Source organism: Neptunicoccus cionae (genome assembly GCF_002860325.1).
Taxonomy (GTDB): domain Bacteria; phylum Pseudomonadota; class Alphaproteobacteria; order Rhodobacterales; family Rhodobacteraceae; genus Amylibacter; species Amylibacter lutimaris.
Genome location: NZ_PKOJ01000002.1, coordinates 571,960 through 629,088, shown reverse-complemented (window position 1 = coordinate 629,088; position 57,129 = coordinate 571,960). Strand labels below are relative to the sequence as shown.

The window sequence follows — 57,129 nt, the reverse complement described above, 5'->3', positions numbered from 1 at the left end:
CAATCCGGGCCTGTCGTTCGAAGACTTCGTCGCGGATGCGAACCTGCAGGGGTTGCGCTGGTCGGATTATCTGCACCGTGTGCAGTTAAAGAAGACCGAACTACCGATCACTGTTTGGCGCTATGAGGATTATCCTTTCATGTGGCGGGATGTTGCGCAGGCCCTGACGGGTATACCAAACCGCGAACTTCTGGTGGGGAGCAGCGTGCCGGTGAACACTGGCCTGTCCTTGCGCGGGGCAATTCTGATGCATTCCTACCTGGAAGAACATCCCGTGGGGACGCGGGCAGAGTTCGAAAAACTGAGCCGCGCTTTTGATAGAAAATTCCCAAGCTCACAGGGGTTCAACGATGAACTTCACTGGCCCGAGGAATTGACTGAAGGTATGACAGAGAACTACGAAGACGATCTCTATTATATCGAACGGATGGACAACGTCATGATGCTCTCACCCGAGCGGTATGACTGAACTGCCTTGGGGCGGTAGCTACACCCGACAACCTGTTTTCTTTAGGATACTGCGCGCAGTTGGTCGATGTCTTCGGTTCCCGGCTCGTCACCGCCTGTATCAGTGTCATCGGCAAGCGGGCAGGTGAACCAGAATATTGTCTTTTCATTTGGAATGCTCTTGAACCCGATAGTTCCGCCCATGGATTCCACCAGATGACGGGAGATGTTCAAGCCGAGTCCGGTGCCGACCTTCTTTTTATTGGCTTTCGTATCGGCCTGCGCAAAGGGCTGGAAGATCCGGTTGTGGAACTCTTCGGGAATGCCCGGTCCGAAGTTGGTCACGGCAATGCGGACCTCACCTGATAACAGCTGAGCGCTCAACCTGACCCGCGTTCCCTTGTCAGAGAATTTGCAGGCGTTGGACAGCAGGTTGGTGAGAACCTGAATGATCCGCTTCTGATCGGTCCAGATACGGTAGTTCCCTTTCGGGATCGAAACATCCAGCCCGACACCGCATTGTGCGGCATAAGGGGCGATCTGATCGGAGACGAGTACCAGAAGCTTGCTGAGACATTCTTCCTTGGCGTCGATCTGCATCTGGCCTGCGTTCATCTTCTCCATGTCCAGAATGTCGTTGACCAGATTATACAGCCGTTCGGAGTTTGATTGCGCGATTTCTACCAGCCTGCTTGCAACAGGGAGTTGCGTGTCCTTCAGTTGGGCTTCCAGAAGACCCAGCGACCCTTTGATTGATGTCAGTGGTGTGCGCAGTTCGTGGCTGACGGTAGCAACAAAATCCTGTTTCATCCGCTCCACGCGGATTCGGTCTGTGATATCGACCTGCGTGCCAATCATGCGAAGGGCCTGTCCGTCATCGTCCCATTCCACAACGACGGCGTCAGACTGGATCCAGCGCCAATCAGATCCGCTGTCAGAGACACGGAAACGGGCTTCGGCCCGATCTGTGTCGCCGTCAATACAGGCGCGATGTGCCTTTATCAGGTTCGCGCGATCGTCCGGATGGATGTGATCCAGCAGGTCTTTATACGGATCGGACGGGTCGCTCGAACTGGTGATGTTCATCATCATACGCCACATCTTTGAAACCACAGATGTGTTCTTTTCGAGGTCGATATCGAAGACGCCGATTTGTGCGCCGATAAGGGCAAGGTTCCAGCGTTCTTCCATTTTTGCGATCTGGCGGGCCTGCCGTTCCCGTTTGGTGATGTCCCGCATCAGCAGCGTCACACGGATTTCGCTTCCTGAAGTCAGCCAGGTGTTTTTCTCCACCTCCAGAATGGTCTCGCCGTTGCTGTATTCCGTAGCCGGCAGGGTCAGTTTGAAACGGGAGTCCGGTTCGCGCGGGTCAAGGCCAGGCAGGACCTCGGCAATGTTACGTGTTTCCAGTCCAACGGTCTTGGGGGTTAGCAACAGGGTCTGCGCTGCATCATTTACCTGAAGGATCCGGCCATCGGCATCGGTCGAAACAATTGCCAGCATTGCGTTTTCAATAATAGATCGCCGTTCCGTTTCCCGTGTAGCCAGTTCGTTGGACTTTTCCTCGACAAGCCGGGTAATCGTGCGTTCGCGCCGGTTCATGAAACGCAAAATCATGAAAATCAGCGCTGTGAGAGAAAGACACAGTGCCAGCAGTATCCAATGGGCACGGAAAGGCTGGATGTAATCGAATTTACTCGAGCCGTTCCATTGCAGGCGCATCGGCTGGCCAAAGCCTTCAACCTGCATGACCCTTTGGAACTTGGGGGCTGGATTGGCCTGTGCATCGGTTATGTTCTGATAAAGGGGTGGTGCGTCTGTGTTGCCCTTGGTAAACCAGACGCGTAGTTCCACCAGTTCATTCTGCGCTGGGGAAAGCGTATCAAAAGCGCTGTCCATATCCATAATTGCAAAGACATAGCCAAGAAATTCAGCCGGGCGGAGTGTGCCGTCCGTTTCGTTTCTCGCGCTCCGCGTTACCGGACGCAAGATGATACCCTTGCTCACCAGTTCCCCGTCAATGGGTAGTTCGATATTGGGAACGAGTGTCAGTTGACCGGACTCGCGGGATTTCTTTGCGGCGGCAATGACGTCCGGATACTGGTTGAAGTCGGTGCCGATTACAGAGTCGCCAGGCGTACGGGGGCGGATACGCTGTACGATCAAGCTGTCTGAATCCGGTGACGGATGAGAGGCGAAGCCGATAGCGTTAATACCCGATTGGTTTTCGCGGATGTTGATTGCGCTGGCGTAGTCGTCCATCTCTACATAGCTGATATTGTCCGAGGCAATGAACAGTCCTGCGAGTCCGCCCAGGGTGCGCTCGTAGATTTCTCTGGTGCGACGCAAGGACGTGACGGCCTGTTCTATGATTACAGAGAAGTTCTCTTCGGACTTATGGTCTGCGATGCGCTTAACAGTGACGGTGGCCAATGCCGAGGCTAACAGGCAGAACCCGATAACCACACATTGCAACCAAAACGAACCTCGTTTTGAAATCATACCCGATCTGCCCACTAATCCGGTGCCCTTTTACCAGTGTTGCGTAAACGCAGCCGCCAGCCGGACACACATTTTATCTTTCCAGAGGATAAGCGAAATTATGCTTGTCTGGCAGGTGGAAAGTGACGTGCAGGGTAAGTTTGTATCACTTGCGGGGATTGTATGTCACACAATTTTAAGAGGTTTTTACCTTAATAGCGCAACTATAGGATATTTTTTACTGTCTTGCGCGTAGAGTGGTTCACCCGATCTGGGAGGCAATTTGCTCTACCCGATCCAGATCCTCTTGAATCGGAAGTTTGTGTTTTGCCCTTTCCAGCGCAAGTCTGGAATGTCGGCGGGCCTCTACATTCATTCCGGGGTAGTCCAGTGCGGAAATCGAAAGGAACGCTTTTTGCAGGCGGATGCCAACCTCAACCGTGCCGGCACCGTCCCGTGCAATGGGTGTGAACGCATCGTCGAACAATTCCGCCAGTTCAAGGGCCGGAACAATGATCCGGTTGTAAGTGACTTCCGGTTTTTCCTGTTGTGCCCCTGCTTCAACCCATTTCGCAAACAGCCGCACAAAGCTGCCGATAATAACGATAGCTGTTCCAGGATCGTTCACCGCAGGGGAGAGTGCCCGAGCGGCGATTTCGGCAAGGACGACCACGCCGAAGCGGGGATCTTCATCAAAGGTGCGGTTTGCGCCGATAACAAAAGCTTCCTGAATTTCGGTGACTATGTCCGGATCGGGAGGATCAAGCGTGTCGAGCACAACGATAGGACGGTCAGGCGCCAGAAAACGACCAGCGGGTGCGGCGATCATCAAGCGGAAATCATGTTCTTCTGCAAGGTCCTGCAATGCGTGCATGTTAACATACTGCACATATCCGACCTCGTCACAGTAAATCTTGACCCCGTGAAGTGTGTTCTTGACTGTATGCTCCACGCCACCCATGAAAGGCGCTTTCTGATGCTTTTCGAGACTTTGCCTTGTTGCACGCTCGGCTTTTTCAATTGTGGTACCTAACCGTCCGAGGCGCGCGATGTTGTCAACCCAGCGCACGAAAGTCAGGATCACCCAAGCGAAAATCGTCAGCGTTAGCATGAACAGGACAAACAACCCGCCTCGGCCGTAAAACCCCGTCTTCAGAGCTACAATAGATACGATGCTGAAAATGAAAGCGCCGATAAAGCTGCTGAGTGCGGTTTTCGAGACATCATCCTCAAGCACCAGGGTGAATGCGCGGGGAGTCGCTGCCTGACTGGCGGAGGAATAGGAAGACAGCATCGAGCCAACTGCAAATGTGGCAACCGCCAGCATGGATGACGAGATGATAGTCAGCAGGGTTTCAATCGTGCCGGATGTAATTTCAGGCAGTTCCTTGCTAAAAGGTAGCCTGTCAGCAAACTGGGCGAACAAGGCTGCTGAAACCGCGATAAGGCAGTAGACCAGTGGCTTGAACCACAGTCGTTTGCGCAGTTGCAGAACCGAATGGATAAATCGTGTTTTCATTCTCTGTGCGTCTCCGAATGTGCCCCGCGCCGGATCGACGGGTAAATCCGCGTACCAGAAAGCCAGCCGTAAAATTGTTTCTACACATGGAAGTTAGCGGCGGAAGTTTAGAGGGCAAACACATTCGCACGCAGGATGATACAGAGTATTTGAATCGGTGCAAAAATGATCTAAATCGAAGTTTGGTTCTGTGGTTTGCAAGTGTCCCGACCAGCCCTGTACTTTTTGCTCAAGCGGCTGATTTGACGATATTTTTGAGCCCGAATATATTTTGACTGACGGAGTTGCCGGAATGCAAATCAATCTGGACGCAATTTTTGCTTCCGCCTTGTCACCATATGTACTGGTTGACACGGATCTTCGCATGGTTTGGGCGAATGAGGCCTATCTGAGAGTGACAGGTCGGACCCGCGACCGGCTGATCGGACGCCGGATGACGGATGAATTTCCCGCACCGGAGGATTCTGTATCCGATAAAATGTTGCGCGGATCGTTTCGCAAGGTTTTTGAAACCGGAGAACCGGACCATCTGCCACTTATTCCATATCCTATCGAAAATGCAGACGGAACGGTTGAAGACCGCTACTGGAGCGCCACCCACACGCCGATTTTAGGAGCGGATGGCAGTGTCGAATATATCCTGCAAAATACAATGGATGTGACGGGAATTTACCGCGGTGAAGATGGCGGCGGGATCGAATACCTGCGGGAACGGGTCGCCATGATCGAGCGGGCAGAGGCGGTGGCTAACAAGAACCTCGCTCTGGAGACGATGACAGAGTTCTTCAAGTCGACATTTGATCAGGCGCCTAGTTTTATGGCGGTTCTGGATGGGCCGGATCATGTATTTAAAATGGCCAACAGGACTTATATCGACCTGATTGGCCAGAGGGAGATTATCGGTCTGACCGTCCGCGAGGCACTGCCTGATATCGCCGGACAGGGATTCTTTGAACTTCTGGATCAGGTTTACACTTCCGGAGAGCCGGTTTCCTTCAAGGGGATGCCTGCCACGCTTCAGGCAACTCCAGATGCCGAACCCGAAAAGTTTTACGTAGATTTCATGTTCCACCCGCTGAAAGACGCTGACGGCAACGTCACCGGTATCTTTGTGCAGGGACATGATGTAACCCGCCAAAAGACCGCCGAAGCCAATCTGGCGGCAACCCGCGAGAAATTTCGCACCATGGCGCAGTCCATGCCAAACCATGTGTGGACCGCGGACAAGGACGGTAGTCTTAACTGGCTGAACGACCGCACGTATGAATTTACCGGTGAGACAGAAGGAACCCTTTACGGACCAAACTGGGTCAAAGTTGTGCATCCTGACGATGTAGACATCGCAGTTGCGGCATGGACCTATTCGATTGAAAACGAAGTCAATTACGAGACTGAATTTCGTATTCGCAAGGCTGACGGCAGTTATCGCTGGCACATTGTACGCGCTTCCCTGTTACGGGCCGATGACGGCTCGCTGAGCGGTTGGGTTGGGACCAATACCGACATTGAGGAACGCAAAACCTCTGAAGAGCAGATCGAGCGGCTGAATGCGACTCTGGAAACCCGCGTGGCGCGGCGTAACCGCGAACTGGAAGAACTGCACGCCACGTTGCGTCAAAGTCAGAAAATGGAAGCGATCGGCGGGCTGGCAGGGGGGATTGCCCATGATTTCAACAACCTTCTTCAGGTAGTTACTGGAAATTTGCAAATGATCTCTCGCGAAATAGAAGAGGGATCGCCGGCACAGGAACGTCTGGAGCAGGCCACTAAAAGTGTGTCGCGCGGGGCGATGCTGGCCTCTCAATTGCTGTCGTTTGCCCGCAAACAACCGTTGTCGCCTGTACCTCTCAATCTGGCGGATCTGCTGGCGGAAAACACCGATATTCTGGGCAGTGCCGTGGGCGAAGGGGTCGAGTTGGTAACGATCGTTCCGGACGGGTTGTGGAACACCAACATTGACCCCAACAATATGGAAAACGCATTGCTGAACCTTGCGATCAACGCACGGGACGCGATGGACGGGCAGGGATGTCTGACCATCGAACTTGCCAATGCGGAATTTGACGAAAAATATGCGGCTTCCCATCCGGTTGTGGACGCCGGCCAGTATGTGGCGATTTCAGTACGCGATACCGGCTGCGGGATGCCGCCGGAAATTGTCGAAAAAATCTTCGAACCGTTTTTCACCACGAAGGAAGACGGCCACGGCACAGGTCTGGGGCTTTCGATGGTCTACGGCTTTGCCAAGCAGTCGGGTGGGCATATTACCATTACCAGCGCTGTCGGCAGTGGAACGGTCATTAACATCTATCTGCCACGCACTTTGAAAGAGGTGCAGAGCGGAAATCTGACGGATGCCGAAAGGGTAATGTACGGGACCGAAACCATTTTGATGGTCGAGGATGACGACGAAGTCCGCGAAACGGCCCGATTGATGCTTGAGGATCTAGGCTACGGGGTGTTGCCCGCCGCAGATGCGGATGAGGCGCTGACCATTCTGGACCGCATTCACAACATTGACCTCTTGTTCACTGATGTGGTGATGCCCGGAAAAACCAACGGGCAGGAACTGGCCAAGCAGATTCAGGAAATCCGGCCGGATATGCCTGTTCTGTTCACATCCGGCTATGTGCAGGATGCCATTGTGCATGACGGTCGCCTGGATGAAGGCGTGCAATTGTTGAGCAAGCCCTACACCCAGTCGGAATTGCAGCGAAAAATCCGTCAGGTGCTCGACGCGGCCTATCCGCCCGAAACGGATCAGACCGAAACGCGGGACAAAGTGCAGGAAGCGGAGCCTTCGCAGGGCAGCGCAACTGCGGGCGAACGGGTCGAACAGGGCGGCACTGCAAGCGACTATTCCATTCTGGTCTGCGAGGATGACTTCCTGATCCTGACTGACATTGCAGAAGGTCTGCGGGAGGCCGGTTACACAGTGTTTGAGGCGACCAACGGGGCCGATGCTCTGCAGGTGTTACAGGAACAGAACGTTAACGCACTGGTAACGGATGTCGGCCTACCGGGACAATCAGGCGAGGAACTCGCAACGCAGGCCCGTGCGGGTTTTCCGGATCTGCCCGTCGTCTTTGCAACAGGCGGTGTAGAGGTGCCGGCAGCTGAGGTGTTGGGCAACTGTTTGGTGCTTACAAAACCGTTTCAGGAAACCCAATTGCGCGAGGCGCTGGAAGGATTGCTGAACAAAGCAGCGGCGGCGGAATAACCGCTGCTGCTTTGCAGTATGAATAATCCTAGCCTTGGTTATAGCCCTTGCGGTCCAGCACACCATCCGCCCAACGTTCCGAGGAAGCGCCGAAACAGTCATGGATGGAATCGGCGGCAATGACGCTACCAAGAGCCAGACGTCCAAGCATGGAGAGGCCGTTCCGCAAGTTTCCATCACGGTCAATAACCTGCCCGTCAGGGGCTGTCGCTGCTCCGGAGCCTTCGTAACGAGGACACAGGGCGCCTTCCGATTTCAGTTGCTCGAAGAGCCCGTCCGAAACAGCGTCCAGCGACGGGGGCGGTAGAACTGCGTCAATCATGACCGAGACATTCGCCTCTGCGTCATGTTCCTCCAGATGCCATCCGCCGTCGATCAACTCGATATCGGGGTCGTCGACCACGCGCAGGCTGACCAGACCGGCCTCTAACAAGGCCAGAAGCTCTCTGGAAGAGCGCAAAGGCGGACCGTAGGAGTAACGCTTCAATCCCTCGTCAAAGCCGACGATTGTTCGGGCTGTGTCGGCTTCCATCTGGGCGGAATTGAAATTTGCGCGTAACTCGTTCTGTATCTTGCGCCAGACCTGTCCGACGCAGTAGCCCACTGTCGGAGGTGCACTCCCTTCGGCCATGGCAATGCCGTGTTTCAGGGCTTCTTCCGGGCTGTCGTTCTCTTGCTCACCCGGAGAGCTTTGCTCGGTCTGAAGCCACTCCTTTACCGCCTGTTCATCAAACCCTGCCTCCAGTGCTTTGCCGATCCGAACGACAGGGGGAAGCAATGCCTCGCAAATGGGGGTAAGGGCGCGGTCCGGCTCCTGCGCAACAGCTTCTTGTACGGCAATTTCAAACTGCTCGACTTCTTCAGGCGTCGGGTCGAATTTCTTGTCCTGCGTGGAGTCTACGGGTTTGGGAAAGGGGGGCTGTCCGTTCAGGGAAAACGCATAGATCATGGCCGGTTCCTTGCCGGAGGGGTGGTACGTCCCTGCTTCAAAGCGGCCGCCGAGACCAACCGTCAGGAAGCGCATCACATCGCAGGTGGATAAACCCAATCCGCGAATTCCGACTTTTCGTCCGGCCCAGCTTTCTGCTGCTGCCAACAACAGCCGGTCGGGGTAGGCGTTAATTACGCAAGCTCCTGTGTCCTCCGCGTGCTCGATCCACCGCGCCCATTGTTCGTCCGGCGGGGTAAGGGGTTGGCCGGGAATGAGCAGTACTTCGTCGAAAGGACCGAAAGTTTCATCACCTGCCCTGATCTGCCAGCCCGCATCGGCACGATCCAGCCGCGAGGCTTTGGTTTTCAGCGCCGTTACTTTTATGTTCACGCCGCTGGAACGGGTCAGATCCCGAAACCGCGCCATAAGATACGCTCCGAGTTCGGCACGCGGTGGAAACCTTTCGGTGTCGCCGTGACCCCGATGGGCCTGCCATTTGGCAAAATCTCCGCAGGGCAGGGAGAGTGCAGGCGGAATATCCACCTCCCGTAAGGGAATGTTCAAGATGCTGTGGGGAGTCTGGGCCGGATCAAAGTTCGGACCGGCACCGGGGAGTTGCAAGTCGTCAAATAATGTCAGGTCGAGCGTTATGTCGCTGTTTTTGACCCGCGCCACCAGTGCCTCCAGCGCGCCCAGCCCGCGCGGGCCGGCCCCGATCAATGCGATGCGAATCTTGTCAGTCTTAAGTGTCATGAAAACATCCTAGGTTTGTAAGTCGGGCACATCGAACCGCGGCGCCGGTCAGATTGGGAAAGAATGTGGCGTGCTACCGGAAATTGTCCAGTGAGGCCGTTATGCTCACATTTGAGTGATTGCTCAAATACACTATTGAGTGATCGCTCAAATGTGTTATCTGTTTGTGCAACCCCAAAGCGGGGGAGCACAGACCTGCCCGTGTTCGGGTACAGAAAAACGAAAAGAGGAACGCCCCATGGCCGAATTTAAAATCCACACAATCGAATCCGCACCTGAAGCCGGCAAACCGCTGCTGGAAAAATCCTACAAAGCGAATGGCCGTATTCCGGGCCTGCACGGTACAATGGCCGATGCGCCGCAACTGCTTGAAGCCTATCAGGTTGCTCACGCCCAGTTCATGGCGACAAGCCTGACAGATGAAGAGAAAACAGTTGTCTGGCAGACCATCAACGTAGAGCACGAATGCCACTACTGTGTGCCGGCCCACACTGGTATTGCCAAAATGATGAAGGTGGATGACGCCATCACCGAAGCCCTGCGCAACGAAACACCGCTGCCGACCGCCAAACTGGAAGCCCTGCGCACCTTTACGCTGCTGGTAATCCGCAACCGCGGTTTTGTGGATGATGCCGATACGCAAGCTTTCCTTGACGCTGGCTTCACCACAACCAACATCCTCGAAGTTATTCTGGGTGCAGCACAGAAGGTGATGTCCAACTATGTGAACCACTTCGCCAAAACACCTGTGGACGAAGTGTTCCGCAAATTTGAATGGTCCCGTAGCAAAGTTGCAGCGGAATAAACCGGTTCAACCCTGCGGCGTTCCTCCCGCGTCGCAGGGTTGTTTTTGACAGCGGTCCTGTGACCGCTATCTTACAGAAGTAAACACAGGGCGGCCGTGTTGCTGCCCTTTGCGCACTCGTCTACACAGTGCGGGACCAAATTCTTGAAAGGACACGTCATGACTGATCCGCTCCGCATCGATATAATCTCCGACGTGATGTGCCCTTGGTGCATTATCGGATACCGCCAGTTAGCGCAGGCGTTGGAAAACGCCGGAATCGATCATGAAATCCACTGGCATCCGTTCGAGTTGAACCCTGAAATGCCAGCAGAAGGCCAGAATATGCGCGAGCATATCGTCGAGAAATACGGCTCGACGCCCGAACAATCGGAACAGAGCCGCCAGCAAATGACCAAACTTGGCGCGGATCTGGGGTTTACCTTCAATTTCGCACAAGACATGCGAATGCATAACACGTTCAACACCCATCAACTGCTGCATTGGGCAGAAACCCAAGGCCGCAAACACGATCTGAAAATGGCGCTGTTTGACGCCCATTTCACCCATCGTCGCAATCTGTCCGACGACGGCGTACTGGCGGATGTGGCCAGCGAGATCGGGCTGGATCGCGAAGAAGCCGTCGCGGTTTTGGCGGATCAGCGTTATGCGTCTACAGTGCGGGAACTGGAACAGTTCTGGGTGCAACAGGGCATTCGCGGCGTTCCGGCGATGGTCTTCAATCGCAAGCACCTTGTCACCGGTGCGCAAGGGGTTGAAAACTACACCAACGTGCTGCGCCATCTGGCCGGCGAGACCGTCTGACATGGCGCGCGCGGCTCCTTATGATCGTGAAGCAGCGCTGGAGTCCGCTCTGGCCCTGTTTTGGGAAAAAGGGTTTCACGCAACCTCTCTGAAAGATCTCGAAAAGACCTTGAGTATGAAGCCGGGCAGCATTTATGCCGCCTTTTCATCCAAAGAAAACCTGTATTTGCTGGCATTGGAACGCTATTTCAACGCGTCGCGTGCCAGAATGCGGGATATCATGGACAAGGCAGAGTCACCGCTCGCAGCGCTGGCGGATTACTTGCGCTCTTTCGCAAGACTGGCTCCGGGTGACAGGGCGCGGCAGGCTTGTATGTTGACAAAGACGCTGGTGGATACCCGCAGCACGGAACCTGCCATTGCTGCTGCGACGCAGGAGTATCTGACTGAAATGCATAACGAATTTGCCGCTGCCTTTCGTGCGGCGCAATCTTGCAAAGAACTTTCAAACGCGTTGGATGCAAACCGTTTGGCCCGCCGTTTTCAAGCCAATGTTACAGCCTTGCGGCTGGCTTTGCATCAAGAGATGGAAGCTGCGGCATTTGAGGAACTTGCCGAGGATATGGCCCGCGAGATCGAGGATATGCGCCAAGCGGAAATGTCCTGACTTTCAGATCAGTTTTGAGAGCAGGGCAAGAGTTTGCCGTTCAAAGTTTTCTGGTGCGTCTGGGGCTCCGGCGAGATGCTTTTGCAAGTGATACCGGAAGGTTGCGTCTAGTACGAGGTAGACGGGTCCGGCCTGTTCCACCGGCAGATTCAATCGCGAAAGTAGTCCGGCGACAAGTTCGGTCAGGTCGTTCTCTATACTTTCTACCACTCCCATAAACGCAGGATCAAACATCCCTTGCGCGCGGATGTCATACCAGAGCCGGTGGGTTTCCGCCTCTCGCCGGATCGACAATGAAAGGCCGTGAACAAAATGTGTCACAATCCGTTCCGGCTCCAAGTCTGTCTGGAGGATGCTGTTCATCTCGGCAATGAAGGCGATTTTGTATCGGCGCACACAATAGCTGATCAGATCGGCGCGGTCCTCAAAGTAATAATGCAATGTGCCAACGGCAACATTCGAAGCCTCTGCGATATCCCGCAGGCTGGTGTGCGCGTAACCCAGAGTTTTCAGCGTCTCGATCGCGTGATCGGCAAGCTGATCCTTTTTATACGCCCGCCGGCAGGATCTGGCTTCTGCTTTTTCAGCGAGACGGCTTATCTTCGCGAGCTGAATCATTTGTTTCAAATCCTTTCCTTGGTGGGCCTTTTCCCGCAGACCGGTTAAACGGCTCGTCCGCCATTTGATCACTGCCACTGAACGTATGTCCAGAAAAATAAACAATGTTTTCACCTTAAAATTGAAAGTTGTTTTTAATCAAGATATTGCAGTGTGAGAAATGAACGTTTCTTGTCGATTTTTTTGGAATTTTGCCGATCTGCAACACCTGAAGTTACCGTTTGGCCACATGATTTGCTTGGACGAGCCAAGATGTTGCACCCTGAAGAAGGGAGAAATTTGTCTTGGTGGAGCCGTTCTTGCGAGGATAGACTATTGTTGCAATTGGTTCGGTTCCCGCTTCGGGGGCCCTGAAATGTCATTTCACAACGAGAGTACCGGACTGCCCGTGCCGGTTGAGGAGTCATCTCATGCCCGACAAACACATCGTTTATCACATTCCGGTTTGCCCGTTTTCCCAAAGGCTGGAGATCCTGCTGGCCCTTCGCGGGCAGGAAGACGCGGTAGAGTTCCGCGTGGTTGATATTACCAAACCGCGCGATCCTGAATTGCTTGCTAAAACGCGGGGCACAACGGCCTTGCCAGTGTTGGAAACACCGGACGGGACGATCCTTAAGGAAAGTCTCGTGATCCTGCGATATCTCGATGAAGTGATAGAGGGCCCGTCCTTGCGGCGTAGCGATCCGGCCGAGCACGCGATTGAATCCATGCTGGTTGCACAGGAAGGGCCGTTTACCATGGCGGGATATATGTTCGTTATGAACCGTGACCCCGACCAGCGCGGAAGCCATCTAGAAAAACTGTTGAGCCTTTATCGTTCGATGGATGATTTCCTGAAGGCCCATAGCACCGAAGGGCCATTCCTGTTTGACAGTTTCGGACTGGCCGAAGCGGTGTTTACACCGATGTTCAAGCGGTTTTGGTTCCTTGACTATTATGAAGATTTCGAACTTCCGGACACGCCGGACTATGCACGGGTCCGGCAGTGGAAAGAGGCTTGTATGGCCCATGACGCAACCAAGCAGGTGAGCAAGGAAGAAATTGTAAAGCTGTACTATGATTACGCGCTTGGTGCCGGCAACGGGGCACTGGTTGAGGGGCGGAAGGTTTCAAGCTTTGCTTTCGATCCCCCGTGGCAGGCGCGCCCGTGGCCCCCGAAAGACAAGTATTCAACATCAGCGAGTGATGCGGAACTGGGGTTGGTCGCCTGAAGCGGCGAGAGATGCCGACGGGCTGACAGCACTTTCACGGCGCCGCCAGAAGTTAATGAAGAGGGGGCCGGATGTCAGATCACAGCCATACGCAAGCCGACATCGCAGCGCGTATTGGTGCGCCCCCCGGACGGGGCATATTGCGGGATGCGGTTTACGGTGCAATTGACGGGGCAGTCACAACCTTCGCCATTGTGGCCGGGGTAGCAGGGGCGGGGTTATCGCCTTTTATCATCATCGCTTTGGGCGTTGCCAATGTTCTGGCCGACGGGTTTTCCATGGCGGCTGCAAACTATTCCGGTACCAAAGCAGAGTTTGACGACATGCGCCGTCTGCGCAGCATAGAAGAGAGCCACATCAGCCGTTTTCCCGAAGGTGAACTGCTGGAGGTTCGCGAGATACTGGAACAGAAGGGCCTGTCCGGCGACGTGCTTGACCAAGCGGCATTGCAAATTACAAGCAACCGCGAAAACTGGATTGCCCTGATGATGGAAGGGGAATACGGGCTAAGCAGTATTGATCCCCACCCTGTTAAATCCGCCGCCACCACCTTCATTGCTTTCCTGCTCGCTGGTATTGTGCCGTTGTTTCCATTCATTCTCGGCTTGAACAATGCGTTCACGATCTCGGCCGTTATGACGATGCTGACGTTTCTTGTCATCGGAGCATTGAAAAGCCACTGGTCCCTCAGCCCGTGGTGGCGATCTGCTTTGGAGACCCTGCTGATCGGGGGGGCTGCGGCTATGATTGCGTATTATGTCGGGACTCTGTTTCATGCCTGAAATGAAGCCCTTTTTTTAGGGCCGCTGGAAGGACGAACAGTTAACTGTATCGGGTTCTCCGGTTCCAATTTTAACCTGCAAATCTTTTTCGAAAATAAACAAAAAAAGTTCAAATCCAGCGACGGAACACCGTTTGCCATCCGTATCATGAAGAACCGGAACAGCAGACTGCGTCTTTCAGGAGCCATGAGACTTTGAAGAAGTTATTTTTCGCCTTTTTGTCACTCGCCATTCTGGCGGTTGCCTATGGCATTTCCTTTGGCCTGCCCCAGCAGATCACCCGAATCTGGAACGACACTCCAACAGAAACGGCGCGCGCGCCCGAAGGGGCCAGACCGGGGCCAAGGGGAAGGAACCGTGCGACGACTGTTGTTCTCGCTCCTCTGGAAGAGCGGGCTTATACGCTCGTCTTGCGGACAGTCGGCAGTGCCGTCTCGATAAATCGTACCGAGGTGACGGCCAGTGATGCTGGCGAAGTGGTCGAAACTGCACTTCAGGCCAACCGGATGGTGGAGAAGGGCGATTTCCTTTTGCGTTTGGATGACCGCACGGAACAGCTGGCGTTGAAGATTGCCGAGGCGAGCCGCGATCAGGCGCAGGACACCGTTACCCGTTATGAGGGGCTGCGCAAGAACGGCAGCTCGGTCGTTACCGACGTCGCCTTGTCTGAAGCGCGCGTGGCGCTGCGACTTGCCGAAGCAAATGTGGGCCTTGCCGAGGTCGCTTTGGACGATCTTACGATTACAGCACCGATTTCGGGCCGGTTGGGGCTTAGCGACGTGAATGTAGGAGACCGCCTGTCAAGCGGTGAAGCCATTGTTACGATTGACGATACTTCCAGCTTGCTCGCCACATTCGAGGTGCCGGAACGCTCCATCGGTCTGCTGGCAGAGGGCAAACCGGTTCTGGTCTCGACACCGACCTATGCAGGGCATCTCTTTGAAGGTGAAATCATAGCTTTTGACAGTCGGCTCGACAGTGTGACCCGTAGCGCGACGGTCGAGGCGGAAATCGACAATTCAGAGGGTTTGCTGCTTGCCGGCATGACCTTTGTGATCCGCATGACGGACGAAACTCCGCCTCTGCCTGTCGTGCCCGCCACAGCCATCACGTGGGACCGGAGCGGTGCAGGCATCTGGGTTGTCAAAGACGATAGTGCGCGCCGCGTTCCTGTTACAATCCGCTATCGGGAGGGCGATCAGGTCTGGGTCGAAACGGACACCCCTTTGGGTGCCCAGATCGCTGTCGAAGGGGCTTCGAAGCTTCGCGAAGGGGTGCCGGTCACCACGGCTGGATCTCGTAAAGGTCTGGGTGCATGAGTTTCGAAAAGAGCGCACATAAAACCGGTTTCGCCGATGTATTTGTTGCACGCCCGATCTTCGGGATTGTTTTGAACCTGCTTATTATCATCGCAGGTTTAGCTGCGCTGAGCAGTGTAGATATTCGCGAAATGCCGGATGTGGACAACCCTGTGATTTCTGTCAGGACCACCTATGAAGGCGCAGTGGCGAGTACTGTGGATACCGAGGTGACACAGGTACTCGAAGACGCGCTAAGTGCGCTCGAAGGAATGTCATTCATTGAGTCGACTTCCAGCTTGGGTTCCAGCCGTATCACAATCGATCTGTCAGAAGGTACGGATGTTGACGTGGCCGCCAATGAAGCACGTGAGATCGTGTCTGGCACGCTCCGGTCTCTGCCCGACGATATCGAGGATCCGACCGTAACAAAAAGCGACAGTAACGCCGATGCGATCATTCGCCTTGCCCTTTTGGGGGATGCGAGCATCGACACACTGACCCAGATTGCCGAAGAAACGGTGTACGAACGCCTTTCTCTGATCGACGGGATTGCCGAGGTAACGATACGGGGCGAGCGCGCCAACGAGTTTCGGGTGGCGGTGAGTTTACCCTCTTTGTTAAGCCGTGGCCTGACGATCTTTGATGTTTCCAACGCGCTTGTCCAGTTGCGTGACGATACTGCCCTTGGCTCTCTCTCAAGCGAATCCCAAACCCTTTCATTGCGCGTTGGAAATGAAGACGTCACCGTGGACACCATCAATCAGATGCCGGTCAACGACACGACCCAGATCGCCGATGTTGCATTTGTCCAACTGATCCCCGAAGACACGAGCGTCTACACCCGTGTGAACGGGGAAACTGCGGTGGGTCTTGATATCACACGACAGTCGGTTGGGAACACGTTGGACATCTCGCGCGATGTGGGGGTCGCGGTCGAAGAACTGCGCGATCAGTTGCCCGCAGGTGTCCAGCTTCTGATTACCTCAAACGACGGCATCTTCATTGAGGGATCGATTAACGAGGTCGTCAAATCCATTCTTATGGCTACCGGCATTGTAATCGCCGTGATCTTTTTGTTCCTGCGGTCTCCGCGGGCAACCTTGATCCCTGCTGTCACGATCCCTGTGGCCCTGATCGGCACGCTTGCCGCGATCTGGCTGACGGGGTTCTCTGTCAACACAATAAGCCTTCTGGCACTGGTTCTGGCTACAGGGATGGTTGTGGATGACGCGATCGTTGTCGTCGAAAATATCGTGCGAAAGCGCAAGTCCGGTATGGGGGCGTTTGCTGCGGCTGCTTCGGGGACCAATGAAGTTTTCTTTGCCGTTATTTCAACGACCGCCACGCTCGCCGCTGTCTTTATTCCGATTTCATTTTTGCCGGGGCAGGCGGGCGGCGTCTTTTCAGAGTTCGGCTTTGTTCTGGCTTTCGCCGTAACTCTTTCGTCGATCACCGCACTGACCCTCGCGCCGGTGCTTTCAGCACTTCTGGATCCGGGCAAGACGCAGGCAAGCGCAAAGCAGGGCGCGCCGGGGGTGCTGGCGCGCAGCTTTGACCGCGTCATGGATTTTGCCATCCGCACGCCGTTACTGGTTTTGTCCACAGCCGTCGGTTTTGCGATGATCGCCATGGGCGCAGCGACAACCTTGCCTTCCAGTGTCACGCCACAAGAGGATCGTGGTTTCTTTCTGGTGCAGGCGCGCGGGGCGTCGGACACGACAATCGATTACCTTGATAGTCAGGTTCTGTTGGTCGAGGAAATTCTCGCGCCCTATCGGGAAAGCGGGCAGATCGAAACGGTACAAAGCATTATTGGTGTGCGCGGTGGGACAAGTGCCTTCATTATCGCGCGCCTGCCAAACTGGTCCGAGCGCGACTTTACCCAGCAGGAGTTGATCGCGCAGATCAGCGGCCGTCTGGGTTCGGTCCCGGGGGTGCAGGTAAGTGCCCGCTCTACCAATAGCCTCAACATTCGTGGTGCAGGCAGCGGATTGAGTTTCGCTGTGAGTGGCACCAGACTGGCGGATATTACCCAAGCCGCCAACCGTCTTGCTGCGGCCATGTCGCAGGACGATACTTTCGTTAATCCGCAGCTTTCCAACAACAGCGTTAATGCACAACTGGAAGTGAAGGTGGATGATAGCGCCGCAAGCGACATGGGGCTTAACAAGTCCGACGTGACTTCTCTTGTGAGTGCGATGGTTCAGGGCGATATCGCCGTCAGCGTCTTTTCTGATGACGTGGAAATAGACGTCAACGTCGTTCCCGGCGGTCCGCCGATCGACGATCCTTCTGACATCGCATCAATGTCACTTCGTCTCGACAACGGAACGTATATACCGTTGTCTGCCGTGGCTTCACTTGAGACAGTGGTCAGCGATGCGCAGATAGAACGTTTGGGGGGCGCATTATCTGTGTCGATGCAGGCGAACCTTGGCGCAGATGTTGACCTGTCGACTGCGATGGACCGTTTGCTTGCTATCGCCGACGAAATTCTGCCGGACGGAATGGTCATTACTTTCACCGGTGAAGCCGCGACGCTTGATGACTCTCAGGGGGGGATTTATGCGGTTTTCGGGGTGGCTCTGATCGTCGTGCTTCTGGTACTGGCCGCCCAGTTTGAGAGTTTCGCCAGCGCGGTTGTTATCATAATGACAGTGCCTTTCGGACTCGCCGCAGCGCTTCTGGCTATTTCGATGACCGGCGGATCGCTAAACTACTACAGTCAGATCGGTCTTGTTATGCTGATCGGGGTCATGGCGAAAAACGGCATCCTAATCGTCGAGTTTGCAAACCAGTTGCGCGAAGCGGGCGAGGATATCGACAGTGCGATCCGAAGCGCATTGCGCCTTCGCATCCGCCCGGTGATGATGACGATGGTTTCCACAGTCTTTGGCGGTGTGCCCCTGATCCTGACTTCCGGAGCCGGAGCCGAGGCCCGTATTGCTGTGGGCTGGGTAATTGTTGGTGGCTTGGGATTTGCAACCGTATTCACATTGTTCCTGACACCGATCTTCTACCGCTGGATTGCCATTTGGGGCACTGCTCCCGGTGCGGCGGCGCGCAGGCTTCGATCAGAGGTAAACGAACCGGCGCGTGTGTTAAGCTAGGATTGTCCGGGCCGGCTTCATCCTTCAACGAGTGCCTTCCCAAAGGTGACTGAGGCTGGCCTGATCCTTAACAGGAGACAGACGAGGAAGCCGGCTGGTTTCACAAAAGCATCGTTTAAGGGGCTGCCCTGAAGTTGCCGGATTTGCCTTTAAGTATATCTTTAGATCAAATGCTAATCCAAGGCTGCGGCAGCGTCCTGCCAGTTTGCAAACCATTTGATAAGGAATTGGGGCTTCAACATGTCAGAACTTTTGCTTTCCCCCGAAATTTGGGCCGCTTTTTTCGCACTTGCGACAATGGAAATCGTGCTCGGGATCGACAACCTGATTTTCATCTCGATTGTCGCCAACAAGTTACCCGAACCCGCTCGCACCCGTGCCCGTCAGGTCGGCATTGCGTTGGCTCTTGTGCTCAGACTGCTCTTGCTTGGGATGATTGCATGGATTGTGGGACTGAAAGAGCCGGTCTTTGATCTTGGGATTTCCGGCCCCTTGGGGGCTCACGGCGAGCCGACCTTTGAAACAGCTTTCTCGTGGCGGGATCTGATCCTTATTGGCGGTGGAATGTTTCTGGTGTGGAAAGCAACCAGTGAGATTCATCAGAAGGTTCAGCCCCAACCGGCGGAATCTGTTTTTACCTCGGGGGCGACAGCGGCGCTTGGCACTGTAATCGTGCAGATCGTGGCGCTTGATGTGGTATTCTCTGTGGACAGTATTCTTACTGCTATCGGCATGACGGAAGTCATCGCGGTGATGTATGCCGCTGTTATCGTTGCCGTAGGTATCATGTTCCTTGCCGCTGGTCCGGTCACACGATTTGTTCACGACAATCCGACGGTTATCATGCTCGCACTAGCATTTTTGCTGATGATCGGGATGGTGCTGATCGCCGACGGGTTCGGACGGCACGTGCCAAAGGGCTATATCTACGCGGCCATGGCGTTTGCAGCGTTTGTGGAGGCACTGAACATGTTTGCACGACGGAACCAGCGCGCACGGGCGCGATCAACTTCGCAGCCTAAAAGTCAGGATATGTGAATGCAATGGAGCCGCAGCTGCACACCTGGCTATTGCGAATTGTTCCGTTCCCGAGATTGCTGCCATAACCGGTCACCGTCTTAGCCAGGTGACTGCGATCTTGGATGCGCACTATTTGAGTAGGGATTCTGCTCTGGGGCGGTCTGCGATTCACAAACTGGAGACATACGCAAATTCAGGAAATTCTCCCAACTGACGTCCCAACTGCCGAAACGTTTCGGCGGCTGATCTTCCTAAGTCATTGAAAGTGTTGGTAGCGGGAGAGGGACTTGAACCCCCGACACGCGGATTATGATTCCGCTGCTCTAACCACCTGAGCTACCCCGCCGTACCGTGGCGCTGTTTAGGCAAAGGAACGGCAGGCGTCAAGCGGGGAATTGACGGTTATTTGCGCTCTTTTGCACTTTCTTTTGTCCGGTCCTGCGAAGGGGCTTAAAAACAAGGGGATCGGCCCTTTGTTGCGTGTTCATGACAGCTTGACCACGCAGGGGCGGTGCCGCTAGGGCTGGAGTATGGCTTCAACTTCGCTCGATCTTGTCTTCTCTGCTTTGTCCGATCCGACCCGTCGGGCGATTCTCAGCCTCTTGCTTGAGGATGATATGGCAGTGACGGATGTCGCGGAGCCATTCGAGATGTCTCTGGCTGCGATTTCGAAACATCTGCAAATTCTGACCCGTGCGGGCTTGATCGAACAGGAACGGCGGGGACGGGTGAAGTGGTGCAAACTGGTGCCCGAAGCGTTGCGGGAGGCTTCGGTCTGGATGGAAGGCTTCGGACAGTTCGAAGCGGTCAACCTCGACCAGTTCGAAAGGTTTCTTGCATCCGAGACCATTGCGACGGAATGATCGCGTCTATCTGTCCTGTAGCAGCATGAACAGGGCCAGCACTGTTCCAGCGACCCCGATCAAGATCACGGGTGACGGTACGCCACCGCCAAGCGCCAGTTCCCAGACGATCACCCAGCTTGGAGTGAGATAGGTATAGGCCATGACTTTGGCCGAAGGCAGGGACAGGGTAGCATACTGCACCAGAAAGAAGGTTATTGCCGTAGAACTGATCGACAGATAGGCCAGCCCGATCCAGAAAATCGGGGGCAGGGCGGCCCAGTCTACGACTGCAAGATCGCGGAAGGACAGTGCAAGCAGGATGATACCGCCCGCGATCAGAGTACCAAGTGTGAAGACGGCCGGATGCTCTCCGCGGTTCAGGCGGCGCACGAGCGGGGTGTAAAACGCATGGGCGATGCAGCCGGTGAAGAAGATAATCTCGCCGCGTCCAACGTCAAAACGCAACAAGGCGTTCAAATCGCCGCGGAAAATCACCCAGACCGCGCCGCTGCCCCCCACAACCAGTGCAAGGGTCATCCAGCGGGTGGTGATCTGGCGCAACAGGATATAGCCGAATATTGCTGACAGTATCGGAGTCAGGGTGAAAATTGCGGCTGTTGAAACCGAAGAGGCGGTTTTGAGCGCTTCAAACATAAGCACGAAGTAAACCGAGAATATCCCGCCGAGCAGAACGTAACGCCATGGCGCCTTCAGGTCCGAGCCTTTGAGTCCCGGGCCAAGTCCGGTAAACGCCCCTACAACGATCGAGGCCAGCACAAACCGCAGGGCGGTCAGGGACAGCGGGTCTACCAGATGGGCGATCCGCACGCCCAGCGGGAACGAACCTGCAACAAGGACGGAGAAGGTTAGCATGGCCAGATGGCCGCGCCTTTGGGCTGCCTGCGCAGGGATGCTTGCTATTGTCATACTTCTTCTTACCCCATCACAGCGGGTTGGCAATCTGAAGTCGCGTGCGCAATCTTTGCAGTGTTGCTAATCGTGGAACAATGCTTTGCCAAAGCGCGGGCTTATGTCCGGTCTCTTTGGGGCTTAAGTCTCGGGTAACAGAATTTGGAGACTTACCATGACTAACACAATCCTGAAAATCAATGCATCCGCTCGAATCACCGCCAGCGCCTCGCGCCCTTTGGTGGACCGCGCCGTTGCAAAACTGTCAGGCGCAGACACCCGGGTGATCGAACGTGATCTGTCCGCAGCCGTTCCTTCGGTAGATGAACAATGGCTGAACGCCAACTGGACACCAGCAGATGCCCGCACTGCCGAGCAAACTGCCGCATTGGAGCTGTCCGACACGCTGATCGCAGAGCTTAAAGAAGCTGATACAATTGTTATTGGCCTTCCCATGTACAACTTCGGTGTTCCTGCCAGTTTCAAGGCCTGGGTAGACCTGATCGCCCGTAACGGTGAAACTTTTGCCTATACTGACGAAGGTGCAAAGGGGCTGCTGGAAGGCAAGCGTGCGGTTGTTATCGTTGCTACCGGCGGTGTTCCTATCGGCAGCGCGGCGGATCACGCCACACCGTTTGTGACCACCGTGCTCGGCTTTGTCGGTATCACGGATGTGACCTTCATCGACGCTGCCTCGTTGGTGGCCAATTCCGACACTGTTGTGCCCAAGGCCGAAGCCGCAATCGACGCTTTGGCAGCATAACTTGACAAGGGGGCTTCGGCCCCCTAAACGCTGCTTTATCCATTGGAAGCACCAGCCTTCCGGTCTCAGGATCGCCACCCGTCAGCGAGTTTCGCCCACGGGTGATTTTGTCGTATGGGCAAGGGCGTTCTGGGACTGGGAATATCAGGAGGCTGCTTACATAGACTGCAACCGCGTTAACTGAAAGGACGCCAAGGCCATGTTCGAAAGTCTCTCCGACCGCCTCTCTGGCGTTTTAGACAAGCTGACCAAACAGGGTGCGCTGTCTGACGCTGATGTGTCCACCGCCCTGCGCGAAGTACGTGTGGCCCTGCTGGAAGCCGATGTTTCCCTGCCGGTGGCCCGTGACTTTATCAAGGCTGTGCAGGAAAAGGCGACAGGGCAGAACGTAACCAAATCGGTGACGCCGGGTCAGCAGGTCGTCAAGGTCGTGCACGACGAGATGGTGCATTTCCTTGCCGGTGACGATGCCAACGCGGGCCAGTTGAAAATTGACAACGCCCCTGCACCGATCCTGATGGTTGGTTTGCAAGGGTCGGGTAAGACCACAACGACTGCGAAGCTCGCCAAGCGTCTGACAGAGCGGGACAAGAAGCGGGTGCTGATGGCCTCGCTTGATACCAACCGTCCGGCGGCGATGGAACAGCTTGCAATTCTGGGCACACAGATCGGCGTTGACACTCTGCCGATCGTAAAGGGCGAAACGCCTGTACAGATTGCCAAACGGGCCAAGCAGCAGGCGACCTTGGGTGGCTATGACGTTTACATGCTCGACACGGCTGGCCGCCTGCATATTGATCAGGAACTGATCCAGCAGGCCGCTGATGTGCGCGATGTGACCAAGCCGCGGGAAACCCTGCTGGTGGTTGACGGGCTGACAGGTCAGGACGCGGTGAATGTCGCGACAGAGTTCGACGACAAGATCGGCGTGTCCGGCGTGGTGCTGACCCGTATGGACGGGGACGGGCGCGGCGGTGCGGCGCTATCTATGAAAGCTGTGACCGGCAAGCCGATCAAATTCGTCGGCCTTGGCGAAAAAATGGACGCGCTGGAGGAATTCCACCCCGAGCGCATCGCGGGCCGCATCCTTGGCATGGGCGATATCGTCAGTCTTGTGGAAAAGGCGCAGGAAACCATCGAGGCCGAACAGGCCGAAAAGATGATGAAACGGTTCGTCAAAGGTCAGTTCAACATGAACGACCTGAAAGGCCAACTGGAGCAGATGCAGAAAATGGGCGGCATGGAAGGCATCATGGGGATGATGCCGGGCATGAAGAAAATGGCAAAACAGGTGGAAGACGCCGGTTTTGACGACTCTGTGCTGAAACGTCAGGTCGCCCTGATCCAGTCCATGACCAAAAAGGAACGCGCCAACCCTGCGATCCTGCAAGCCAGCCGTAAAAAGCGGATTGCGCGCGGGGCAGGCATGGAAGTGTCTGATCTGAACAAACTTCTCAAGATGCACCGGCAGATGGCCGACATGATGAAGAAGATGGGTAAGATGGGCAAAGGCGGCATGATGAAACAGGCCATGAAGGGCATGATGGGCAAGGGCGGTGGCCTGCCCGGCGGAATGCCCGCAGATATGGATCCCAAACAGCTTGAAGCCGCGGCGAAGAAACTGGGCGGCAAGCTGCCCGGTGGCCTGCCCGGTCTGGGCGGCGGCGGTTTGCAACTGCCCCCCGGTCTGTCCGGTTTCGGGAAGAAAAAATGACCCTGACAAACGCCCCCACACTGGAAACAGAACGGTTGGTCCTGCGTGGACCACAGGTCGCGGATTTCGAACCGCTGGCTGCCTTCTATGATTCCGAACATTGTGTGGGTTTTGGCGGTCGCCTGAAACGGGATGAGGCATGGCGCTGGTTTGCGACCAATGTGGGCCACTGGCACATCCACGGTTACGGTTATTTTTCCATCGTGGAAAAAGCCAGCGGCGCGGTTGCGGGTCTGACCGGCATCTGGAACCCCGAAGGCTGGCCGGAACCGGAACTGGGCTATGCCCTGTTCGAAGCGTTTGAAGGCCGTGGAATCGCGCGCGAAGGCGCAGAGCGGGCCCGCCAGTGGGCATTCGAGGATTTGGGCTTCAAAACCCTGTCGTCCCATATTGTGCCGGGAAATGCGCGTTCGATTGCGCTGGCGGAACGGATGGGCGGCACTTTCGAGAAGGCCTATCACAACCCGCATATGGGCGAAGACCATATCTACCGTTACCCGACACCGGAGTACGCCCGATGAGCACCGGTGCAGACAACACCGCCGTTGAAAAAGCTGCAGAGCTTCTAAAGGAACACCGCGCCAGTATCGACCGTCTGGATGCGATCCTTGTCTATACTCTGGGCGAGCGGTTCAAACACACACAGGCCGTGGGAAAGCTGAAAGCTGCCCATGACCTCCCGCCATCTGATCCAACCCGTGAAGCCAGCCAGATAGACCGTCTGGAACGTCTGGCCCGCGAGGCGGATCTTGATCCCGAATTCGCCAAGAAGTTCCTGAACTTCATCATCAGCGAAGTCATCCAGCACCACAAACAACATCAATCCTAATTCCCGAATGTAGGGTGGGACGAGCGCCCCCCGACCACGCCATCTAAAGGAGATACACCCATGGCAATGAAGATCAGACTGGCCCGCGGCGGTTCCAAGAAACGCCCTTTCTACCGTGTTGTTGCAGCCGACACACGTATGCCACGCGATGGCCGCTACGTTGAAAAACTCGGCACATACAACCCGCTGCTGGCCAAAGACGACGAAAACCGCGTTCAACTGGACATGGAACGCGTTCAGTACTGGCTCGGCGAAGGCGCACAGCCAACAGACCGTGTTTCCCGTTTTCTGGAAGCTGCCGGCGTTGTTGAGAAGAAAGAGCGCGCCAACCTGAAAAAAGCCAAGCCAGGCAAAAAAGCTGTTGAGCGCGCCGAAGAGAAAGCCGCTAAAGAAGCTGCTGCCAAAGAAGCCGCTGCTGCACCTGCAGAAGAAGCTCCTAGCGAAGAAGCTGCTGCTGAATAAACCAAACACGGAACGGATCGAAATGCATAAATTTACCGCAGAGTTCCGGTCCGAGTTTGTAAATCTGTTGAAGTGGCGCCGCGATGTGCGCCACTTCAAAACCACCCCTGTTCCCCAAGACAGCCTTGCCGAATGTCTGGACGCGTTTCGCCTGTCCCCTTCCGTCGGCCTGTCCGAACCCTGGCGCATTGTCAGCCTGGAATCCGAGGCGGCACGAGCCAAAGCCTATGAAAATTTCCAAATCCAGAATGATGCAGCCCTTGCTGGATATTCCGGTGACAAGGCGAAAACCTATGCCAGCCTGAAGCTGGCCGGTATGAAAGAAGCCCCCGTTCAATTTGCGATCTTTTGTGACGAGGAAACGGAGAAAGGTTCCGGCCTTGGCGCTGCAACCATGACAGAAACCCGCCGCTATTCCGTGGTTTCGGCCATCATGTCTTTCTGGCTGGTGGCACGGGCCTATGGTCTGGGGGTCGGCTGGGTATCCATTCTGGATGCAAACCAGTTGCGCGCGGATCTTGGCGTGCCGGAAAGCTGGTCTCTGGTGGCCTATCTGTGTGTCGGCTACCCGACCGAGGAAAGCCTGCAACCGGAACTGGAAGCCAAAGGCTGGGAAGAGCGGACGGAAACCGTTGACGTGATTTCCCGCTAGGCGCACAGGATCAGGGGCGCTGCCCCTGAAACCCCGGGATATTTTCCCCCAAAAAGAGCGTAAATCCCTATCAGGCGGCGAAACCGTCGGTCTGGCGCGACCAGAATCCGGCGTAATGGCCGTTGAGGTCGAGCAGTTCTTCGTGGGTGCCGCTCTCTACGATCCGGCCTGCGTCCAGCACTACAATCCGGTCCATCCGCGCGATGGTGGACAGGCGGTGCGCGATGGCGAGCACGGTTTTGCCCTCCACCACCTGATCGAGCGCTGTTTGAATGGCGGCTTCCACTTCGGAATCAAGCGCAGAGGTGGCCTCGTCCAGCACCAGTATCGGCGCATCCTTCAGGATGGCACGGGCGAGCGCAATCCGCTGGCGCTGGCCGCCGGAGAGTTTGACACCGCGTTCCCCGAGATGGGCATCGTAGCCACGGCGGCCCTTGTGGTCTTCCAGCCCGAGAATGAAGTCATGGGCCTCGGCACGTTTGGCAGCGGCGATGAGGTCGTCTTCTGTGGCATCAGGGCGACCGTAAAGGATGTTGTCGCGGGACGAGCGGTTGAACATTGCGGTGTCCTGCGTGACCATACCGATCTGGCGGCGCAGGTCTTCCTCGCTCACCTCGCGGATGTCCTGCCCGCCAATACGGATCGCGCCTTTTTCCACGTCGTAAAGTCGCAGCAACAGGGCGACGAGGGTGGATTTCCCTGCACCTGACGCGCCGACGATGCCGATTTTTTCGCCCGGTTTGATTGTCAGGTTGATGTCCTCGATGCCGTTGCCGTCCCGACCGTAGCCGAAACTGACGTGATCGAAGGTGATTTCCTTGCGCCCGTCCAGCCCCTTGGGGGCATTGGGCTGATCCAGACGGTGGCGCGGGGTCAGGGTGCGCATGCCGTCCTCGACCTCTCCGACATTGGCCCAGATCGCCATCAGGGTGAAGCTGACCCAGCCGGTCATCTGCGCGATACGGATGGAAATCGTGCCCGCGGCGGCGATGTCACCCGGAGAGGCCAGCCCGCGGGACCAGAGCCAGAGCGTGCCGCCGATCAGGGCAACCGGCAGAAGTCCGGCCACCATCATCAGAGTCAGTCGGAAACCGGCAGAAAGGATGCCGAAATCAAGCGCGCGGTCGCGGAACTCCGAAATGGCGCCAATGGCGGCGCGGTCTTCGTGATCCGCATGGGCGAAGAGTTTGACGGTTTTAATATTGGTGATCGTATCTACCACCTGACCGGACACCATGGCCCGCGTGCCTGCCCGTGCCTTGGAACGTTCGCGGATACGGGGCATGAACCAGCGGATCAGCAACAAATAGACCAGCAGCCAGACCGCCAGCGCCATTGCAACGGTGCCATTGATAGAGGTCAGCAACAGCACCGACCCGACCAGCGAGGCGAGCGCGAAGAACACCACGTTGATGACTTCGACCGCCACATCCGTCATGGCGCGGGCCGCCTGCATCTGTTTCTGGGCAATGCGGCCTGCGAAATCATCGTCAAAGAAGCTGACGGTCTGCCCCAGTGTCCAGCGGTGCAGGCGGGTCAGCACCAGCGGGTTCACGTTCGGGGCCACCAGCACGGAATTGGCGGTTGAAGATGCGCCAAAGGCCAACGGGCGCAGGATCAGGAAGAAACCGGCAGCAAGCACCAGCAGCATCAGGTTCTGGTCCCAGAACACATCCGGCCCGCTGAGAAGGGCCGCGTCGATCACTTTGCCCAGCAGGATCGCAGTCACCACTTCCAGTGTGCCGACAAAGGCAGATAGCAGCCCCGCCACCGCCAGCCAGCCGAAGGCCCCGCTCAGCGCCCAGCGAAAAAACGCCCCGAGCGTTTGCGGCGGTGGTCCTTCGGCCCGTGCAAAGGCATCTATCAATCCTGCAAAGCGTCTCATTCTGTGTCCAGTCCCAACATTTCACCCGATTGGCGGGACCAGAAACCGGCGTAAAGCCCGCCTTTGGCCAGCAGTTCGGCATGTGTCCCGATCTCGGCAATCTGTCCGTCGTCCAGAACCACGATCCGGTCCATCCGCGCGATGGTGGACAGGCGGTGGGCGATGGCGATGACGGTTTTGCCTTCCATCACACCGGAAAGGGCATTCTGGATGACGGCTTCGCTTTCACTATCTAGCGCGCTTGTGGCTTCGTCCAAGACCAGAATCGGCGCGTCTTTGAGCACAACACGCGCAAGCGCAATCCGCTGGCGTTGCCCGCCCGACAGTTTCACGCCCCGTTCCCCGACGAAAGCCTCCATCCCGCGCCGTCCTTTCGGATCTTCGAGATCGGGGATGAACTGGGCGGCATCGGCACGGATGACGGCGCGTTCGATATCTGCCTCTGTCGCATCCGGTGCGCCCAGCACGATGTTGTCGCGCACAGAGCGGTGCATCAGGCCGGGTTCCTGCGTGACCATACCAATGGCGCGGCGCAGGCTTTCTTGTTGCACTTTGGAAATATCCTGCCCGTCAATTTCAATCCGCCCCGATTCAGGGTCCATAAAGCGCAGCAGCAGGTTTACAAGCGTGGTTTTCCCCGCGCCGGAGCGCCCGACGAGACCGACTTTTTCACCTGCCGCGATGGTTAGGTTGATACCGTTCAACCCGCCTTCACCCCGTCCGTAATGGTGGGCCACGTCAATCAGTCTGATCTCCCCCTTGCTGACATGCAGTTCGGGGGCTTTGTCGCTGTCGGTGACGGTGTGCTCTTTGGCGATGGAGTCCATGCTTTCGTGGATTTTTCCTGCGTTTTCAAACAGCAGCGTGGAAACCCACATGATCCAAGCCGTCATGGCAGACAGGCGCATCACCAGTGCGGTGACGGCGCTTAATTCGCCCACGCTCACAGCACCGCTGCGCCAGTAGTAGAGCGACAACCCGACCACTCCTGCGATCAGGATGCCCGTAAGGATACCCAGATCCAGCCGGATACGGGTCCAGAGCCGCAGGAAGAGCATGAACCTCTCGCGGTCGGCCCGGGCGGCCTGCAAGGCAAAATCTTTTTCTCGGCTGTCGCCCGAAAACAGTTTGACGCTCTCGATGTTGGTATAGGCATCCACCACCCGCGCTGTGACCATCGATCGGGTGCGCGACATATCTTCGGAGGCTTTGGAAATCTTGCGCCCCATGTGAACGATGTAAACGACAAAAGCACAAAGCCAGAGCAGCATCGGCAGGGCAAGGGCCGGCGTTACCGAGGACATGATCCACAATGCACTGACGAAGTAGATCGACACGAACCAGACTGCTTCGAAGAAGGTATAGACATTGTCCTCGACCGCTGGGCCGATCTGCATCACGCGGTTGGCCAGTCTGCCAGCAAAATCATTGTGAAAGAACTCGCGGCTCTGACCCAGCATGTGGGTGTGGGCCCGCCAGCGTACCTGATCGCGCATGGCGCTTGACAGGGCCTGATGCTGCAAGACCCCGTTCAGAAAGAAAGCCAGCGGCCGCCCGAACAGCAACAGGGCTGCCACCGCCATCAGTTCCAGACCATAGCGCCCCCAAAGCGCATCACCATCGGTCTGGTTTACATAGTCGATGATCTGGCCGCTATAGCTGATCAGCCAGGTTTCCAGCAGGGCCACCACCAGCCCGCCAATCAGCAGCCATGGCAAAAGCCGGTTGAAGGGGCGCAGTTCGCTGCGGATGAATGCCCAGATATTACGGGGCGGGGTGCCGAGATCCCGATTGGCAAACGGATCGACGATAGATTCAAAAAAACGGTACATAACAGAATTCCAACAGACAAAGAGAATTGTGCCACGGGCAAATAAAGACAGGGAATGTCAGGATATGGCCGAAGGGGCCAAGACAACAACGTGGCTGATTGAGGACGGACGGAAAAATGCCCGCATCAAGGGGCTATAGGATTTTTCCGGCCTTCTTGATTTTCCAACAATTCATGCGGCACCTCTTGGTTGATGCAAAAGATGTAGCACCGCATCGCCAGCCTGTCACCTGTTTCTTTCCCTCAAAAGCGGGTGCCGGATCAGGGCTGCGGCATGGTAAAAGTAAACTCTGTGCTGTCAGGGTCTGAACGCACCGAGAGCCTGCCGCCATGAGCCTCTGCAATTCCCGAGGCGATATGCAGTCCCAAACCCAGCCCGCTGCGTTTGTTGCTGCTATTTCCTTGCTGGAATGGAAGAAACAGATTCCCGACGTGCTCTGGCGGGATCATATCACCCTCGTTTCTGACAGAAAGTTTGAACTGCCCGTCTTCGCTTCGGGCGTTCACTTGAATGGTCCGGCCCTTGGCGCCGTGTGTCACCGCGTTGCCCAGCAGGTTTGACAACATCTGGGCGATACGCTCCCTGTCACAATTAACATTCTGTGGTAGGTCAATTTTACATTCGATCATATGTTCGGGGGATACTGCCCTGATTTCCGAAACGATTTGCTGGATAACAGGTTCAAGGGGTTCATCTGCATTCCGCTCGATGATGATCCCGCCGTCCTGACGCTCTCTTGCGTGATCCAAAAGGTTTTCGATCAGATTGCCCATCCGGTTGATAGAGGCCTGCATGAGGCTGACGATGCTCTCGGATCTCGCATCCAGTTGCCTGCGTCCCAGAAGCCGTAGGCCAGCCTCTAGCGCGTTGACCGGATTGCGCAGGTCGTGGGCCAGAATTGCGATGAACTGCTGCTGGATTTCTGCCAGTTCGCGTTCTTTCTCGACAGCCGTTTCGCTTTCTTGCAAGCGCTCTGCGGTTTCCAGACTGTCCCCGATCATTTTGGCAAACAGGCGGAACATCCCCAGCACCTGATCGTCCTTTAACTTTCGCGGTGCGGGATCAATCGCGCAAAGCGTTCCGAAGAAGGAGCCGTCCAGCTTGTAGATCGGGATCGAAATATAGCTCTGAATGTTGTAAATTTCAGGCGTGTGATGAGTACAATACTGCGGGTCGTTTTGAACATCATCAATCACGATTTCCGCGTTAGCCATACGGACTTCGTGACAAAGCGTTGTTTCGACGTCCAATTCATCTCCGGGGGTTAGCCCGAAGTTGATTTTATCTACTGTGCGGCACGTGACCCAACGGGAGTCCGTGACCCGCGCTACCGCGGCGAACCCCATACCAGTTACGAGCGTGACTGTTTCCAGCAGATTCGGAACGAGCGTACTGCGGGCGATTTCGTCAATATCATCCTGAAAGTCGTGTGTCAGGGAAGGTGAAGTCAAAGCGAGAGTTCCACTCCGGTCGTCGTTGAACAGCCGCAGCTGTGTGTTAGCACGGATTACGGGTAATAGATTGTAACTTCATCAGTAAATAGAGACCACCAGAACTTGGTTGTCCTGTCAATATAAAGGAAATGGGGAGAAACCCCAAGTAAAGTGCACGCCGGTCTGACAGTGTTTTCAGCCGCTTGTTTCGGGAATTTTGGCGTAGTGGGTGAAAAGGAGGGTATCGAACATCTTTTCATTGGAGCTTTGGCGGGTTACTTGGAAAGGATGCAAACCGCAACAAGGCGGGTGCGGAAATCAGACGGATAGACTGGGGCCGGAACTTGGCAAAAAACGATACCATCTGCGTAGCGGCGATAATGGGAGCTTTCGGAGTGAAAGGGGAGGTGCGGATCAAATCCTTTTGCGCCCAACCCGAAGATGTGGGCAGTTACGGCCTGCTCAGCTCTGAGGATGGCAGCCAGACCTTTGATCTGACCGTCACCCGTCCGGTCAAGGGTGGCTTTGCCGCGCGGATCAAGGGGATCCGCTTCAAGGACGAAGCCGACGCGCTGCGCGGTGTGCGGTTGTTTGTACCCCGCAGTGCGCTGCCGAACCTGCCGGATGACGAGTATTACTACTCCGACCTGATTGGAATGGTTGTGGTCGACACAGGCGGCGAGACGCTCGGCAAGGTTCGGGCAGTGCATGACCACGGGGCAGGGGACATCATTGAGGTGCGTCTGACTTCGGGGGGCGATGCCCTGCTACCTTTTACCCGCGAAATTGTGCCAACTGTAGATATGACATCCGGCCGGATCGTCGTTGATCCGCCGGAAGGGGCGATAGATGGCGGCTGATCCCGCTGCACCGGACGCTCTGGCGCGCTGGAGCCGAAAGCACGCGCGGGAGACCGCCGCTTTTGCCGATCTGAATGATCTGCTGGAGGGTGAACCTGCGCTGGGCGGGCTGGTGGTAGCGGATTGCCTGCGGATTGCAGAGGATCGCAGCGTGTTTCTGGCGCATCTGGATGGGGCACCGCTGATTATCAAACATTTTACCGGGCTGGACGGCATTGCACGGGCTGCGCAGGTGCATCAGGAACTGGCATCGCGTCACGCGATTATGGGCAGCGGATTGCTGCAGGTCTGCGAGCCAAAGCAGTTTCTGCCGCAAAAACCGCTCACCTTTCGGGCCTATCAGGCCGGAGAGAGGCTCGACACAATTCTGGAGCAGGCCATCCCTGCCGCACGGGCGCAAAAGCTGCGTCAGGCGGGGCAATGGCTCGCGCTTTATACCAGCGACAGTCGCAGCACTGCCGGATTTGGTCCGTGGAAATGGATCAAGCGGATTGCGCCGCCGCAAGGCAGCGCATATGCACCGCTAATAAACCGTCTGAAAGCGCGATTGCGTGAGCAGGCCCCGAACCTGATGGGAAAGCCTGTACAGGTGGCCCGTACCCACGGCGATTTCGCCGCCTTGAACCTGATCTGCGACGGCCCGATAATGACAGGCATCGACATCGAAAACCGCCACGAACTGGCCGTGACAAAGGATCTGGCGCGGTTTCTTGCTCAGGCGCAAAGTTACCGGCGGCCTCAGGGCGGATGGGTGCCGCAACCCGATCTTGATGCCATATTAGAGGGGTTCGGTCCTCTGCCGGAGTTCGACAGCGGCCCCGTTCTGCGGTTTTTCTACGGCTTGGAACTGGGAAGGCGGCTGATGGGCAGCAATGGGACAGAGGCCCAGACAGAAAATCTGGTAGCAGCGTTGCGCGCCTATGTGAACAACCGGAAAGACAGCCGATAGACAAAAGCGGCAGAACGGATTAATCCGCCCCCATGTCCGATGAAAAGAAACCTTTGTCCCACGGGATGAAAACCCGCAGCCTGACCCGTTCACACGGGCGTCTTGCCGTGCGCCCCTCTCTCAAACCACGGGAATTGATGTCCGACACGCCTGACATTGCAGGTGCCTGGCGGGCGAAGGTCATCACCCTTTTCCCCGGTGCGTTTCCCGGCGTGCTTGGGCAATCCCTGACCGGCAAAGCCCTGCAAGAGGGAAAATGGGCTTTGGAGCCAATAGATCTGCGCCAGTTTGGAACCGGCAAACACAAGGATGTGGATGACACGCCAGCCGGTGGCGGCGCGGGCATGGTCCTGAAGGCGGATGTGGTCGGGCAGGCGTTTGATGCGGCCCGTCCGGGCACGCCGGTGGATCAGAGCCGCTGGCCGGTCATCTACCTGTCCCCACGGGGCAAACCCTTTACACAAGCCATGGCACAGCAGTTTTCCAAGGCTGAAGGCATGACCCTTTTGTGCGGCCGTTTTGAGGGCGTGGATGAACGGGTGCTCGAAGAATATAACGTGCAGGAAGTCTCGCTCGGGGATTTTGTGCTGACAGGCGGGGAAATTGCTGCGCAAGCGCTGATTGATGCGACCGTGCGCCTGTTGCCCGAAGTGCTTGGCAATGCGGCCTCCACCGAGGAGGAAAGCCATTCGAACGGTCTGCTCGAACACCCTCAATACACCCGTCCGGCGGAATGGAAGGGGCGTGGTATCCCCCCAGTTCTGACCTCCGGCCATCACGGCAATGTGGAAAAATGGCGCCGCGAACAGTCCGAACGGATTACACGGGAACGTCGTCCCGATATGTGGGCGCGTTACCTGACAGACAAGGAATAAAGTACCGCGGCAAAGCTGCTTTGACCGGCAGGTTTCAATGTTCCCCAAATACTCATGCCCCGGTCCTGCCCAGCCCTGCAAAACCCTTGCATCACAGCCCCAAGCGCCCTATACGACCCCGTGCTCTGCCCCGTTTTGAGTCGCGATGCCTCTTGTGGTTCTTCCCGCAATCCGGCCCGCCACTTGCAGGAAACGGCAAGGACCACACTCATAAGGAACGTCACTCCTATCTCTGGCGGGCACTGCGGTGGACCCGGAAGAAGACCAAGAGCTATGGGACAGGCATCAAACTTCGCCAGACAATGGCGGGCATAAAGGATCATTACGATGAACATCATCGAACAGCTCGAAGCTGAACAAATTGCCGAACTCGGCAAAGACATCCCTGACTTCAAAGCAGGTGACACCATCCGCGTAGGCTACAAAGTGACCGAGGGCACCCGCTCCCGCGTACAGAACTACGAAGGTGTCTGCATCGCACGTAAAGGCGGCTCCGGTATCGCCGCTGCATTCACAGTGCGCAAGATTTCTTTCGGTGAAGGCGTAGAGCGTGTGTTCCCGCTGCACTCCACCAACATCGACAGCATCACAGTTGTCCGTCGTGGCCGTGTGCGTCGCGCGAAACTCTACTACCTGCGCGCCCGTCGCGGTAAATCCGCACGTATCGCGGAAAAAACAAACTACCGCCCGCTGGGTGGTGCAAAAGCGTAAGAGCGCTTTTACCCGAGTATCAGAGCGGCCCCTGGGGCCGCTCTTTTCGTATTAGGGGACCAAACAAAGCCGGTTTGTGTCCGCGCTGCTTCAACTTTTCCCAAACCCGCGCCGTTGTTTCCAAAATCCCGCCATATTCCTGTGTCACACGGGACGGGTAGATTTGGATTTAAGGATAAACGGCATGCTTTCCTTCCTGATGCGCACCTTTGCACTGTCCCTGTCAATTTTCTGGCGGGCCTTGCCCTGTTGGGCGTTGCTGGCGGCTATTTTATATGCGGTTTTCAGCTTTTTCGCTGAAAGCCCGATCCTCTTCCTGATCCTGCTGGGGTTCGGCGCTGGCACGTTGATGGTGTTCATGCTGTTTGTGAATGTGCGATCCGGCCTGATTGTAGCGGATGAGGTCACGCCGACCGATTTGGGTAAACTGTTCCTGCGATCCTTCAAATTCTTCAGATTTTTCGCGATCTTCAACACCATGGTGGGCGCGCTTTCCCTTGGCGCCTTCTATGTGGCTTCCCAGATGGGGATTTTCGACTTTGACATGGCAGTTGCGGCTGTGACCACCGGCGATCCGGTTGCTATGGCAGAGCTTCAGAGCTCCCTGTCGCGCCCGTCGGTATATACTTACACGACGGTTACGCAAATTCTGTCGCAAATTGCCTATGCCTCCCTTGCGGTGCCGATGGCAGCGAATGCGGCGGCGTGCAGCCCGAAAGCCCGAAATTACGAAATTTTCTGGGGCTTCGGGGCAGGGGCGTTGCGGATGTTCCTGCTGATGCTGGTGGCGGGTACGATTGTTACCGGAATGGTGCTGGTTTACGGGTTTGTGCTGCTGACGATGCCGGTGTTTGACGGGTTGTCTTTGATGCAGGTCACCACTCTTGAAGAGCTGACTGCGCCGACCACGATGTCCTCCTATCTGATGATTGCCTTGCTGGTGCTGTTCCCGATTGCCGGTTTTGTCTGGTTCCTCAGCCTGTGGTGCGCAGGGGCAACCTTGTGTTTCATCGATCACCGGGACAAGTCGCAGGCAGAGAAGGATTTTGAAATTGCCCGCGTGTTCGAACGTCCGCATACGGCAGAAGATCTGCGGGCTTTACGCCTGTCCCGGATGCAGGGAACGGCAGGCGGTTAATCTGCCCGAGGCGCTATGCCAGCAAGGGTAAGATAACTGCTTGCCCGATCGCTTTTTCTGGTCTATACGCCGGTTTCTGTAATTCACGCAGGGCGACCGGTTACCGGAGCCTCTTGCCAAGCCTGAACGGTGGCCGCAATCGGATCAGTCCTGCACTCTGGAGCTTAGACATGAAAAAAGACCTGCACCCCGAATACCACATGATCGAGGTCAAACTGACCGACGGTACAACATACAAAACCCGTTCCACCTATGGTGAAGAAGGGTCCACACTGGTTCTGGATATTGATCCGTCCGTACACCCGGCCTGGACTGGCGGGAACCAGAAGCTGATGGATGCCGGCGGTCGCGTTTCCAAGTTCAAAAAGAAATACGAAGGTCTGGGATTCTAATCCACTCCGGTTTTATTTTCGAAAACGCCGCTCCATTCGGGGCGGCGTTTTTGATTCTGCCGTCCTGTTCCGGAGCGCGGCAAGTGTGGTTTATGTGTTGCGGGGGCCGCATTTGCGCAACAGAGCTGCGTTACTGTATTGGAAACAATATTGTATTCGCATAATCCATGCTCCATAGTGCGCGCTAAGCCCACACAACATATCTCTCTACAATAATCAGGGCAGGGGACACCAATGGCGTATATTATCGTCTTCGGAAACGAAAAAGGCGGCTCTGGCAAATCGACCACAGCCATGCATGTTCTAACCGCCCTGTTGCGCAGCGGTTTCAAGGTCGGCGTCGTCGATCTGGATTTGCGTCAGCGCACACTTGGCCATTACGTGGAAAACCGCCGCGAATATGTGCGGAAAAATGAAATCCCCCTTCCGCTACCCCAGCTTGCAGAGATGAAAACCGCCGAGGAGCTCGGTTTGGAGCCGGGCGACGAGGCGAATCTTGTGGCCTTCCAGAAGGCGATTCTCCTTCTGGATGAAGATAACGATTTCATTGTTGTCGATTGTGCCGGTTCCCATTCGGCACTGGCGGAACTGGCCCATGCAATGGCCGATACACTCGTCACCCCGATGAATGACAGTTTCATCGATTTTGACCTGCTGGCGAAAATTGATCCCGAAACCAATGCTGTCACCGGCCCGAGCGTTTATTCCGAAATGGTTTGGGAGGCGCGCAAGGCCCGTGCTGAAACCGGCGCAAAACCGATTGACTGGATTGTGACCCGCAACCGCGTGGGCGCGCAGAACATGCACAACAAGCGCAAGGTTGGCGCGGCGCTGAAAGACCTGTCGCGGCGGATCGGATTCCGGCTGGCTCCGGGCTTTTCGGACCGTGTTGTGTTCCGCGAATTGTTCCCCCACGGGCTGACCCTTCTTGACATCAAGGATGTGGGCGGCGGTTCTTTGAATATTTCGAACGTGGCCGCCCGTCAGGAAGTCCGCGATCTGGTGGCAGAGTTGAAACTGCCCGATGTCGAGGTAGATTTTTAAGGCGCGGGGCGTCTCCGCTTCCTTGTAAAAATCCTGAAAACCCGGCCGTCAATGGCGGCCAGACCTACCCCGATGACGGCCATTCCAGCGATGTGGTTCCAGCCAAGGGACTCGTTCAAAACCAGCACGCCCAACAGGATCGCGCTTGGCGGGATAAGGAATGTAACCAGCGCTAGGTTGGTGGCCCCTGCGGTGGACAGGATGCGGAAGTAGAGGAAATACCCGACCGCCGTTGACAGTACCACCAACCCCGCCAAAGCCCAGAGCGTTCCGCCCGAGGGCCAGCCGTAGGACCAGGGTTGGTCCACGAACAGCACCACCGGCAATAGCAGCAGGCTCGACGCACAGACCTGACCTGTGGCTGTAGCGAGTGGTGGCACGCCGAGCCGCCCGAACCGTTTACCAAAAATCGATGCTAGCGCATAAGATACCCCCGCGCCGAGCACGGCGATATGGGGCAGGATCGCGCCGCTCTCTCCGCTATTGCCGCCCATCAGGATAAATACCCCCAGAAAGCCGAGCAGGACGCCCGTAATCCGTCCCGCTGACAGGTGTTCGTCATCAGTTAGAAAATGTGCTGCAATCACAGTGAAGATCGGCGTCATCGCATTCAGGATAGAGGCCACCCCGCTGGCCAGTTCGCTCTGTGCCCAGAAGATCAGACTGAAGGGGATCGCATTGTTCATCAGCCCCATGCCAAGAAAGGCCAGCCAAACCGTTTTGCTGCTGGGCAGACGGATCCCTAACAGACGTAGCGCCAGCAACAGGATAATAGCGCCGCCAGAAACGCGGATGAATGCGATAGTCATGGCCGGAAGCTCGGCGATGGCGACGGCGGCAAAGAAGAACGAGCCGCCCCAGACGATCGACAGTCCGACAAGCATTGACCATTCCAGCAGGTTCATACGGTGTGCAATTTTTTTCATTGGGTTTCTATGGCGCAATCGGGAACGCCGCGCGACCCGTTTCTTGTGCAACTTCTCTGCGACGTGACATTTCGCTGAAGTCCGTGTGTGTTTGGCAGCAAATCGCACTGTCTGCCGCTTGCCAAGACTGCTAGACAGGCTTCATATTGGTTAAGTCTTTACGGGGGTTGTGATGCGTTTGTTGATCCGGATTGCTGTTGCGCTGGTCGCATGTGTTGTCGTTGCAGTAGGGCTGTTGTTCCTCCTGCCTACAGACAGGATCGGGCAGCTGGCCTCTGATCAGCTGGAGCGGCAAACAGGCCGGAAACTTACCCTCTCGGGGGATTTCAGCCCGACCCTTTTTCCGACACTCGGGGTGAAAACCGGCGCGATTACCGTTTCCAACGCAGACTGGGCAAGCGAGCCGCTGATGATTTCGGCGAAGGGTGCAACAGTAGGTGTGAACCTATCGGCACTGATTGGCGGTAACGTGGAGGTGGAAACTTTCGAACTCCTCTCTCCGGTGGTGTATCTGGAACGGGATGAAACAGGGCGGGCGAACTGGGATTTGTCGGGCGCTTCGACGGAGCAGGCGGCTGATGAGACACAGGCGCAATCCGGCAGTGCGCAGCCCTCGCTCGAACTGGGACGTATCGTAAACGGAGATGTGCATTTTCGCGATCACAGCACGGGCACCAGCCACGCGTTAAGCGGGATAAACGGCACAGTGTCGCTGCCCAAGGGAAAAACTACGGCGCGGATCGATGTTTCAGGCAATCTGAACGGCTTTGATGGCGACGTGATGGCGGTTCTCGGGGATTGGCCTGCACTGATGGAAGACGGTATCTCGACGGTTTCCGGCACCCTGAAATTGGGCGGGGATACGGTGAACTTTGATGGTAAGGCAGGCCTTGGCGGCGGATTTCCAACTGTAGATGCCACTTTTACGGCAGGTGTCAGTGATCCGGCTGGAACGGCCGTGCGTTTTGGTCTGGCGGCGCCAGAGCAGATCATCGCGTTGTCCGATCTGTCTCTTGAGGGCAAGCTGCTTCTCTCAAGCGCCGGTGTATTCGGCGAAGCCGCTCTCAAAGGGATGTACGGCAAGGTTCCGGTGACCGGGCGGTTCAGTGCGACGGGTAATGACAGCTGGCTGGAGACCCCCGAATTCGACGTAGAGAGCTTTCTGTCTTTGCAAGGCATGGGCGATTTGGATTTCAAGGGGCGGGCCGGACAGGCCAGACCAAATCTGGTGTCGGGACAGACGCTGGCCCGGTTTTCCGACCTGCGCGGCGCGTTGCGGCTGGCTAGTGTTGAAACGGGCACTCCAAAGGGTACATTCCAGACGGCTAAACTGGATGGGGAATTGCGTATTGCGGCCTCCGGCAAGGCACGTTTGAAAAATGCCGAGATTACGCTGGACCAGAATGTGGTAGCGGGCGAAATCGCTTTCCGCCCGGAAAACCCGCCGTATGTAGAGGCGACCTTAAACGCAGGAAAACTGGATCTGTCCGATTACATCTCGGATGATGCTTCGGTCGGCGCTGATGGCGCAGGTAACGGTGCAAGCGCGTCTTCAGGCTGGTCAAAAGAGCCGATCCAGCTGCAAGGGCTCGACATGGTTGATGCGGACGTGGCGCTGAGCGCTGCCAGCGTAGATCTCGGGGTCAGCCAATTGGGGAAAACCCAGATAAATGCGCGGCTGCGGGACGGCTTGCTTGCCCTTGATTTGCAGGATGTGCGGATATTTGACGGGGCGGTATCGGGCCGCATCACCCTGCGCGGCGGATCATCGGTGGCGTTTGAAACGGATGTAACCGCGCGGGATGTGGAACTTGAACCGCTTTTGTCACAACTGCTTGATATGGACCGCCTTCGCGGGACCGGCACCACCAGACTGTCGCTGCGTTCACAAGGGGGGAGCGTGCATCAGATCATGACCTCTCTGTCGGGGAACGGTTCGGTCGAATTCGGAAACGGCGCGATCAAGGGCATTGATCTGGCGGCGATGATGCGCAATCTGAAATCAGCCTTTGGCGGGTTTGAGGGCGCAACTGAATTTACCAGTCTGGATGGCACGTTTTCGATGGAGCAGGGCGTGTTGCAGAATGTGGATCTGTCGCTAATCAGCCCGCTGTTCCGCGCCGCTGGCAAGGGATCGGTCGATATTGGCGGGCAGGCGATGAATTATGTGGTGACGCCGACACGCCTGTCCGAAGATGCAGAGTTTTCGGTGCCTGTGATGATCACTGGCCCTTGGCAGAACCTGAAATTCCGACCCGATCTGGACAAGCTGCTGAACCTGTTGCTGGATGGAAAGCTGAAGGATAACGCCGATGTACAGCGGGCGCAGGAAAAGCTGCAAGAGGTGAAGGAAAAGCTGAAAGATCCCGAAGAGGCGCTAAAGGCAAAGCTGCGCAAGGAACTGGAACGTCGCAACGCAGAGGACGATGCGGCAGCGAAATCGCTGGAAGAACAGGCGCGGGACAAGTTGGAAAACGAAGTAGGGAACGCCCTGCGCAAGTTGTTTGACTGATACGGAAACGGGGCTGCAATTGGTGATCACGGGGCGCCGCCGCCCCCTGATCCGGTTATGTGGTTTATTTGTAAACCGGACTGCGTTTTTGCATTTGTGACATCACGGTTTCCATCTGGTTCGGATAACCGATGATCTTGGATTGCAACTCCCCCTCCAGCGCCAGACCCTCGCGCCCTGCGGACCACACCTGATCCACCAGCGCCTTGCTGCCCTGTACAGCTTCGGGCGACCGCGCCGCCAGCTCCGCCGCCATGGCCCGTGCCTTTTCCAGCGGATTATCTGCCAGCCATGTGGCCAGCCCCAGTGACAGTGCCTCTTCCGCCCCGAGCACGCGGCCCGTCATGATCAGTTCTTTTGCCTGATCGGCCCGCATCAGCTGGGGCAGGCATTGGGTGATCCCCATATCGGGGACGAGGCCCCATTTCGCTTCCATGATCGACATTTTCGCATCCGGCGCCATAAACCGGAAATCCGCAGCCAGCGCCAGTTGAATACCGCCGCCAAAAGCGACACCTTCTACCGCTGCAATTACGGGTACTTGCAGTTCCTGCCAGACCACTGTCGGGCGCTGGAACCGGTTGCCGCGCCCGTGTTCCGGCGGGGTGGCCAGCATCTTGCGGATTTCGTCGATATTGGCGGAAAATTCCATCAGGGCGCTGGTGTCGATACCGGCGCAGAAACATCCGCCCGCCCCGTAGAGCACAACGGCGCGCACATCCGCGTTGCCTTGCAGTTCCTCCCCTGCTGCGGCGAGTTCGTCAAAGAACGGCGTATCAAGTGCGTTCTTCTTTTCGGGGCGGTTCAACATGACTTCTGCCACGTGATCCTTGATGGTGATTTCCAGACGCTCGTACATGGCGGTTCCTCCACTCGGGTTTTGGGCAGTTTGCGACAAATCCGCTGCCCAGAGAAGCCCTGCTGCCCGTGACGTGGCGTAGGTCGCCCCGACATGCCGGAAACCTGCAAGGCAGGTCGCTTTTTGTCCTGACGTGGCGGCGGCATCGGGCTAGAACCCGTGACAGAATAGCAGGAGCGGACAGGATGGCACTTCTTCTCGGAGTAGATACAGGCGGAACCTATACAGATGCGGTTCTGATCCGTGGCGAGGATGAGGTGATTGCCTCTGCCAAATCCCTGACCACCCGCCATGACCTGTCTGAAGGTGTCGGCAAAGCGGTGCAGGCGGTTCTCGATGCGGCTTCTGTCGCCCCGTCCGAAATCGCGCTGGCGTCCCTGTCCACCACACTGGCCACCAACGCGTTGGTGGAAGGGCAGGGTGCACGGGTTGCGCTGGTCTTCATCGGCTTTGACGAAAAAGACGTCGCCCGTCAGGGATTGGACGAGGCGCTGCGCGGCGATCCGGTGATCCGTATCAGCGGCGGGCATAATCATTCAGGTAGCGAAGCTGCCCCCTTTGATTTTGGTGCATTGGAACAGGCGCTGGAGGGGCTCGACGGTACGGTCACGGGCTTTGCCATTGCCAGCCAGTTTGCGACCCGTAACCCTGCCCATGAAATCGCCGCACGGGAGCTGATCCGCGCCCGCACCGGATTGCCTGCGACCTGTTCCCATGAACTGTCGGCAAAGCTCGGCGGGCCGAAACGGGCCATGACAGCAGTGCTTAACGCGCGGCTGATCGGGATGATCGACCATCTGATCGGCGCCACGCAGGATTATCTTAAAGGGATCGGCGTGTCCGCCCCGATGATGGTTGTGCGGGGGGACGGGGCATTGATCTCTGCGGAAATGGCGCGGGAGCGCCCGATAGAAACCATCCTCTCCGGTCCGGCGGCCAGTATCGTCGGCGCGCGCTGGCTGACAGGGGAATCCGACGCGCTTGTCAGTGATATCGGCGGTACGACAACTGATGTCGCTGTGTTGCGGGACGGGCGCCCGATGATTGATCCCCACGGTGCGCGGGTCGGCGGTTTGCGCACCATGGTCGAAGCCGTAGCCATGCGTACCACCGGACTTGGCGGAGACAGTGAGGTTCATTTGCAGCGGGAAGGGCTGGCTGGCGGGTTGCAACTTGGTCCCCGTAGAGTGCTGCCACTGTCACTGGCCGCGATTCAGTATCCCGACGTAGTGCCAGCGGCGCTGGAGCGTCAGTGCATAAAAGACCGGGTCGGCGAGCATGACGGGCGTTTTGTTGTGCCGGTGGGTCTGTCGGGGCAAACTGCGGCAGGGCTTGATCCCCGTGAAGCCCGCCTGCTGGAAAAGATCGGCGATCGGGCTTGGGAAATTGGCAGCCTGCTGGCAAACCGTCTGGACGGCTCCGCACTTGACCGGTTGGTGGCGCGGGGAATGGTCATGGTCGCAGCAGTAACGCCTTCGGATGCAGCCCATGTGACCGGAGTTCTGGACAGTTGGGATGCAACTGCCGCACGGCAGGGAATGGAGTTGTTTTCGCGGCAGCGCAACGGGGCAGGGCAACGGATAGCACCGGACGGCGCGGAGCTGGCCCGCCGTATCATTGACCAACTCACCCAGCAGACCTGTGACACGCTCCTTGAAACCGCTTTTGCCGAAGAGGAGACGGATTTCGGCCTTCCGCCAGAACAACTGGCCCGCCATGTGCTAACACGGCGCGGCACCCAAGCGCACCGCGGTCTGGTGGCGTTGAAGGTGGGGTTGAACCTGCCGGTAATCGGGCTCGGGGCTTCTGCCCACAGTTATTATGGCGCGGTCGGTGACAGGCTCTCTACACCGGTTATCCTGCCTGAACACGCAGGCGTAGCCAATGCGATCGGGGCTGTTGTGGGACAAGTGTCCATGCGTTCGTCCGGACTGATCACCAGCATCGGGGAAAACCGCTACCGTGTGCATTTCACTGACGGGCCGCAGGATTTCAACGATCTGCCCCGCGCCCTGTCTGCCCTGGAAACCCGTCTGGGCGACACTGCGATGGATGCTGCACGCAAAGCCGGGGCGGAAGGCATCCGCCTGCACCACGAACAGGAGGTGCGCAACGCGGTGATCGACGGGCGCGATGTGTTTGTAGAGGCCGAACTTACCGCAATTGCATCGGGACGGCCCCGTATCGCCGCCTGATCAGCGGTCGGCGGCTTCCTCTTTTGCGATCAGATCGGCAGATTCATTGGTGGGCGGAAAGTCTATCTCCTCGTCGTTCTCTACAATCTTGGTCAGATTGGACAGAAAACTGGTGTAAAGGTCCGAATTGACCTCCCGCGCACGGGCCACGTATTTCTCGTTCTTTTCGTTCGGGATGTTGGGGTCCCAAAGCTCTGCCAGTTCGGCCAGCGCGTGGCGGTCTGCCTCAAAGAACTGATCGTGGGCGCGTTCAGCCTCATATTCGGGCCAGCCCATACCTTGCAGCATCTTCTTGCCGGCCCGCATTGCACTGTCAAAGGTTTCGCGGATGATCTCATCCGCTCCGGCGCGGTACAGATGGTAAACATGATCACGGTCATAGGCACGGGCGATGATGTAGAGATCCGGACGTTCCTTGCGGGCGTGATCCACCAGTTTGACTGCCGCCGCCTTATCGTCCACCGCAACCACCAGAATTTTTGCGCTCATCAAACCGGCAGCGTGCATCATGTCGGGACGGGTAGGATCGCCGAAATACCCTTTCACGCCGAAGCGCCGCATTGCATCGATCTGGTCGATCTTATGGTCGATCACCACTGTTTTGATCCCCGTCGCCAGAGCCAGCCGGTTCACGATCTGCCCGAACCGGCCGATGCCCACGATAATAACCGTGCCTTCCTCGTCTATTGTGTCTTCCTCATGGTGCTGGGTGTCATCCTTCATCCGGCGGGACAGATGGTCATAAACGATAAACAGCAGTGGGGTCAGCAGCATGGACAGTGCGATAATCAACAAGAGCTGCTGGGACAGTGCATAAGGGATCACGCTGGTCTGCACGGTCGTGGATAGCATGACAAAGCCGAATTCACCGGCTTGGGCCAGCGACAGGATGAACAGCCATTGGTCGCGCCCCTTCAACTTGAACAACACGCTGAGCCCCGCAAGCACCAGACCTTTGATCACCATCATGATCAGCGTCATGCCGAGTATCCACGCCAGATGCTCCCAGAGGACTTCGAAATTGATACCTGCGCCGACGGTTATAAAAAACAGCCCGAGCAACAGGCCTTTAAAGGGCTGGATATCCGTTTCCAGTTCGTGCCGGTATTCCGAGTTTGCAAGCACGACCCCTGCAAGGAATGTTCCAAGCGCGGGGGAGAGGCCGACAAGTGACATCAGCAGAGCAATGCCCACCACCAGCAAAAGCGCAACTGCGGTGAAAATTTCAGGCAGCCGGGCCTTGGCGATAAAGTGAAAGATCGGGCGGGTACAGTAGATCCCGAACAGGATTACAGCACCGACCGCGCCAAGCGTAACCAGTGTTACCCCCCAGCCAGGAAGACCTGCAATCAGGGACATTTCCGAGTGGTCGTCCGTTCCGTGGCTGGCAAAGTTGCTAAAGTCGCCAACTGCCAGCAGCGGGATCAGCGCCAGCATCGGGATCACGGCAATATCCTGCGTCAGCAGCACCGAAAACGCCGAACGGCCGCCATGTGTCTGCATCAGGCGTTTCTCGTTCAGCGTCTGCACCACGATGGCGGTAGATGACAGGGCAAAAATCAGACCGATTGCCACGGAAATATGCCATGGCTGGCCAAAGGAAAAGAAGGCGGCGCTGATCGCAAGTGTGGTCAGCACCACTTGTAGCCCGCCAAGCCCGATCAGCCGGTGGCGCATGTCCCACAGCGCCTTTGGTTCCAGTTCCAGCCCAACGATGAACAGCATCATCACCACACCGAATTCTGCAAAATGTTGCAGATCTTTGGTTTCACTTCCCACCAGTCCGAACACCGGCCCGATCAGAACACCTGCTACCAGATATCCGAGGATAGAGCCAAGTCCGGCCCGTTTTGCCAATGGCACCGCCACGACGGCTGCGGCCAGATAAATCGAGGCCTGAAGGAGAAAGCTGTCCATAAAATTCCTGTGAATTAGAGCGCTTCGTCTAGGGTATGCGGTTTGCTGGTCCAAACAAGTGCAAATGCCGCAAATAGTTGCGGAACGGGCATATTCATAAGTGTCCGTCCGCATCGGGCGGCAAATGTCAGCCGGTTTTCAAACAAACGTCTTGGGTTTGTAACAAAGGTTCTTTATCAATCCTGAAAGTTACTTTCAGGAAATCGGAACAAATGACCCTGCCAAACATGCATGACGCCGAGCCCATCCCCGCCGCAGCCAAAGCCGAAATCGAGAGGCTTTTGCAAACCGGTGATCTGTTCCGTTACACCGCTGCGCAGGATGCACCGGTGACGCTGCTGGAGCAGGAATTTGCGGCCGAGATGGGGGTGAAATACGCTCTGGCGGTTTCAAGCTGTTCTGCTGCCCTGTTTCTCAGTCTTAAGGCGCTGGGCCTGCCACGTGATGCGCGGGTCCTTATTCCGGGGTTTACCTTCGCGGCAGTACCTTCTGCCGTGATCCACGCGGATTGCATACCGGTCCTTTGTGAAGTCGGACAGAACTACCGCATTGATCTGGCAGATTTCGAGACGCGCCTTGATAGTGATATTGCGGCGGTGATTGTCAGTCACATGCGGGGCCACACATCGGATATGGATGCAATCATGGCGCTGTGTGAGGCACGGGATATTCCCGTGGTCGAAGATGCGGCCCACTCCCTTGGCACCACATGGAAGGGGCGCAAGATCGGGACCATCGGGCGCGTGGGGTGTTTTTCCTTCCAGAGCTACAAGCTGATCAACGCGGGGGAAGGTGGTATCCTTGTCACGGATGATGCAGAACTGGTGGCCCGTGCCGTGATCATGTCCGGCGCTTATGAACACAACTGGAAGAAGCACGGCCACCTGAGCAACCAGTTTGCCCGCTGGCAAAACAAGCTGCCGCTTTACAACCTGCGCCTTTCGAACCTGTCGGCGGCGATCATCCGTCCTCAAATCGCCGAAATCCCGCGCCGTGTTGCGGACGGGCGACGCAATCATGACAGATTGGCCGCAGCATTGAATCGCACGCCGTGGTTGCTGGTGCCCGAAGCGCTGGACGGGGAGGAACGCGCCCCCGACAGTATCCAGTTCAACCTGTGCGAAGTGACAGATGCGCAGGCACAGGCTTTTGTCGCAGAAGCAGCCCGCCTTGGTGTGACGGTGCAATTGTTCGGTATGTCCAAAGACAATGCACGGGCGTTCTGGAACTGGGAATTCCTGCCCGAGCAACGGGAACTTCCTGCGACCCGCGCAATGCTGATGCGGGCTTGTGATGTGCGCCTGCCTGCGCGGCTAAGCGAATCCGAAGTGGACGCCGTCGCAGAGGCGTTGGTACTGGCGGCTGAAAACAGCTTTCCGGATCGCCGTGCCTTTGGAACCTAGGCCCAACCAAAGCTGCTAAAGCTTCGGGCGGGGGCGTGTTACCCGCTTGCGCTCGTTGCGCGGCAGAGTCAGAAACGCGGCCATGACCCAAGCGCAAAAATCCGTTCTTACCGTTTTCCTCCTGTGGTTCGCAGGATTGGGAGCGGCCACGCAATTTGCCAAATTCTCGCTGATTTTTGCCGAGCTTTCAGCCCATTACGCAAACAGCGGTGCAGGGCCTTTGCTGGGATTCCTCGTGTCTGGCATCAGCCTCTTGGGGATCGTTTTCGGTCTGACGGCTGGTGTTCTGGTGGCCCGTTTCGGGGTGCGGCGCCTCTTGATCGGGGGAATGATCCTTGGCGCGGTTGCCTCTTTGATTGAAGGGGCGCTGCCGCCCCTTGGCGTTATGCTCGGGGTTCGGCTGATAGAAGGTTTATCCCATCTGGTTGTTGTCGTAGCGGCGCCGACGCTGATTTCGCAGATCACTAAACCCCGTTTCCAACCTCTCGCCATGAGCCTCTGGTCTACATTCTTCGGTGTGGCCTATGCGTTGACCGCATGGTTCGGTACACCACTGGTCGCGGCATTCGGACTGTCGAGCCTGTTTTACGTCCATGCGGTATGGATGTTTGCGATGGCTGCGGCGCTTTGGGCCGTTCTGCCGAAGGACAACCCCGCCGCTCCGGTGAAATCCCTTGGTCTTCTGCGGCAGCATTTCGATATCTACACCGATCCGGCCCGCGCTGCGCCGGGGCTGGCGTGGCTGTGTTACACGTTGACCTTTGTTGCCATCCTGACAGTGATCCCGCCCTTCCTGCCCGAAGAAAGCCGCGCAGCGGTGCTTGGCATCATGCCGCTGGCCGGGATCTGCGTTTCGATGACATTGGGTGTCGTACTGCAACGCTGGATCGCGCCTGTTTATGTAGTGGTGATCGGTTTTGCCAGCGCAGGGTTTGCGACACTTGGCTTTGCTCTTTCGGCGGGTAATCCGGTGTTTGCTGTGCTGATCTTTGCAGCGCTTGGTTTTGTGCAGGGGGCAAATTTCTCGGCCGTTCCCGCATTGAACCCGACAGAAGAGGCACGCGCCCATGCACAGGGGGCTGTTGCCCAGATGGGGAATCTTGGCAATGCACTTGGCACGCCGATGATCTTGTTCATGATCGGCCTCTTCGGATTTGGTGGTCTGATAGCCTTTGCCCTGATCGCTTATGCTGCCGGTATGGCGGTGCATCTCGGGCTGGCGCGAAAACGGGCGGTTCTGGCGCGCCGCGCTGCTATCTGACCCGTTTTGCTGCCGACGCAACGGGCAGACCTGCGTCTTGCTTAAGCTGCTCCATAACGATTTTGGTCTGCACCCGTGCCACAGCCTCATGGGGAAGGAATACATCATGGACCAGCGCATTTAACGCGGCCAGCGAGGGGCAATAGACACGCAGCATGTAATCTGCCTCACCGGTGAGGGTCCAGAGGCTGACAACCTCGGGGCGCTCTTGGGCCAGTTTCTGGAAGACCTGCGCATTTGCAGGCGTGTGACCGGACATGGAAACCTGTACAAAGGCCTGCACGGATAGCCCGAGCGCCGCCGCGTCAAGCCGTGCGTGATAGCCGGTGATATACCCCTCCGCCTCCAACCGCTGGCGCCGCCGGCCGATCTGGCTGGCGGACATGTTCAGGCGTTCAGAGAGTTCCTGTGCGGTGGCCGTGGCATTATCCTGTAATGCACGTAAAAGACGTTCGTCGACGGAATCGAGCATGATGTTATTTCCATGTGCGGATCATGTGTGTCAATGATAACATTTATGCGCGAAATTGTCAATAAATCCTGGCGACGGGGGCTGTTTTGCGCACCTATTGCATCCGGTTAAGCGTAACATGCTGGAAACACGCAACACCAACCGGAGGTTTCCCATGGGCCCGTTTCCACATGATGCACCAAAATCTACAATTTCCGAAATAAACCCGGCAGGCACGGACGGTTTTGAATTCGTCGAATTTGCCCACCGCGACCCGGAAGAATTGCGCAAGCTGTTCAAAAAAATGGGTTACGAGCACACTGCGACCCACAAGACCAAAGCGATTGAACTGTGGCAGCAGGGCGATATTACCTATGTTCTGAACGCCGAGCCCGGCTCTTTCGGTATGCGCTTTGTGGACGATCACGGTCCTTGCGCGCCTTCTATGGCATGGCGCGTTGTGGATGCGCAGCACGCCCATGACCATGCGGTGAAAATGGGGGCTGAATCCTACACCGGTGATGACAAATGTCTGGACGTGCCTGCTGTGATCGGCATCGGCGGCTCGTTGCTGTATTTCGTCGATACATATGGCGAGGGCGAAAATGCCTATGCCGGAGAATATGACTTCCACGTAAGCGAAAAGCCCGAAGGCGTTGGCTTCTACTATCTGGACCACCTGACCCATAATGTGATCCGCGGCAACATGGACACATGGTATAAATTCTACCGCGACACGTTCAACTTTCGTGAAATCCGCTTCTTTGACATTGCAGGCAAGGTGACGGGTTTGACGTCCCGCGCATTGACGTCGCCTTGTGGTCGTATCCGTATTCCGATCAACGAAAGCGCGGATGACAAATCTCAGATTGAAGAATACCTGCGCGAATACAAAGGGGAAGGCATCCAGCACATCGCAGTTGCCGCCAGGGACATTTACAGTGCTACGGATGAAATCAGCGAGCGCGGGCTGGAATTCATGCCGCCGCCACCGCCGATGTATTACAAAATGTCCCACAACCGCGTGCAGGGCCATAAAGAGCCGATCGAGCGGATGGAAAAGCACGGTATCCTGATTGACGGCGAAGGTGTTGTAGACGGTGGCGAAACCCGCATCCTGCTGCAAATCTTTTCCAAGACCGTTATTGGCCCGATCTTCTTCGAGTTCATCCAGCGCAAAGGCGACGACGGCTTTGGCGAAGGCAACTTTAAGGCACTGTTCGAAAGCATCGAAGCCGACCAGATCGAACGCGGCGTGATCGAAGCGGCCGAGTAAGCAACTATGGTACTGGACTGGACGGATTTTCCCGATGCGCCTGCGCGCGGCACGCCCCTGTGCGAAGACTCCGCGCTGGGGCAGGGGGTAACGGCACTCGCGCTCGGGGAATTTCCGGTCCTTGTGATTAAAGACGATGGGGGCACGCGGGCATTCGTGAACGCCTGCCCCCATCAGTTCCTGCCGCTTGACAGTCGCGGCGATGTGCTTGGCGCTGACGGAACGCGGTTGATCTGCACCAACCACGACGCGGTATTTGATGCACATACAGGGCAGGGCGTTGCGGGTTTCGGGCTAAATTGTGCTTTGTCCCCGATCCCGATTGCGCTGTCAGATGATCATTGGGTGATAGAGGGCTAGGGTTCGGACTGTATCCGCATCAATGTTTCTTGCGCCTGATCAACAGATTGGAAGGATTTCCACCAGTCTGAACCTCAGAAAATCGTTATCAACCCGCCGCGAAATCCCGCTGGTCTTTTTGTCCCGAAGGCCTATCATTGTCGAAAACACGTAGAAAACGGGAAATATGGACGGGACCGGAGCAGTGGCGCAGGCATTTTCTCAGCAAACCACATCTCCTTTGGTGGGCATGCAGATCATCACCGCAACGGGTGAGATTTTCAATCATGTTGACGAAAACGAGCCGATGTGGGCCGGAGAGGGCGACCGCTCGGTGAAAGTTCAGGTGGCGTTCGCCGCCCCGTTCCAGCGCCCGCCCCATGTGACAATCGGAATTTCTGGAATTGATGCGTCACGGGCGCAGAACCTGCGGTTCAACATCACCGCCGAGGATGTCACACGCGAAGGCTTCGTGCTGAGCTTTGTGACATGGGACGACACAAAAATCGCCCGTGCTTCGGCGAGTTGGTCTGCTATCGGTGCCGCTGTTCCGGTCAGCGCCTTGCGGCGCGGAGTCGGCGGCTGACAGGCCTCACCAGAGGCCCGAGGAATGTTCGACACCCGAAAGGGAAATCAGCCGCAGGTTTTATGAGCCATTGCGCCAAAAGCTTTGTACCGCTTCCAGAAGCTTTCCTTGCGCTTGTCGTCGGACTGACGGGTTTCCTGTGCCAGATCCGGATCTTTGAAGAATTTCGCGGCAAGCCGCTGGTCCGACCCCGACAGTTGCACGTTGGCGACTTGTTGGATGCAAGCACACAGGCTGGCAGAAGCAGGCCGGTCGGATGATCTACACGCCCGTTCGATCTTGTTGAATGCAAAGCTCGGGGCTGCTGTGGCCAGCAGGGAAACGGAAAGTGTTGCGACGAGAATCTTTTTCATCATGTCCTCTGGTTTTGCCCTTGTCCGGCGTCTGGTTGCGCCGATTTTGCCCAGCTTTCTGCCATAAAATGCCCGAGGACGCAAATAAAACGCAGGGGTCTCCTGTGCTGAAGGGACAGTGGGGCGCCACAGGGCCGTAATTGTGGTGAAAACCCCGTGCGCCCGTTCAATCCCCATTGACCAAATGCGGCTTTCCATCCATATCCAGAGCCATGACAGACCTATCAAAAATCCGCAATTTTTCCATTGTAGCCCACATCGACCACGGCAAATCGACGCTGGCGGACCGGCTGATCCAATCCACCGGCACAGTGGCCGATCGGGATATGAAAGAGCAGATGCTCGACGCGATGGATATCGAACGGGAACGGGGGATCACCATCAAGGCGAACTCCGTGCGGATCGAATATCGTGCGCTTGACGGAGAGGATTACGTCCTCAACCTCATCGACACACCCGGTCACGTGGATTTTGCATATGAAGTCTCCCGCTCCATGCGTGCGGTTGAAGGTTCTTTGCTGGTTGTGGACAGCACCCAAGGGGTTGAGGCGCAGACTCTGGCTAACGTCTATCAGGCGATTGATGCGGACCATGACATTGTGCCGGTTCTGAACAAGATCGACCTGCCCGCGTCCGAACCGGAACGGGTGTGCGAACAGATCGAAGATGTAATCGGCATTGATGCCTCTGATGCGATTATGGTGTCGGCCAAGACCGGCATCGGCATCCCCGATGTTCTGGAAGCCATCGTTACCCGTCTGCCAGCCCCGACCGGCAATGCAGATGCGCCCTTGAAGGCGATGCTGGTGGACAGCTGGTATGATGCCTATCTCGGCGTTGTGGTTCTGGTGCGGGTAATCGACGGGTATCTTCGCAAGGGCGACCGCATCCGCATGATGGCAACCAATGCGGTCTATCCTGTGGATCGCGTCGGCGTCTTCCGTCCGCAGATGGACAATATTGACGTGCTCGGACCCGGTGAAATGGGCTTCATGACCGCTTCCATCAAACAGGTGCGCGACACCAAGGTGGGGGATACGATCACCACCGAGAAAAAGGGCTGTGAAACACCGCTACCCGGTTTTGCGCCCAGTCAGCCGGTTGTTTTCTGTGGGTTGTTCCCTGTGGACAACGCCGAATTTGAGGACCTGCGTGAAGCGATCTCAAAACTTTCACTGAACGATGCGTCTTTCAGCACGGAAATGGAAACCTCTGCCGCGCTCGGTTTCGGGTTCCGCTGTGGTTTCCTTGGCCTGCTGCACCTTGAAGTGATCCGCGACCGTCTGGAGCGGGAATACGATATCGAACTGATCACCACAGCGCCCAGTGTGATCTACCATATCCACATGCGCGACGGCACTGTGCAAGAGCTGCATAACCCCGCCGACATGCCCGACCTGACCCATGTGGACCATATCGAGGAACCGCGCATCAAAGCGACGATCCTTGTGCCGGATGAATACCTCGGGGATGTGCTGAAACTCTGTCAGGACCGCCGCGGTATCCAGCTTGATCTGACCTATGCGGGCACCCGTGCGATGGTGGTTTACGATCTGCCGCTGAACGAGGTTGTGTTCGATTTTTACGACCGTCTGAAATCCGTCACCAAAGGCTACGCCAGCTTTGACTACCAGATGGAAGACTACCGCGAGGACAAGCTGGTCAAGATGCAGATCCTTGTCAACGAGGAGCCGGTTGATGCGTTGTCCACTATGGTACACGCCGACCGCGCCGAAGCCCGTGGCCGCGCGATGGTTGAAAAGCTGAAGGAACTGATCCCCCAGCATATGTTCAAGATACCGATTCAGGCGGCGATTGGCGGGCGTATCATTGCCCGCGAAACCCTCTCAGCCCTGCGCAAGGACGTGACCGCAAAATGTTACGGCGGCGACGTCAGCCGGAAACGCAAGCTGTTGGACAAGCAGAAAGCGGGTAAGAAGAAGATGCGCCAGTTCGGTAAGGTGGACATCCCGCAGGAAGCCTTCATCAGCGCGCTGAAGATGGATAGTTAACAGGGACTGCCCTAACAGCCTGAAACGTTTCAAACGCCAGCTACGATTACCCGTCGCAGCTGGCGTTTCTTGTTTGCAGCGCGCCCTAAAACCCGATCTGCCAGATGGCGACCGGAACGGCGAGCAGGGCGACGAGAGAGACGATGACAAGAGCTCCGTCCCGCGTCAGCAGACCTGCGGCAAACAGGGCGATCACCACCGATGCGATAGAGCCGGAGGTGGGGATCAGCTCCAGAAAGGGCATACACAATGTCAGCGCCAAAATCAGAAGCAACGGAAGCCAGATGTAGGGGCGGTGAAACAGAAAAGTGAGCCGTGACCGAAGATAGCGTTCTACAAAGCGAACCGGCTTGCGCAGCCATGTGATGGCCTTGCGCAGTTTTTCGGTAGAGATCGTGCGGCGGGTGATAAACTGAGGCAGCCAAAGGGAATTCCGGCCTGCCAGCATCTGGACAACAATAAAAAATATCACCGTACCAACGAAAGCCGTCATGCCCGGAATAGCGCTGACCGGCGAAGAAGAGACCAGCGAGAAGATTAGCATGAGGGACGCGAAAGAGCGCCGTCCCAACGCGTCAATCACTTCGGAGACCGCAGTGGTTTCGCCCGTGGCCGAGTTTTCAAGTTCGTCCAAGACTTCGCTCAGCGCGCGAGATTTGACCTGTGCCATTTTGACCGTTTTATTATTGGTTTCAACGTCCCCTGAAGGACTAACCGATCAGGGGCCATATAGTTCCGTCTCTTACGCCAGCGGTCGGGAAAAGGTAAGGGGCCTCCGGTTTCCCGTGGCCCCTTTTTGGTCACATCGTTGCGACACCTGTTTTTCAGTTAGATGAAGTTGCCGTCATCCATCATTTCGGCGCGGGTGACGTTTTCAACCAGCACTTTGATATCATCATAACGCAGCAACACGTCAGCGCCTTTCTTGATGAAGGTAATGTCATCTACAGAAGCGCCAGCAAGATCGATTTCATCCTGTCCAACCTTGAAGTCCTTGATGGTGTCCTTGCCATCACCGGATTTGAAGATGAAATCATCTGCGCCGCTGTTGCCCCACAGCTTGTCATTTCCAGCGCCACCAACAATCTTGTCCTTGCCGCCATTCCCTTTCAGCACATCAGCGCCACCGCCACCTTTCAACGTGTCGTTTCCAGAGCCGCCTTGCAGGTTGTCCTTGCCATTGCCGCCATCAAGCATGTCCTTGCCCGCGCCGCCGCGCAGTTTGTCGCTGCCGCCACCGCCCAGCAGGTTGTCCTTTCCCCCAAGGCCAAGCAGTTTGTCGTTCCCGCCTGCGCCTGAAAGGTAGTCGTCAAAAGCGGTACCGGTGAATTCGTCCTTGCCGCCGTCCCCGTCCAGACGGATGCCGCTGTCAACAGGTTCACCGGACAGGGCTGTGATCAGATCGGTTTCGTCGGAATAACCGGCAAGCGCCTCTCTCACGAAATCGAACCCTTCAGAAATCAGTGAGGTATCGCCGCTGATGAAATCGTCCAGGACGCCCAGTGCTGCGTCAATTTCCGCGCCGCTAAGACCAGCGGTCGCCAGATTGCTACGGATCATCGGAAGCAGGCTGGTCAGGAACGACCAGTCGAAGGCTGCCAGAGCGGTTTCTACAGTGTCGAGCAGGTCCAGATAATTGCCCACTGTCATTTTGCTAATGCTGGTCCAGTCAAATCCTTTGATCAAATCGGGACTGCCGGTAAAGGCGACAAGGCCGCTGATGTAGCTGGCCCAGCTTTCAAGGTCTTTGGTGTCTGTAAGTAACATTACAATGATCCCCTATAAAAATGGTGCTTAATGGAAGGTATCATTGGCGTAGTCTCGTCACTTCGCAAGTGATTTTTATCAACATTTTAAGGCATCAACCTATGGTGGGAGACGTGCAATAGATGCTGTACATGCAATTGGGCTGTCGCTCTTATCCGGGCTTTGTTATGGCAGGCTATTCCAACAAGAAAGAGCCTTTCGATGTCCTGTTCCCTGTGTCAATCCGATGAAGGTGTTGCGCCCTTCGATTTACCCCGTGATGGGGTGGTTTATAAGGTGGATCTTTGTGCCGTGTGTACAGATCAACAGAACGGAACACCTGATGTAAACCATTGGCGTTGCCTGTCTTCTTCCATGTGGTCCGAAGATCCGGCGACACAGGTGCTTGCCTACCGGATGCTGGTCCGTCTGGAGGCAGAGGATTGGGCGCGCGACTTGAAGGACATGCTCTATCTCGATGAGGACACGCTGGCATGGGCCGAAGCAGGCGTGATCCGCGACAGCGGACACAAGGACAGCAACGGGGTGCCTCTGGCCACTGGTGACACTGTGGTGCTTATTAAGGATTTACCCGTTAAAGGGGCAGGGTTTACCGCGAAGCGGGGCACGGCGGTACGGGGAATTTCAATCGTTCCGGACAATCCTGCCCATATCGAAGGCCGCGTTGAAGGCCAGCGGATCGTGATCCTGACAGAATTTGTGAAAAAGAAGTAGAGCCAGCAACGGCGGTTTGGATGACTGCCACAGGCCCGTTAACAGGCCTGTGGCGTGGCGAGTTTCCGGGTCAGGCCCAGATCGCCTCTTTCCGGCGATACTGGAAGATGACCGCACAACTGATCAGAACCACGAAGGCAGGGATGCCGGTCTGGATCGGCGTATAAACAACGTGGAAATAGACTGCGCCGATCATAATGATCGCAACGCCAAGGGCAGCGAGCGCTTGCAGGCGCGGCAGCCAGATGCCGATGGCTGCGGCCAGTTCACAGGCCCCGATGAAGTAGCCGAACCATCCTGGCAGGCCCATCATCTGGAAAGCGCCGTGCATTTCGGGTGCACCGCTCAGCTTGCCGTAGCCGCCCATCAGCATGAAGAAAGAGACCAGCGCAGACAGCCCCCAAACGATATATTTTTGCATTTCAAACTCCGAAAAAGATTTGCGTAGCGCGTAGCAGTCCGCACAAGACGATAACAGCCCTGATTGTTGCATTTTACCGTTCCGGATATTGGAACAATCCTACCTGTTCCCGCGTTGCAACTGTGAGAAGATCGTGAAGTGGCGAAATAGCCGGTAGCGGAGCGAGCGACTCATTGAATGGTGCTGCTGTGGCCTGTAACGTGAACACATCCTTTGGGGGGATATTTTAATGAGTGATAATGTAATCGATATGGCGGAAGCCGAAATTGAAACACTGGTGACGGATACTTACAAAATCCACCGGGGGTCTTTGAAGGACAAGCTGCGTCGTGTCGGACGCCGTCTGCCCCGCAGTGTTGCCGAAGATGTTGCCTATCTGGAAGACGCCCGCCGCCGCACTGCACATCCGCGCCGTCGCGGCTTGGTGGATCAAAAACGGGTCGATACCATCGTAAGCAATCAGCGTCGGACATTGGGTCGGGTTGATGTGGCTCGGGATAAATCCCGCGAGCGGATTAACTGGCTGGGTGTTCTGGTGATGAACCTGATGCTGTTCGGTGTGGTCTACTATGCGCTTTTGAAGTGGCTTGGTGCGATCTGATCCTGTGTCTGGGGTCCGGTTGCAATCAAAGTAAAACCCCGCCACCAGCAGGTGACGGGGCTTGGATTTTCGTCCGGCGCAGCGTTAGTGTGCAGGCCGTATAAACGTGCCGTTGCGCAGTTCCTTGAACGCCTGTTGCAGTTCTGCCTGTGTGTTCATTACCACAGGCCCGTGCCAGGCGACGGGTTCCTCAATCGGCTTACCCGAGATAAGCAAGAAGCGGATGCCTTGCTCACCGGCCTGAACGGTGATGCTGTCGCCTGTATCAAACCGGACCAGCGTGCGGTTGCCCGACATATCGCGGATGTTGACCTCTTCGCCCATTACCTCTTTTTCCAGAAGAACGCCGGTCGGATCGGACGCGCCTGCAAAAGCTCCTGCGCCTTCAAAGACATAGGCGAAGGCGCGGCGATAGGTGTCCACCGGAAGTGTTTTTTTCACACCGGCCGGAATGTAAACGTCCAGATATTGCGGATCGGCGGCGATACCGTCAACAGGTCCGGTCTGCCCCCAGAAATCACCAACGATCACTTTGACACGGGTGCCGTCGTCTTCTTCGATGACCGGAATTTCCTTTGCTTCCACATCCTGATAGCGCGGATCGGTCATTTTCAGATCGCGCGGTAGATTGGCC

General features: G+C 56.5%; 51 protein-coding genes and 1 tRNA gene (2 of these 52 cut by a window edge). 34 read left to right on the top strand and 18 right to left on the bottom strand.

Annotated elements, in window-relative coordinates; translation table 11 throughout:
• On the top strand, positions 1–469 hold the 3' portion of the coding sequence (locus C0U40_RS08875; RefSeq protein WP_101655384.1) for a hypothetical protein. It extends 422 nt beyond the left edge of the window; 469 of the gene's 891 nt are visible here — the last part of the coding sequence; its start codon lies beyond the left edge, outside the window; the stop codon is at positions 467–469.
• A 41-nt stretch (positions 470–510) separates the two neighbouring features.
• Here the strand turns inward: C0U40_RS08875 and C0U40_RS08870 are convergent, their stop codons facing one another.
• Together C0U40_RS08870 and C0U40_RS08865 are read right to left on the bottom strand one after the other, a co-directional pair.
• The gene (locus C0U40_RS08870) at positions 511–2,949 is read right to left on the bottom strand and encodes an ATP-binding protein (protein WP_101655383.1); all 2,439 of its coding nucleotides are present in this window, start codon (positions 2,947–2,949) and stop codon (positions 511–513) included.
• Between the two features lie 241 nt (positions 2,950–3,190).
• Positions 3,191–4,447, bottom strand: a complete 1,257-nt coding sequence (locus C0U40_RS08865) for a DUF2254 domain-containing protein (protein ID WP_101655382.1) — start codon at positions 4,445–4,447, stop codon at positions 3,191–3,193.
• 292 nt (positions 4,448–4,739) lie between these two features.
• Here C0U40_RS08865 and C0U40_RS08860 point away from each other — a divergent pair, with 292 nt between their 5' ends.
• Complete coding sequence (locus tag C0U40_RS08860) at positions 4,740–7,667, top strand: hybrid sensor histidine kinase/response regulator (protein WP_101655381.1); 2,928 nt, start codon at positions 4,740–4,742, stop codon at positions 7,665–7,667.
• 28 nt (positions 7,668–7,695) lie between these two features.
• On the opposite strand, the gene C0U40_RS08855 is transcribed toward C0U40_RS08860, so the two are convergent.
• Complete coding sequence (locus tag C0U40_RS08855; RefSeq protein ID WP_101655380.1) at positions 7,696–9,351, bottom strand: FAD/NAD(P)-binding protein; 1,656 nt, start codon at positions 9,349–9,351, stop codon at positions 7,696–7,698.
• Positions 9,352–9,589: 238 nt separating this feature from the next.
• Here C0U40_RS08855 and C0U40_RS08850 point away from each other — a divergent pair, with 238 nt between their 5' ends.
• The 3 genes from C0U40_RS08850 (at position 9,590) to C0U40_RS08840 (ending at position 11,567) form a co-directional block, all read left to right on the top strand.
• Positions 9,590–10,156 (top strand): carboxymuconolactone decarboxylase family protein, encoded by a 567-nt coding sequence (locus C0U40_RS08850; RefSeq protein WP_101655379.1) that lies wholly within the window; start codon positions 9,590–9,592, stop codon positions 10,154–10,156.
• 159 nt (positions 10,157–10,315) lie between these two features.
• Positions 10,316–10,960 carry a DsbA family oxidoreductase gene (locus C0U40_RS08845; RefSeq protein WP_101655378.1) on the top strand — a complete coding sequence of 215 codons (645 nt, stop codon included), beginning with the start codon at positions 10,316–10,318 and terminating at the stop codon, positions 10,958–10,960.
• Position 10,961: 1 nt separating this feature from the next.
• Positions 10,962–11,567, top strand: a complete 606-nt coding sequence (locus C0U40_RS08840; RefSeq protein ID WP_101655377.1) for a TetR/AcrR family transcriptional regulator — start codon at positions 10,962–10,964, stop codon at positions 11,565–11,567.
• Between the two features lie 3 nt (positions 11,568–11,570).
• Here the strand turns inward: C0U40_RS08840 and C0U40_RS08835 are convergent, their stop codons facing one another.
• Positions 11,571–12,185 (bottom strand): TetR/AcrR family transcriptional regulator, encoded by a 615-nt coding sequence (locus C0U40_RS08835; protein WP_145991914.1) that lies wholly within the window; start codon positions 12,183–12,185, stop codon positions 11,571–11,573.
• 410 nt (positions 12,186–12,595) lie between these two features.
• Here C0U40_RS08835 and C0U40_RS08830 point away from each other — a divergent pair, with 410 nt between their 5' ends.
• The 5 genes from C0U40_RS08830 (at position 12,596) to C0U40_RS08810 (ending at position 19,627) form a co-directional block, all read left to right on the top strand.
• Positions 12,596–13,396, top strand: a complete 801-nt coding sequence (locus tag C0U40_RS08830) for a glutathione S-transferase family protein (protein ID WP_101655375.1) — start codon at positions 12,596–12,598, stop codon at positions 13,394–13,396.
• Positions 13,397–13,467: 71 nt separating this feature from the next.
• Positions 13,468–14,178, top strand: a complete 711-nt coding sequence (locus tag C0U40_RS08825; RefSeq protein ID WP_101655374.1) for a VIT1/CCC1 transporter family protein — start codon at positions 13,468–13,470, stop codon at positions 14,176–14,178.
• Between the two features lie 194 nt (positions 14,179–14,372).
• Entirely contained in the window at positions 14,373–15,497 is a 1,125-nt protein-coding gene (locus C0U40_RS08820) for an efflux RND transporter periplasmic adaptor subunit (RefSeq protein WP_101655373.1), read from the top strand.
• Entirely contained in the window at positions 15,494–18,589 is a 3,096-nt protein-coding gene (locus C0U40_RS08815) for an efflux RND transporter permease subunit (protein ID WP_101655372.1), read from the top strand. The genes C0U40_RS08820 and C0U40_RS08815 overlap by 4 nt, the downstream gene beginning before the upstream one ends.
• Before the next feature lie 240 nt (positions 18,590–18,829).
• Positions 18,830–19,627 carry a TerC family protein gene (locus tag C0U40_RS08810; protein WP_101655371.1) on the top strand — a complete coding sequence of 266 codons (798 nt, stop codon included), beginning with the start codon at positions 18,830–18,832 and terminating at the stop codon, positions 19,625–19,627.
• Positions 19,628–19,878: 251 nt separating this feature from the next.
• On the opposite strand, the gene C0U40_RS08800 is transcribed toward C0U40_RS08810, so the two are convergent.
• Positions 19,879–19,955 (bottom strand) — tRNA-Met (locus C0U40_RS08800).
• 184 nt (positions 19,956–20,139) lie between these two features.
• On the opposite strand from C0U40_RS08800, the gene C0U40_RS08795 reads away from it, so the two are divergent.
• Positions 20,140–20,472 carry an ArsR/SmtB family transcription factor gene (locus C0U40_RS08795; protein ID WP_069301294.1) on the top strand — a complete coding sequence of 111 codons (333 nt, stop codon included), beginning with the start codon at positions 20,140–20,142 and terminating at the stop codon, positions 20,470–20,472.
• Positions 20,473–20,478: 6 nt separating this feature from the next.
• On the opposite strand, the gene C0U40_RS08790 is transcribed toward C0U40_RS08795, so the two are convergent.
• On the bottom strand, positions 20,479–21,381 hold the full coding sequence (locus C0U40_RS08790; RefSeq protein ID WP_101655370.1) for a DMT family transporter: 903 nt from the start codon (positions 21,379–21,381) through the stop codon (positions 20,479–20,481).
• 157 nt (positions 21,382–21,538) lie between these two features.
• Between C0U40_RS08790 and C0U40_RS08785 the strand changes: the two genes are divergently transcribed.
• From C0U40_RS08785 to bluB, 6 genes are all read left to right on the top strand, one after another.
• A complete protein-coding gene (locus tag C0U40_RS08785) occupies positions 21,539–22,126 on the top strand; it encodes an FMN-dependent NADH-azoreductase (protein WP_101655369.1) in 588 nt (195 codons plus the stop codon).
• Positions 22,127–22,325: 199 nt separating this feature from the next.
• Positions 22,326–23,840, top strand: a complete 1,515-nt coding sequence (gene ffh / locus C0U40_RS08780) for a signal recognition particle protein (RefSeq protein ID WP_101655368.1) — start codon at positions 22,326–22,328, stop codon at positions 23,838–23,840.
• Positions 23,837–24,361: a GNAT family N-acetyltransferase gene (locus tag C0U40_RS08775; RefSeq protein ID WP_101655367.1), complete on the top strand. Its 525-nt coding sequence runs from the start codon at positions 23,837–23,839 to the stop codon at positions 24,359–24,361. The genes ffh and C0U40_RS08775 overlap by 4 nt, the downstream gene beginning before the upstream one ends.
• Positions 24,358–24,669, top strand: a complete 312-nt coding sequence (locus tag C0U40_RS08770) for a chorismate mutase (RefSeq protein ID WP_101655366.1) — start codon at positions 24,358–24,360, stop codon at positions 24,667–24,669. The genes C0U40_RS08775 and C0U40_RS08770 overlap by 4 nt, the downstream gene beginning before the upstream one ends.
• 60 nt (positions 24,670–24,729) lie before the next feature.
• Complete coding sequence (gene rpsP / locus C0U40_RS08765) at positions 24,730–25,131, top strand: 30S ribosomal protein S16 (RefSeq protein ID WP_101655365.1); 402 nt, start codon at positions 24,730–24,732, stop codon at positions 25,129–25,131.
• 22 nt (positions 25,132–25,153) lie between these two features.
• On the top strand, positions 25,154–25,783 hold the full coding sequence (bluB, locus tag C0U40_RS08760) for a 5,6-dimethylbenzimidazole synthase (RefSeq protein ID WP_101655364.1): 630 nt from the start codon (positions 25,154–25,156) through the stop codon (positions 25,781–25,783).
• A gap of 70 nt (positions 25,784–25,853) precedes the next feature.
• On the opposite strand, the gene C0U40_RS08755 is transcribed toward bluB, so the two are convergent.
• From C0U40_RS08755 to C0U40_RS08745, 3 genes are all read right to left on the bottom strand, one after another.
• On the bottom strand, positions 25,854–27,668 hold the full coding sequence (locus C0U40_RS08755) for an ABC transporter ATP-binding protein (protein WP_101655363.1): 1,815 nt from the start codon (positions 27,666–27,668) through the stop codon (positions 25,854–25,856).
• The gene (locus tag C0U40_RS08750) at positions 27,665–29,500 is read right to left on the bottom strand and encodes an ABC transporter ATP-binding protein (RefSeq protein ID WP_101655362.1); all 1,836 of its coding nucleotides are present in this window, start codon (positions 29,498–29,500) and stop codon (positions 27,665–27,667) included. The genes C0U40_RS08755 and C0U40_RS08750 overlap by 4 nt, the downstream gene beginning before the upstream one ends.
• Positions 29,501–29,760: 260 nt before the next feature.
• The gene (locus tag C0U40_RS08745; protein ID WP_286134869.1) at positions 29,761–30,951 is read right to left on the bottom strand and encodes a GAF domain-containing sensor histidine kinase; all 1,191 of its coding nucleotides are present in this window, start codon (positions 30,949–30,951) and stop codon (positions 29,761–29,763) included.
• Between the two features lie 326 nt (positions 30,952–31,277).
• On the opposite strand from C0U40_RS08745, the gene rimM reads away from it, so the two are divergent.
• From rimM to C0U40_RS08710, 7 genes are all read left to right on the top strand, one after another.
• On the top strand, positions 31,278–31,793 hold the full coding sequence (rimM, locus tag C0U40_RS08740) for a ribosome maturation factor RimM (protein WP_101655361.1): 516 nt from the start codon (positions 31,278–31,280) through the stop codon (positions 31,791–31,793).
• On the top strand, positions 31,783–32,742 hold the full coding sequence (locus C0U40_RS08735; RefSeq protein ID WP_101655360.1) for a hypothetical protein: 960 nt from the start codon (positions 31,783–31,785) through the stop codon (positions 32,740–32,742). Before rimM ends, C0U40_RS08735 begins: the two co-directional genes overlap by 11 nt.
• A gap of 32 nt (positions 32,743–32,774) precedes the next feature.
• Positions 32,775–33,617: a tRNA (guanosine(37)-N1)-methyltransferase TrmD gene (trmD, locus tag C0U40_RS08730; protein WP_286134868.1), complete on the top strand. Its 843-nt coding sequence runs from the start codon at positions 32,775–32,777 to the stop codon at positions 33,615–33,617.
• Positions 33,618–33,944: 327 nt separating this feature from the next.
• Positions 33,945–34,328, top strand: a complete 384-nt coding sequence (gene rplS, locus C0U40_RS08725; protein ID WP_101655359.1) for a 50S ribosomal protein L19 — start codon at positions 33,945–33,947, stop codon at positions 34,326–34,328.
• A 184-nt stretch (positions 34,329–34,512) separates the two neighbouring features.
• Complete coding sequence (locus tag C0U40_RS08720; protein ID WP_101655358.1) at positions 34,513–35,466, top strand: hypothetical protein; 954 nt, start codon at positions 34,513–34,515, stop codon at positions 35,464–35,466.
• A gap of 170 nt (positions 35,467–35,636) precedes the next feature.
• Entirely contained in the window at positions 35,637–35,858 is a 222-nt protein-coding gene (gene rpmE / locus C0U40_RS08715) for a 50S ribosomal protein L31 (protein ID WP_101655357.1), read from the top strand.
• A 234-nt stretch (positions 35,859–36,092) separates the two neighbouring features.
• Positions 36,093–36,902, top strand: coding sequence for a division plane positioning ATPase MipZ (locus C0U40_RS08710; protein ID WP_101655356.1), 810 nt, complete (start codon positions 36,093–36,095; stop codon positions 36,900–36,902).
• On the opposite strand, the gene C0U40_RS08705 is transcribed toward C0U40_RS08710, so the two are convergent.
• Positions 36,899–37,828: a DMT family transporter gene (locus C0U40_RS08705; protein WP_286134866.1), complete on the bottom strand. Its 930-nt coding sequence runs from the start codon at positions 37,826–37,828 to the stop codon at positions 36,899–36,901. The two genes, C0U40_RS08710 and C0U40_RS08705, sit on opposite strands and share 4 nt — an antisense overlap.
• 172 nt (positions 37,829–38,000) lie before the next feature.
• Here C0U40_RS08705 and C0U40_RS08700 point away from each other — a divergent pair, with 172 nt between their 5' ends.
• On the top strand, positions 38,001–40,340 hold the full coding sequence (locus tag C0U40_RS08700; RefSeq protein ID WP_101655355.1) for an AsmA family protein: 2,340 nt from the start codon (positions 38,001–38,003) through the stop codon (positions 40,338–40,340).
• Positions 40,341–40,404: 64 nt separating this feature from the next.
• Here C0U40_RS08700 and C0U40_RS08695 read toward each other — a convergent pair whose 3' ends face one another.
• Positions 40,405–41,199, bottom strand: a complete 795-nt coding sequence (locus C0U40_RS08695; RefSeq protein WP_101655354.1) for a crotonase/enoyl-CoA hydratase family protein — start codon at positions 41,197–41,199, stop codon at positions 40,405–40,407.
• Between the two features lie 185 nt (positions 41,200–41,384).
• Here C0U40_RS08695 and C0U40_RS08690 point away from each other — a divergent pair, with 185 nt between their 5' ends.
• Entirely contained in the window at positions 41,385–43,394 is a 2,010-nt protein-coding gene (locus tag C0U40_RS08690) for a hydantoinase/oxoprolinase N-terminal domain-containing protein (RefSeq protein ID WP_101655353.1), read from the top strand.
• Here the strand turns inward: C0U40_RS08690 and C0U40_RS08685 are convergent, their stop codons facing one another.
• Positions 43,395–45,311, bottom strand: coding sequence for a monovalent cation:proton antiporter-2 (CPA2) family protein (locus C0U40_RS08685; RefSeq protein WP_101655352.1), 1,917 nt, complete (start codon positions 45,309–45,311; stop codon positions 43,395–43,397).
• Between the two features lie 212 nt (positions 45,312–45,523).
• Between C0U40_RS08685 and C0U40_RS08680 the strand changes: the two genes are divergently transcribed.
• Both C0U40_RS08680 and C0U40_RS08675 read left to right on the top strand, forming a co-directional pair.
• A complete protein-coding gene (locus C0U40_RS08680; protein WP_101655351.1) occupies positions 45,524–46,714 on the top strand; it encodes a DegT/DnrJ/EryC1/StrS family aminotransferase in 1,191 nt (396 codons plus the stop codon).
• Between the two features lie 82 nt (positions 46,715–46,796).
• Entirely contained in the window at positions 46,797–47,975 is a 1,179-nt protein-coding gene (locus tag C0U40_RS08675) for an MFS transporter (RefSeq protein WP_101655350.1), read from the top strand.
• Here the strand turns inward: C0U40_RS08675 and C0U40_RS08670 are convergent.
• Positions 47,968–48,447 carry an Lrp/AsnC family transcriptional regulator gene (locus C0U40_RS08670; protein ID WP_101655349.1) on the bottom strand — a complete coding sequence of 160 codons (480 nt, stop codon included), beginning with the start codon at positions 48,445–48,447 and terminating at the stop codon, positions 47,968–47,970. The genes C0U40_RS08675 and C0U40_RS08670 overlap by 8 nt on opposite strands.
• A gap of 154 nt (positions 48,448–48,601) precedes the next feature.
• Between C0U40_RS08670 and hppD the strand changes: the two genes are divergently transcribed.
• The 3 genes from hppD to C0U40_RS08655 all read left to right on the top strand — a co-directional run bounded on the left by hppD (position 48,602) and on the right by C0U40_RS08655 (position 50,627).
• Positions 48,602–49,702 (top strand): 4-hydroxyphenylpyruvate dioxygenase, encoded by a 1,101-nt coding sequence (gene hppD, locus C0U40_RS08665; protein WP_101655348.1) that lies wholly within the window; start codon positions 48,602–48,604, stop codon positions 49,700–49,702.
• A 6-nt stretch (positions 49,703–49,708) separates the two neighbouring features.
• Positions 49,709–50,062, top strand: coding sequence for a Rieske (2Fe-2S) protein (locus C0U40_RS08660; RefSeq protein ID WP_286134865.1), 354 nt, complete (start codon positions 49,709–49,711; stop codon positions 50,060–50,062).
• Positions 50,063–50,228: 166 nt separating this feature from the next.
• Complete coding sequence (locus tag C0U40_RS08655) at positions 50,229–50,627, top strand: H-type lectin domain-containing protein (protein WP_286134864.1); 399 nt, start codon at positions 50,229–50,231, stop codon at positions 50,625–50,627.
• A gap of 47 nt (positions 50,628–50,674) precedes the next feature.
• Here the strand turns inward: C0U40_RS08655 and C0U40_RS08650 are convergent, their stop codons facing one another.
• Positions 50,675–50,980 carry a hypothetical protein gene (locus C0U40_RS08650; RefSeq protein WP_286134863.1) on the bottom strand — a complete coding sequence of 102 codons (306 nt, stop codon included), beginning with the start codon at positions 50,978–50,980 and terminating at the stop codon, positions 50,675–50,677.
• Positions 50,981–51,192: 212 nt separating this feature from the next.
• Here C0U40_RS08650 and lepA point away from each other — a divergent pair, with 212 nt between their 5' ends.
• Positions 51,193–52,992 carry a translation elongation factor 4 gene (gene lepA / locus C0U40_RS08645; RefSeq protein WP_101655347.1) on the top strand — a complete coding sequence of 600 codons (1,800 nt, stop codon included), beginning with the start codon at positions 51,193–51,195 and terminating at the stop codon, positions 52,990–52,992.
• Positions 52,993–53,077: 85 nt separating this feature from the next.
• Here lepA and C0U40_RS08640 read toward each other — a convergent pair whose 3' ends face one another.
• Both C0U40_RS08640 and C0U40_RS08635 read right to left on the bottom strand, forming a co-directional pair.
• Entirely contained in the window at positions 53,078–53,662 is a 585-nt protein-coding gene (locus C0U40_RS08640) for an exopolysaccharide biosynthesis protein (protein WP_101655346.1), read from the bottom strand.
• 158 nt (positions 53,663–53,820) lie between these two features.
• Entirely contained in the window at positions 53,821–54,759 is a 939-nt protein-coding gene (locus tag C0U40_RS08635; RefSeq protein ID WP_101655345.1) for a calcium-binding protein, read from the bottom strand.
• Between the two features lie 201 nt (positions 54,760–54,960).
• Here C0U40_RS08635 and C0U40_RS08630 point away from each other — a divergent pair, with 201 nt between their 5' ends.
• Entirely contained in the window at positions 54,961–55,473 is a 513-nt protein-coding gene (locus tag C0U40_RS08630; RefSeq protein WP_101655344.1) for an alkylphosphonate utilization protein, read from the top strand.
• Positions 55,474–55,543: 70 nt separating this feature from the next.
• Here C0U40_RS08630 and C0U40_RS08625 read toward each other — a convergent pair whose 3' ends face one another.
• Complete coding sequence (locus C0U40_RS08625; RefSeq protein ID WP_101655442.1) at positions 55,544–55,894, bottom strand: DoxX family protein; 351 nt, start codon at positions 55,892–55,894, stop codon at positions 55,544–55,546.
• Positions 55,895–56,123: 229 nt separating this feature from the next.
• Here C0U40_RS08625 and C0U40_RS08620 point away from each other — a divergent pair, with 229 nt between their 5' ends.
• Positions 56,124–56,495, top strand: a complete 372-nt coding sequence (locus C0U40_RS08620; protein ID WP_101655343.1) for a hypothetical protein — start codon at positions 56,124–56,126, stop codon at positions 56,493–56,495.
• An 84-nt stretch (positions 56,496–56,579) separates the two neighbouring features.
• Here C0U40_RS08620 and C0U40_RS08615 read toward each other — a convergent pair whose 3' ends face one another.
• Positions 56,580–57,129, bottom strand: the 3' portion of a protein-coding gene (locus tag C0U40_RS08615; RefSeq protein WP_101655342.1) for a pirin family protein. It continues 362 nt past the right edge of the window; 550 of the gene's 912 nt are visible here — the last part of the coding sequence; its start codon lies off the right edge, out of view — the gene reads right to left on this strand; its stop codon occupies positions 56,580–56,582.

Excerpts from the sequence above, each read along its gene's own strand:
- C0U40_RS08870 (WP_101655383.1), bottom strand. The coding sequence starts at position 2,949 with ATGATTTCAAAACGAGGTTCGTTTTGGTTGCAATGTGTGGTTATCGGG.
- C0U40_RS08865 (WP_101655382.1), bottom strand. The coding sequence starts at position 4,447 with ATGAAAACACGATTTATCCATTCGGTTCTGCAACTGCGCAAACGACTG.
- C0U40_RS08860 (WP_101655381.1), top strand. The coding sequence starts at position 4,740 with ATGCAAATCAATCTGGACGCAATTTTTGCTTCCGCCTTGTCACCATAT.
- C0U40_RS08855 (WP_101655380.1), bottom strand. The coding sequence starts at position 9,351 with ATGACACTTAAGACTGACAAGATTCGCATCGCATTGATCGGGGCCGGC.
- C0U40_RS08850 (WP_101655379.1), top strand. The coding sequence starts at position 9,590 with ATGGCCGAATTTAAAATCCACACAATCGAATCCGCACCTGAAGCCGGC.
- C0U40_RS08845 (WP_101655378.1), top strand. The coding sequence starts at position 10,316 with ATGACTGATCCGCTCCGCATCGATATAATCTCCGACGTGATGTGCCCT.
- C0U40_RS08840 (WP_101655377.1), top strand. The coding sequence starts at position 10,962 with ATGGCGCGCGCGGCTCCTTATGATCGTGAAGCAGCGCTGGAGTCCGCT.
- C0U40_RS08835 (WP_145991914.1), bottom strand. The coding sequence starts at position 12,185 with ATGATTCAGCTCGCGAAGATAAGCCGTCTCGCTGAAAAAGCAGAAGCC.
- C0U40_RS08830 (WP_101655375.1), top strand. The coding sequence starts at position 12,596 with ATGCCCGACAAACACATCGTTTATCACATTCCGGTTTGCCCGTTTTCC.
- C0U40_RS08825 (WP_101655374.1), top strand. The coding sequence starts at position 13,468 with ATGTCAGATCACAGCCATACGCAAGCCGACATCGCAGCGCGTATTGGT.
- C0U40_RS08815 (WP_101655372.1), top strand. The coding sequence starts at position 15,494 with ATGAGTTTCGAAAAGAGCGCACATAAAACCGGTTTCGCCGATGTATTT.
- C0U40_RS08810 (WP_101655371.1), top strand. The coding sequence starts at position 18,830 with ATGTCAGAACTTTTGCTTTCCCCCGAAATTTGGGCCGCTTTTTTCGCA.
- C0U40_RS08795 (WP_069301294.1), top strand. The coding sequence starts at position 20,140 with ATGGCTTCAACTTCGCTCGATCTTGTCTTCTCTGCTTTGTCCGATCCG.
- C0U40_RS08790 (WP_101655370.1), bottom strand. The coding sequence starts at position 21,381 with ATGACAATAGCAAGCATCCCTGCGCAGGCAGCCCAAAGGCGCGGCCAT.
- C0U40_RS08785 (WP_101655369.1), top strand. The coding sequence starts at position 21,539 with ATGACTAACACAATCCTGAAAATCAATGCATCCGCTCGAATCACCGCC.
- ffh (WP_101655368.1), top strand. The coding sequence starts at position 22,326 with ATGTTCGAAAGTCTCTCCGACCGCCTCTCTGGCGTTTTAGACAAGCTG.
- C0U40_RS08775 (WP_101655367.1), top strand. The coding sequence starts at position 23,837 with ATGACCCTGACAAACGCCCCCACACTGGAAACAGAACGGTTGGTCCTG.
- C0U40_RS08770 (WP_101655366.1), top strand. The coding sequence starts at position 24,358 with ATGAGCACCGGTGCAGACAACACCGCCGTTGAAAAAGCTGCAGAGCTT.
- rpsP (WP_101655365.1), top strand. The coding sequence starts at position 24,730 with ATGGCAATGAAGATCAGACTGGCCCGCGGCGGTTCCAAGAAACGCCCT.
- bluB (WP_101655364.1), top strand. The coding sequence starts at position 25,154 with ATGCATAAATTTACCGCAGAGTTCCGGTCCGAGTTTGTAAATCTGTTG.
- C0U40_RS08755 (WP_101655363.1), bottom strand. The coding sequence starts at position 27,668 with ATGAGACGCTTTGCAGGATTGATAGATGCCTTTGCACGGGCCGAAGGA.
- C0U40_RS08750 (WP_101655362.1), bottom strand. The coding sequence starts at position 29,500 with ATGTACCGTTTTTTTGAATCTATCGTCGATCCGTTTGCCAATCGGGAT.
- C0U40_RS08735 (WP_101655360.1), top strand. The coding sequence starts at position 31,783 with ATGGCGGCTGATCCCGCTGCACCGGACGCTCTGGCGCGCTGGAGCCGA.
- trmD (WP_286134868.1), top strand. The coding sequence starts at position 32,775 with ATGTCCGATGAAAAGAAACCTTTGTCCCACGGGATGAAAACCCGCAGC.
- rplS (WP_101655359.1), top strand. The coding sequence starts at position 33,945 with ATGAACATCATCGAACAGCTCGAAGCTGAACAAATTGCCGAACTCGGC.
- C0U40_RS08720 (WP_101655358.1), top strand. The coding sequence starts at position 34,513 with ATGCTTTCCTTCCTGATGCGCACCTTTGCACTGTCCCTGTCAATTTTC.
- rpmE (WP_101655357.1), top strand. The coding sequence starts at position 35,637 with ATGAAAAAAGACCTGCACCCCGAATACCACATGATCGAGGTCAAACTG.
- C0U40_RS08710 (WP_101655356.1), top strand. The coding sequence starts at position 36,093 with ATGGCGTATATTATCGTCTTCGGAAACGAAAAAGGCGGCTCTGGCAAA.
- C0U40_RS08705 (WP_286134866.1), bottom strand. The coding sequence starts at position 37,828 with ATGAAAAAAATTGCACACCGTATGAACCTGCTGGAATGGTCAATGCTT.
- C0U40_RS08700 (WP_101655355.1), top strand. The coding sequence starts at position 38,001 with ATGCGTTTGTTGATCCGGATTGCTGTTGCGCTGGTCGCATGTGTTGTC.
- C0U40_RS08695 (WP_101655354.1), bottom strand. The coding sequence starts at position 41,199 with ATGTACGAGCGTCTGGAAATCACCATCAAGGATCACGTGGCAGAAGTC.
- C0U40_RS08690 (WP_101655353.1), top strand. The coding sequence starts at position 41,385 with ATGGCACTTCTTCTCGGAGTAGATACAGGCGGAACCTATACAGATGCG.
- C0U40_RS08685 (WP_101655352.1), bottom strand. The coding sequence starts at position 45,311 with ATGGACAGCTTTCTCCTTCAGGCCTCGATTTATCTGGCCGCAGCCGTC.
- C0U40_RS08680 (WP_101655351.1), top strand. The coding sequence starts at position 45,524 with ATGACCCTGCCAAACATGCATGACGCCGAGCCCATCCCCGCCGCAGCC.
- C0U40_RS08675 (WP_101655350.1), top strand. The coding sequence starts at position 46,797 with ATGACCCAAGCGCAAAAATCCGTTCTTACCGTTTTCCTCCTGTGGTTC.
- C0U40_RS08670 (WP_101655349.1), bottom strand. The coding sequence starts at position 48,447 with ATGCTCGATTCCGTCGACGAACGTCTTTTACGTGCATTACAGGATAAT.
- hppD (WP_101655348.1), top strand. The coding sequence starts at position 48,602 with ATGGGCCCGTTTCCACATGATGCACCAAAATCTACAATTTCCGAAATA.
- C0U40_RS08660 (WP_286134865.1), top strand. The coding sequence starts at position 49,709 with ATGGTACTGGACTGGACGGATTTTCCCGATGCGCCTGCGCGCGGCACG.
- C0U40_RS08655 (WP_286134864.1), top strand. The coding sequence starts at position 50,229 with ATGGACGGGACCGGAGCAGTGGCGCAGGCATTTTCTCAGCAAACCACA.
- C0U40_RS08650 (WP_286134863.1), bottom strand. The coding sequence starts at position 50,980 with ATGAAAAAGATTCTCGTCGCAACACTTTCCGTTTCCCTGCTGGCCACA.
- lepA (WP_101655347.1), top strand. The coding sequence starts at position 51,193 with ATGACAGACCTATCAAAAATCCGCAATTTTTCCATTGTAGCCCACATC.
- C0U40_RS08640 (WP_101655346.1), bottom strand. The coding sequence starts at position 53,662 with ATGGCACAGGTCAAATCTCGCGCGCTGAGCGAAGTCTTGGACGAACTT.
- C0U40_RS08635 (WP_101655345.1), bottom strand. The coding sequence starts at position 54,759 with ATGTTACTTACAGACACCAAAGACCTTGAAAGCTGGGCCAGCTACATC.
- C0U40_RS08630 (WP_101655344.1), top strand. The coding sequence starts at position 54,961 with ATGTCCTGTTCCCTGTGTCAATCCGATGAAGGTGTTGCGCCCTTCGAT.
- C0U40_RS08625 (WP_101655442.1), bottom strand. The coding sequence starts at position 55,894 with ATGCAAAAATATATCGTTTGGGGGCTGTCTGCGCTGGTCTCTTTCTTC.
- C0U40_RS08620 (WP_101655343.1), top strand. The coding sequence starts at position 56,124 with ATGAGTGATAATGTAATCGATATGGCGGAAGCCGAAATTGAAACACTG.